Consider the following 55,526-nt stretch of genomic DNA (forward strand, 5'->3'; position numbering starts at 1 on the left):
TCACTGTGGTGCACCAGCTCTTCACGAACGACGGGATGATCACTTCGCTTGCGCTCCCACAGCGCCAGGCGCAACGGGATCCGCACCAGTTCCACGCCCTTAGATGTTTGCGCGTGCCAGGCGACGATCCGCTGGGAAAACACATCGACGATGAACGCGACCTACACCCACCCGGCGTTGGTCATCACGTAGGTGAAGTCTGAACCGTCCCGGGGATGATGGAGGGTGGGAAGCCACAGAAAGGAACCTCCCACCATGCCAGCACCACGCAAGTACCCCGACGAACTCCGACAGCGAGCCATCCTCATGGTCCTCGACGCGAAGACCGACCCCGACACCGCTCGCGGCGCGATCCGCAGAGTCGCCGACCAACTCGGCATCTCCCGGGAAACTCTGCGCGGCTGGGTCCGCCGCACCGAGATCGACAACGGCCAGCGTCCCGGGACCACCACCGACGACACCGACCGGATCCACGCCCTGGAAAAGGAAAACCGGGAGCTGCGCCGCGCTAACGAGATCCTCAAATCCGCCTCGGCTTTTTTCGCCGCGGAGCTCGACCGCCCCTTGCGCTGATCTGCAAATACATCAACTCGCACAAGGAAGACTATCGGGTCGAGCCGATCTGCCGGGCACCACGCAGCGCCGGTGTGAAGATCGCCCCGTCCACCTTCTACGCACACACCACCAGACCACCATCAGCCTGCACCCTGCGTGACGAGAAACTCACCGAGGAGATCATCACCGTGCACCAAGCGAACTACGACGCCTACGGCGCCAGGAAGATGCACGTCGTGATCAACCGCGACGACCCGCACCAACGGGGCCATGTGGCCCGTTGCACCATCGAACGACTCATGCGCGCGGCCGGCCTGCACGGCATCGTGAGGGCCAAAGCACCGAACACGACCCGCTCCGCTCCGAGGGAAAAGTGCCCCGCGGACCTGGTCAACCGGCACTTCGCCAGCTACTGGCCCAACCGCCTGTGGGTCGCAGACATCACCTACGTCCGCACATTCTCCGGATGGGTGTACGTCGCCTTCGTCACCGACGTGTTCTCCCAGATGATCGTCGGCTGGCAGTGCTCGCGTTCCCTGTACACCGGACTGGCCAAAGACGCCCTGACCATGGGCATCTACCAACGACGGCGGGAAGGCTGGAACAACCTGTCCGGCCTGGTGCACCACTCCGACCGGGGTGTGCAGTACCGGGCGTTCCGCTACGGCGAAGCCCTGGATGACGAGCAGGCCGTCGCATCGGTCGGGTCGAAGGGAGACCCCTACGACAACGCCCTGGCAGAGGCGGTGAACTCGTTGTACAAGGCCGAGCTGATCCGCAATCGGGGTCCATGGACCGGCATCGACGACGTCGAGGCCGCCACGTCCGAATGGGTGCACTGGTTCAACACCACCCGGCCGCACTCGTCGATCGAGTACAAATCACCGGCCGAGTTCGAGGAAGCTTATCCCCACGGTCGTGCCCCTGATACCCCGGTCGTGGACGGGGCGGACTCCCCGGTACCGCACACCGGCCCCCGGGCCAGGACTCGGACAGTGCCCCGCGCCGCCTGACCCCCACCGTCCATACGATCCACCACTATCCGTAAACCGTCCTTTCGCACCCTCTACAAACCCCGGGGCTTGACACTCGTCGCCGAGTGCCCGGCACACCGCGGTCATCGACGGGTAGTCGCTGCGCTGCTGCTGCACCAGCCGATGGCCCGGGCCTTGAAGTCCGGGCCAAAAGTGCTTGTTCATGCGGTTGATCCTTCCTCATTGGAAGGCGGCAAGATACCCGTGACGGTTCTCTGCCAGCCCGGTGCCAGCCCACACCGCATCCCCTGGAGGTAACCCCTGGTCACCGACCCGTACTCACCAGGAAACGCTGCGGTATCTCGGGGCAGGATTCCATGGTGGTCCAAGAGTGGGTTCGTAGATTGATCGTCATCGGGCACAGCGAACGTGCCCGGTGAGATCGACTCAGATCCCCCTACCGCTTGACGGTCGCCGGACAGCGACCACCACCGAAAGGACTTCACCATGGATATCAACAGCTTCCTCGAGCCGTTCCACCAGTTCGGTTCCCACGCCCAGGAGCTCCCGGAGCAGGCCCGCCAGTTCGTCGAGCAGCACGCCCCGGCCCCGAAGGCCCCGGTCAGCGGCAGCAGCATCCTCGGCTCCTAGGCAGAGAGTCAGGCACGGGTACCGGGACAGGCGCCCCCGGGAACACCTGCAGAACGCACAACGACCCCCGCACCAGTCATGGTGCGGGGGTCGTTGTGCGGGCGTGTCCGGAACGGACTCAGGTCTCCGTCGAGGTCACGGCATCCGGGTTGTTCTCCTTGTACTCGGCGTCCCCCGCGCTGATCAGGACGCCGCCCAGCACGGTGATGATCGCCACCGCAGTACCGACCTTCTTCCAGTTTCGGGGCATCGGTTCAGGCCGGGGTCGGGGAGCCAGCGCCTGCGCGATCGCGGCGTCCTCGCTGGTGAGCAGGGCGGACAGCTCCCTGGTCTCCGACCGGTCCTTCTCCCATGCCGCGAGGGCTTTCCTGTCCCGGCTGCGGCAGTACAGCGGCCAGCCGAACCCGAGGGTGATGGCCAGACCGAGCAGCACCCCGCCCAGAGCGTAGACCACCGAATAGCGGACATCGAAGGCACCGAAGACCGTCATGTACGCGCCGAAAGCGGCACAGAGCCACAGCACGACCGTGCCGCCCTTCCCCTGCTTCTTCTCCTGGGCAGGTGCCGCCAGCATCGCGGGGGACGCCGCTCTCGGCGCCATGTTCGGCATCGACGCCGGAGCAGCGGACGGTGGCGTCGGCTGCGTCACCCGGAACGGGTTCTCGGGTCGTTGCTGGTCGTTCATGGTCTCTCCGTCTCTCCGGGACACCTGCTACGCGTGGTGTCGCGCCGGTCCTCATGTCCGTTGCTGACACTATCGCTGCGACGGACGCGGACGTCTCGAACGGGGGTGGCGGGGGGTTCGATTACGGGCGAGGTGTCGCCTGATTGACACGCTTGAATGCCGACGACCACTAGAACGGCAGCAGCACCATCAGCCACGCCGCCAGCGGCCCGACCGCCACGACCACACCGGAGTAGACCAGCATCTGCCGGAAGAACTTGTCGCGGTGCTCGGCGTCCACGTTGGCCAGCACCATCGCACCGTTCGTGGAGAACGGCGAGACGTCCACCACTGTCGCTGCGACGGCGATCGCTGCGGCGGCACCGGCGACCGGGAGGTCTCCGTTGACCAGGAACGGGGCGGCCATGGTGATCGCGATACCGATCGTGGCGATGGAGGATGCCAGCGCCGAGACCACACCGGACAGGTAGCAGAGCAGTAGCAGGCCGATCATCGGCGCGCCCATCGAGGACATCTTGTCCGAGATCCAGTCGACCGTCCCGGCGGCCTGCAGTACCTCGATGTAGGTCACCATGCCGCCGACCAGCACAATCGTCGCCCAGGACACATTGTCCAGCGCCTTGCGCGACTCGACCGGCTTCATGATCGCCAGCACGCCGCCGATCGTCAGCGACACCACGCCGATGTCGAGCGCGAAGATCCCGGCCCCGATGACGAGGGCGGCCAGCCCGACGATCGTCGCCCACTGGTACGGCGTCACCGCACGGGTCGTGGCGGTGGCGACTGTGGTGGATCCGGATCCCGTCTCGGTCGTTTCGGCGTCCGCTGTGTCCTCCATCTCAGCCCGGATCTCGGCCATCTCGGCGCGGGCCTGCGCGCCGATGAGGCGGCGTCCTCCCAGGAAGACGAAGACGATGGCACCCATGAGGACGTTGAACACCAGGGCCATGAGGAACAGTGTCCATGTGTGGCTGCCGAGGTCGTTGTTCTTGAGGAAGTCATTGACGTAGATGCCGTAGACACTCAGCGGGCTGAGCAGGCCGGCCATACCGCCGTGGACGACCATCATGCCCATCATCAGCTGGTTGATGCGGTAGCGGCGGGCGAACGGGACAGCCAGCGGGGAGATGACGCCGATCGCGAAGATCGCGCCGATGGACATGAAGAAGCCGGTCAGCGCGAAGAAGATCCACGGCATCACCGCCCGGTTGCCGCGCACCGCGCGCATCGCCCAGCGCAGGATGATGTCGATGGTGCCGTTCAGTTGGGCGAAGCCGAAGAGGTAGGTCAGACCCATCAGCGCGATCATGAGGTCGACGGGGAAACCACCGAAAACCTGGTCGAAGACATCGCCGGAGTCTTCGGCGGCATCGGCGAATTCGGGGACGGCCAGGGCGACGAGGAAGGCGCCGATGAGGCCGAGGATGCCGAGGTTGATGTTGCGCAGGGTTCCGAGCAGGAAGATCAGGACGAGGACGCTGATCGTCAGGGCATGCATGGTGCAGTTACTCCCGGGTGAGCGTGGGGAGGCCGAGCTGCGGGGTCGCCGCGTTGAGGAGCCGGGTGTCGCCGGCGGCGCCGGGTCCTGGTGGGGACCGCGGGTCTTCATGGCAGGGTGGTGCGCTTCATGAGGACGCCGTCGGGTCGACTGTGAGAAATCGTAGTGGTGCCCTGCAGGACGCTCTGACGCGGGTCCTGTATCGGTACAGAAACCATGGGCGCTCGGGAGTTGGCCGGGCCTTCAGCTGTTCCGCCGCAACCCATGTCCGCGTCTTGGGATCGCAGGATGGTTTTCCGAGAGTTTTCCATCCTGCGATCCCAAGATGCCGACATTGCATTGGACGGAGGAAGTGGTGGTACCCGGCAGAGCCGCTGCCCCGCTACCGTGGACCCATGTCAGTCAGACTTGAAAACGTCGGCATCGCCGTAAGCGACCTGGACGCCACCGTCTCCTTCTTCACCGACCTCGGCCTCACCCTCCTGGGCACCGACGAGGTCAGCGGGGAGTGGGCGGACACAGCCGTCGGGCTCGACGGCAACCACGCCCGGATCGCGCTGCTCGGCACCCCGGACGGGCACGGACGCATCGAGCTGTTCGAGTACATCCACCCCGCGGCGATCCCGACCGGGCCGACCCTCCCCCACGAGATCGGGATGCACCGCATCGCCCTACAGGTCGATGACCTGGACGCCGCTCTCGAGGTCGCGGCCGGACACGGGTGTCTGCCGCTGCGCGGGGTGGCCGACTACCAGGGCGTCTACCGGCTGACCTACCTGCGCGGGCCCGACGGGATCCTCGTCATGCTCGCCGAGGATCTGCAGCGTCAGACCCCGGCGGACCCGGAGGAGTGACTACAGGTTCGCGATGGCGTAGTCGGCTTCCTCCTGGGTGAACTGCCCACCGTACTCACTGGTCAGCTGGTCGCGGATGCCCTCGGGGGACATGTCCATCGTGTCCTGGTAGCTCCGTGCGCTTTCCAGTGCATTGTTGTTCCAGTCGGCGGTCATGGTGTCCACCGCGTACTGGGCTTCTTCGGGGAGGAACTGCCCGCCGTATTCACTGGTCAGCTGGTCGTAGATGCCGACCTTAGACATGTGCATCGTGTCCGAGTAGCTCTCCGCGCTCTTCAGGGCGTTCTCGTTCCAGTCTGCGTCGACGTTGTCCACGGCGTACTGGGCAGCCTCCGGGGAGAACTTGTCGGCGTATTCGCTGGTCAGCTGGTCGTACAGTCCGGCCTTCGACATGTGCATCGTGTCCGAGTAGCGCTTGGCGCTGCGCAGGGCCGACTGGAAGTCGGCGGGGACAGAATCGTCCGAACCGGCTGAGTCGTCGGAACCGGCGTCCCCGGCGTCCTCAGCATCAGCAGCGTCCGCGGCCGGGGCATCGACCTGTTCCCCTGCGTCCGGCGCGGAGACGGTGTTGTTGTTGGAGGACGCCGCCTCCGAGCTGTCCTTGTCGTCATCACTGCCGCCGGTGGCTGCGGCGATGATGCCGATGACCACGAGGACAGTCAGGATGATGAACCAGACGCGCTTGTAGAAGGGCTTCTTCTTCGGCTCCTGCGGGGCCGGTGCACCGTAGGGTGCCGGCTGGCCGAACTGACCCGGCTGGGCGAACTGCTGGGTGGGCTGCCCCGGTGCACCGTACGGTGCGCCGTAGGGGTTCGACTGGTCATGAGGTCCGGTGGGAGGTGTCGTGGTCATGATGTTCTCTCTTGTGTGCGCGACGGCGTGCCGCGGTCAGTGACCCGACCCGCCGACGATGTGGGCGTCGGCGGGCCGGGGTGCACGGTCGTTCGCCGGGCACAGAGAACATCATGGCGGACGTCCGGACGTGGAAAGCTCGCGTTCGAAAGCCACGTTCGAGCAGTGGTGGTCTACTTCTTCACGGAGTAGAGCCGCTTGTTGACGAACTCGTCCATGCCCAGCGGGCCCAGCTCACGGCCGTAGCCGGAGCGCTTCACGCCACCGAAGGGCATGGACTCGGTCTCCGGGGCGGACTGGTTCACGCCGGTCATGCCGGCCTCCAGGCCCTCGGCGAACTTCTCGGCGCGTCCTTCCTCGACAGCCCACACGGTGGAGCCGAGACCGTACTGGGTGTCGTTGGCCAGCTTCAGGGCCTCCTCGTCGGAGGAGACCTTGTACACGGTCACGACCGGGCCGAAGAACTCCTCGTAGGCGATGGGGGAGCCGACCGGGATGTCGGTGACCACGGCCGGGGCGACGTAGAAGCCGCCGGCGAAGTCACCGTCGACCCGGGTGCCACCGACCCGCAGGTTCGCGCCGGCGTCCACGGCACGGCCGATCTGGTCGAGCAGGTTTTCCGCGGCGCGTTCCGAGGACAGCGGACCGAAGGCCTTCTCCGCGGTGTAGTCCTCGATCTGTGCCGGATCCTTCGGTGTCAGGGCGCTGACCAGCTCAACGGCCTCGGCGACGAACTCGTCGTAGATGTCCTCGGAGACGATGATCCGCTTGTTGGAGTTGCAGGCCTGGCCGGTGTTCTCCAGGCGGATCGCCACCGCGTTCGCCGCCGCCTCCTTCACGTCGGAGGTGGAGAGGATGACGTAGGGGTCCGAGCCGCCGAGCTCCAGGACGGCCTTCTTCAGTGCGGCACCGGCCTGGGCGGCGATCGCGGCACCGGCACGCTCGGAACCGGTCAGGGAGACACCCTGCACCCGCGGGTCCTCGATGATGGTGGAGACCTGCTCGTGGGTGGCGAAGATATTGGTGTAGACGGCCTCCGGGTAGCCGCCCTCGCGCAGCGCCTGACGCACGATCTCCTCGACGACCAGACCGCAGCCGGGCACGGACTCGGCATGCTTGAGCAGGATCACATTGCCGGTGACCAGGTTCGGGGCCGCGAAACGGGCGATCTGGTAGTAGGGGTAGTTCCACGGCATGATGCCCAGCAGGACGCCGACCGGGCGGCGCTCGATGACGGTGCGTGAGTCATCGGTGTCTTCGAGCACCTGATCGGCGGCGAGCGTGGGGCCGTTGTCTGCGAAGTAGGCGAAGATGTCGCCGCAGAAGTCGGCTTCGCCGACGGACTCACCCAGTGGCTTGCCCATTTCGCGGGTGGCCAGCTCACCGAGCTCCTTGGCTCGCTCCTTGAAGATCTCGGCGACGCGGGTGACGACCTTGGCGCGCTCCTCGATCGGGGTGGCGCGCCACACGGCGGCGGCGGACGCGGCGTCCTCCAGGACGGTGGCCAGTGCCTCATCGGTGAGGTGTTCGTAGTCCGCGGTGACCTCGCCGGTGGCGGGGACGGTGGTGCGGTAGCTGGGGGAATTTGTGTTGGTCATGAAGCCATCCTGCCTTCTTTTACGGATTTGTGTCGCCCTCGGTGGGCGACTTGTTTCTGGAAACCTCGGTACGCTGGGGAAAACTAAGAAAAAGGAGTGAGAAGCATGTCAGGAAATTACGGTCAGCTCGTTCTCGATGCCCACAACGCCCTGTTCGGCCGTGGTGACACCAGCGTTCTGGACACCGCCTTCGCCGACGATTTCATTGAGCACTCGCCGCTGGTCGCGGGCGACCGTGTCGGCCTGAAGACGATGGTCGAGGAGGCGGGCGACGCCCTCGGCTACACCAACGCGCGGGTTCTCGCCGACGGCGATCTGGTGGCCCTCCACGGGAGGTTCACCGGTCTCGATGAGACCGACCTTGTCGGGTTCGACATCTACCGTGTCGCCGACGGCAAGCTCGCCGAGCACTGGGATTCTCTGGTCCCGGTCGCAGAGCCGAACGCCAGTGGTCGTACCCAGCTCGACGGCCCCACCGAGGTGGACGCGTCGGTCGACTCCGAGGAGAGCCGGGGCATTATCGCGAAGTACTTCACTGAGACCCTCATCGGCGAGGACTACGAGGGCTTCCGGAGGTACACCCGTGACGGGGTGTTCCTCCAGCACAGCCCGGACATCGCCGACGGGGTGGACGCCGTCATCGACTTCCTCACCGACCTGAAGGCCAAGGATGAGGGGTTGGTCTACGACCGCATCCACCGCACGGTTGCCGACGGTCAGTTCGTTCTCACGCACTCGGAGGGGGCCATCGCCGGCCAGCGCCACTCGTACGCGGAGCTGTGGCATCTCACTGACGGCGTCCTCACGGAGATGTGGGACGCCATCACCGAAGTGCCGGCGGACGCGGATGCTCTTCACAGTCACGGGATCTTCTGACCTGTTTCTTCAGGGGGTTGCGGTTTCCTGTTCACGGACTCACCGTTGCCCGGCGGGCTGCGAGGCCGGCCGTCGGTGACTACGACGGCCGTCATGCGTCCTGCTCTTCCCGCGCCGTCCCCTGGACTTCCAGGATGGCCAGCGCCGCGGCCTCGCCCTGGCGGACCGCGCCGTCGACGTGCTGGTAGCCCTCGGCGGCGATGTCGGAGCAGGCGTAGTGGATCGGCCCGGTCGGCTGGTTCTGCAGGTGACCCCAGCGGTGCAGTCCGCCCAGGTCGTAGCTGGTGGCGTAGGCGCCGCGGGTCCATTCCTCGGCGGCCATGTCGGAGAGGTAGAACGCGACCGGCTCCATGGTCTTCGGGCCGAGGTAGTCGGCCATCGCGGAGAGGATCCGCTCCTTGCGCTCGGCCTCGGGCAGGGCCCACATCTCCTCGGCGTAGAGGTCGGAGACGAAGCCGACGAGGGTTCCGTAGGTGTCCTCCCCGGTGGTGCCGTCGGCGCCGTAGTTGGTGTTGTCGTAGACCTCCTGGACGAGGCGTCCGCCACCGAAGGCGGTGCCGGAGAGGCCGTCCTCGCGCCAGAACGGGGTCTCGTAGACCGCGTGGACCTTGATGACCAGGCCCATCGAGATGTGCTGGTGGGCGATGTGCTGCTCACGCGGCATCGGCGGGACGAAGCTGATCCGGTTGTACAGGTTCGGCGGCACGGCGAGCACCGCGTTCGTCGCGTGGACGGTGATGCTGTCCGAGTGGACGGTGACGGAACCGGCGGCACCGTTGTCGGCCACACCGTTGCGCACGTCGGCGACGGTGTTGATCTCGTCGACGGTGGTGGCGTCCGCCTCGTGCCAGTCGATCTGACGGACGGGCGAGTCCAGGATGATCTTGCCGCCGAGCTCATGGATCTTCTCGGCCAGGGTGACGGAGACGTGCTGCATGCCGCCGACGACACGCCGGTCGAGGATGAAGTCCTCGTCGACGAGGTTGGAGAAGGACCCGGCGGACGCCGCCATGAGCACGGCCTGCAGCGTCGAGAACGCGTAGGACGGCTTGGTCAGCATGCCGGACGCCACGTAGATCGAGACGTTGTCGATGGCCTCCTGGTCGTCGGAGTGCTGGTGGAGCCAGGTGCGGAAGGCGATCGTGTCGAGCTCCTCGGCCTTCGCGGCAGCCCACGGGGTCTCGGCCCCGACCTCGGCGGCGAGCTCGTCCATGATGCCGATGAGCTTCTCCATCTCGGCCAGGGTGTGGTCGGTGACGGGCAGGCGGTCGCCGGTGTAGGTGTGCCGGGTGCCGTCGGGGGAGACGTAGATGGAGTTGCCCTCGCGGTAGCGCGGGAAGGTCTCCAGGTCGAGCTCCTCGGTGAGCGCCATGAGGCGGGTCTGGTCGGGGGAGATCCACTGGCCACCGATCTCGATGAAGTGCTTCCCTCCCTCGGCATCGAGGATGTGGCCGTTCCAGGTGCGTCCGCCGACGCGGTCGCGCGCCTCGATGACGGTGACCTTCTTACCGGCCTTGGCCAGGGTGTATGCGGCGGTGAGGCCGGCGGGGCCGGCGCCGATGACGACGACGTCTGACTCGGTGGACGGTGTGGTGGCGGTGCTCATGGATTGGTACCCTCTCTAAAAAGAACTGCGTTCGTTTAGGGCGACTGTACCGCGTGCGGTGCGGTTTGCCTACGGTCTGTCTGTAAATTCTGTGTGACAGGTCACCAACGCCCGCTGACGGCGACGACAGGAGTCGATGGACAATGACAGGACCACAGCCGGGACGTCGCGCCGGGCGTCCGGCGAAACCACTGCTCAACCGGGAACTCATCGCGGACGCCGCGCTCGACCTCGTCACCGCCGACGGCACCGACGGGTTGACCATGAAGTCCTTGGCCGGACGCCTCGGAGTCTCCGTCTCCTCGCTCTACAACCACATCGCCGGCAAGGCCGATCTCCTCACGTCAGTGCAGGACGCGGTGATGTCGCGCGTCGACGCCTCTGCCTTCGACTCCGTCGCCGATGGTCCGGGCCTGGCTGAGGCCCTGCGGACCTGGTCGCGCTCCTACCGTCAGGTCTTCGCCGACTACCCCTCCCTCGTCCCGCTCATCGCCACCATGCCGGTGTCCGGTGCCCCGGCCACCCGCCGTATGTACGACGCGGTCTCCGCCGGACTCCTCGCCGCCGGCGTGCCGACTGCACAGGTCGTGCCGGTGATCGTCGCCTTCGAGTCCTTCCTCTACGGCTCGGCGATGGACGTCCACGCCCCGGCCGGGATCTTCTACTCTCGGCCGGGGGAGCAGGACGCCCCGTCGTTCCGCGCGGTGGTGGAGTCCTTCACCGCGCAGGTGGACGCGGGGGAGGACGCTGCGTCCACCTCGGCATCGTCCACTTCGGCTTCCCCCAACCCCTATGCCGACCAGCCCTTCGAGTGGGGGCTCGACGCCCTCGTCGCCCGCACCCTCACACTGCTCGACTGACCTCGCGGCCGCCTGTTCCAGCCCGCCTGACTCTCCCGCACCCGGTGTGGCATCTCAACGTACCGGGTGGCATCTCCTCCTGTCGCCTGGGCGGCGTGGGGCGACACAGAGAGATGCCGCAGCGCACGAAGGGCTGCCACTCCGCATGTCTCGCCCCACCGGCCACCGCCGCGCTCACCGCCTGGTCACCGCCACGAGCAGCAGCTCCGCCCGCACTACCGGGTCGGACAGGTCCACCTCGCAGGCCTCCGCGATCCGGGCGATCCGCGTGCGCACCGTGTGCCGGTGCACCCCCAGCGCATCGGCCGCCGCCGCGGTCTTCCCGCCCGACCGCAGCCACGTCTCCAGGGTCTGCAGCAGCTCACGACCCTCCTCGGGGGTGCGTCCCGCCGCGACGACGCGGTCCACCGTCTCCGCCGCCCGCATGTCCAGTGCTTCACGCACCGCCGGCCGCTCCAGCCAGTCCGTCCCCGCCTGATAGGGCCCCGCCACCGACCCCGGCGTCAGCGACCGGGCGGCGGTCTCCAGCCGGTGCACCCGCTCCATCGACACCTCTGACCAGGCCACCGGCTCACCGACAGCGATACGGATCCGGCGACCGGCTGTGCCGAAGGTCCCGACGATCCCCTCCACCGTCCGCGTCCCGCGGAACAGGAACAGTGAGGTGGAGGTGTCCAGCCCGGTGGACACGAGGTGGCGTCCTTCCCGGGCCGTGGTCCGGTCCGCCTCGTCCAGCGCCCGTCGCAGGTCCGCGACCCGATCCGCGGCGACGACGACCGGACGCACCCGACCCTCCCCGTCGGCCGCCTGGTCCAGGACCTGACCGCCCGGGACGTGACCCAGTCCGAGGTGCAGCCGCAACGCCAGGGAGTTCAGCTCATTGCGCTCCCGCCGCAGGTAGACGGGTCGCTGCAGCAGGATGTCGGCCAGACCCGCGGCGTGCTTGAGTACCGAGCGGTCATGCGGGCTGAACGGGTGGTCGGCGAGCACCGTGATGAAATGCAGCCGCTCGCCCTGCCGGGTCATCCGCTGCGTGATCCGCCAGCGCTCACCACCGGCGTCACTGTGGTCTGCGCTGCTCCGGTTGCTCCGTGAGGCCTCCTTCGCCGCCTCCATCGCAGACAGCAGGACGCCACCCTCGGTCGTCCGGTCACAGTGACCCTGCGTCCGCCCGTCGTTGTCGGTCACCGCGACCGCCGCCGCCAGGTGGGACGCCGCGTCCGTGAGCAGGGCCGGGAGTCCGCCACGTACCGCCGCGCCCGAGAGCTGCTCCTGGACAGAGATGAGCCGTTCCTGGTCGAGGCGGGCGCGCCGGGTGTGTTCGGCCTGGACGGTGTTGAGGATCGAGATGAAGGCGGTACGCCGGGGTACCTCGAATACGGCGATGCCGCGGGCGCGGGCGGCGTCCACCAGGGCCTCCGGGACTGTCGGATAGAACAGTCCGGTGCCGAATCCCACCGCCGTGACCTGTGCTTCCGCCAGTCGGGCGATGTAGTCGGGGAAGGGGTCGGCCTCCCGCGACAGGGCGACGCCGACGGTGAGCACGACCGCATGCGGGGCAAGGAACTCGCGCGGATCGGTGAGCTCGGTCGGCTGGATGACGCTGAACCCGGCGTCCGGTGCGGCGGCCACGACCGGTCGCAGGTCCAGCTCGCGCTGGGCGTGGAGCCAGGTCAGGGGGAGGGCCGCTGGTGTGTCACTCATGGCCGAAGTGTACAAATTCTCGGCCATTCTTCGCCAGACGGGACATGAGCCAGGTCACCACACGTGCCGCACAATGACAGCCATGACTGCTTCCACCGGATCGACCGTCCTCACCGAGCTCACCTACCGACTCCCCCAGGAGCGGAAGATCGTCACCGACCAGCTGCCCGGCCCGGCGTCCGCCGCCCTGGCCGCCCGCACCGCCGCGTCCGTCGCCCGGGGCATCGCCCCGGCCCTGCCCGGCTACGTCGTCGACGCCGACGGTGGCGTCCTCGTGGACGCCGACGGCAACTCCTTCATCGACTTCGCGTCCGGCATCGCCGTGACCAGCGTCGGCGCGTCCAACCCGGCCGTCGTCGCCGCCGTGCAGGACGCCGTCGCACACTTCACCCACACCAACTTCACCACCTCCCCCTACGAGTCCTACACGGCCGTCGCCGAGAAGCTCAACGAGATCACCCCGGGTGACTTCGACAAGCGCACCGTGCTGCTGAACTCCGGTTCCGAGGCCGTCGAGAACGCCGTGAAGATCGCGCGCAGTTTCACCGGCCGCAACGCCGTCGTCGTCATGGACCGCGCCTACCACGGCCGCACCAACCTCACCATGGCCATGACCGCGAAGAACGTCCCCTACAAGGACGGCTTCGGCCCCTTCGCCCCCGAGGTCTACCGCGCCCCGATGAGCTTCCCGCTGCACGACGGACTCACCGGCCCCGAGGCCGCCGAGAAGACCATCTGGCAGATGGAGAAGGAGATCGGCGCGTCCAACCTGGCCTGCGTCGTCATCGAGCCGATCCAGGGTGAGGGCGGCTTCGTCGTCCCCGCCGAGGGCTTCCTCCCGGCCATCGCCGAGTGGTGCCGCGCCAACGGCGTCGTCTTCATCGCCGACGAGATCCAGGCCGGCATGTGCCGCTCCGGTGACTGGTTCGCCGTGAACCACGAGGGCGTCGTCCCGGACCTCATGACCACCGCCAAGGGCATCGCCGGCGGTATGCCGCTGTCCGCGGTCACCGGTCGCGCCGAGATCATGGACGCCTCCGGCCCCGGCTCCCTCGGCGGCACCTACGCCGGCTCCCCGATCGCCTGCGCCGCCGCCCTGGCCTCGATGGGCCAGATGGAGGAGCTGGACCTCGCCGGACGCGCCCGCGAGATCGAGGCTGTCGTCCGCGAGATCCTCGAGCCCCTGGTCGCCGAGACCGACGGCAAGGTCGCCGAGGTCCGTGGCCGTGGCGCCATGATGGCCTTCGAGATCGTGGACGCGGAAGGACGCCCCGACGCGGCGACCGTGAAGGCCATCGCCGGTGCCTGCCAGGCCAAGGGCCTGCTGACCCTGACCTGTGGTCTCGACGGCAACGTCATCCGCCTGCTGCCGCCGCTGGTGATCTCCGAGGCACTGCTGCGTGAGGGCCTCAATGTCCTCGCTGACGCGGTGCGTGCGGCCCTGGAGGCCTGATGGAAGGCGAACAAGAGGTCACCCACGGCCGCACCAGGAAAGAGGCGAAGAAGCTCGCCAACCGGCATGTCACCCTCATCGCCCTGGGCGGCATCATCGGGTCGAGCCTGTTCATCGGTTCCGGCAACATCATCCGGTCCACCGGCCCGGCCGCGATCGTCTCCTACCTGCTCGGTGGACTGCTGGTCTACCTGGCGATGAAGATGCTCGGAGAGATGGCCGCACACCGGCCTGCCGTCGGCTCCTTCATGGACTACGCGAAGCACGGGCTCGGCGACGGGGCGTCCTACCTCGTCGGTTGGTTGTACTGGTACTTCTGGGTCGGCGTGCTGGCCTATGAGGCGGTGATCGGCGGCGAGACGATGCACGGCTGGTTCTCCGCCGTGCCGACCTGGGCGTGGTCGCTGCTGCTGCTGGCTGTCTTCGTCGGTTCGAACGCGGTCTCCACCCGCAGTTTCGGTGAGATCGAGTTCTGGCTCGCCGGGATCAAGGTCATCGCCGTGATCGTCTTCCTCGTCGCTGGCGTCCTCTTCGCTCTCGGCCTCTGGCCGGACTCCGACTTCTCCGTCCAGAATCTCTGGGACCACGGCGGGTTCGCGCCGAACGGTGTGGGTCAGGCGCTGACCGGCGTGGCGATCGTCATCTTCGCCTACTTCGGTACGGAGATCGCCGTGATGGCCGCCGCCGAGTCCGAGGACCCCGGCACGTCGGTGCGACGTGCGACGAACACCGTCGTGTGGCGCATCCTGCTGTTCTTCGTCGGCTCGGTCGCCCTCATCGTCATGATCGTGCCGTGGGACGAACTGCCGGAGCCGACTGACGTCTCTTCGGCGCCGTTCACGTACGTCTTCGAGCTCTTCGGTCTGCCCGGTGCGGCGAACGTCATGCAGCTCATCATCTTCACCGCGGTGCTGTCCGTGCTGAACTCCGGGCTGTACTCGGCGTCCCGCATGCTCGCCGCGATGGGTGACCAGGGATTCGCGCCGAAGGCCGTCACCGTGCGTAATAAGCGCGGCGTGCCGCTGGTCGCGTTGGTGGCGTCCACCGTCGGCGGTGTCGCCGCGACCATCGTGAACTTCGCCTTCCCGGACACCGGCATCTTCGACTTCATCATGAATTCGTCGGGCCTGGTCGCGCTGTTCGTGTACGTCATCATCGCGCTGACGCACTGGAACATGCGCCGGAAGATGACGCCGGCGGAGGTCAGCTCGCTGGAGATGAAGGCGCCGCTGTACCCGTGGGTGAACTTCCTGCTCATCGCCGGCGTGATCGCCGTGTTCATCGTCATGGTGGTGCAGGAGTCCAGCCGGACGCAGGTGTGGACCAGCCTCATCGCCACCGGTGTGGTCGTCGTGTTCTGGCCGCTGGTGAAGCGGAACCTGGCGAAGCGCCGGGCCGAGCAGGACGGCGCCCTGTAGGACGCCCTGTGGGAGGCCCGGTGGGACGCCCCGTGGGGGGTCACCGGCGCACGGTCACACGATGAGGTTCACCAGAAGAACCACGATCAGCGCGGTGACGGACAGCACCGTCTCCATCAGTGACCAGGTCTTCAGGGTCTGCGGCACGGTCATGCCGAAGTACTCCTTGACCAGCCAGAAGCCGGCGTCGTTGACGTGGGAGAAGAAGACCGACCCCGCGCCGATGGCCAGCACCAGCAGGGCGACCTCCACCGAGGGCATCCCCTCGGCCAGCGGTGCCATGATGCCCGCCGCGGTCACGGTCGCCACGGTCGCCGAACCGGTGGCCAGGCGGATGAACACCGCCACCAGCCAGCCGGCGACGAGGGTGGAGACCGGGGCGTCCTGCACCCAGTCGCCGATGATGTCCGCCACGCCGGTGTCGACGAGGGTCTGCTTGAAACCGCCGCCGGCACCCACGATGAGGATCACTGAGGCGATCGGTCCGAAGGACGCCCCGACCGTGTCGGAGACCTCCTTGGCGGTGCGTCCCTGGAAGAAGCCGAGCAGGGTCATGCCGACCAGCACCGTGGCCAGCAGGGCAACGATCGGCTCACCGAGGAACTCGAAGGTCTTGTAGACCGCGGAGCCCTCGTCGACGCCGGTGGATTCGACGATGGTGCGCGAGAGCATCATCACCACGGGCAGCAGGACCACGGTCAGGCCCCGGACGACGGACGGCTTCGGGCCGGCGTCCTCCTCCTTGTCCGCCTCAGCGGCAGCGGCCGGAGCGGGGATCGGGACCCACGTCGCCATGATCTTCGCGGACAGCGGGCCGGCGATCGCGACGACCGGGACAGCGACCAGCAGGCCGAGGGCCAGGGTCAGGCCAAGGTTCGCCTGCAGGGCGTCCACCGCGATCAGCGGGCCGGGGTGCGGCGGGACCAGGGCATGCAGCGCGGACAGGCCAGCCAGGGCCGGGACCCCCAGCAGGATCAGCGGCAGGTTGGACCGGCGCGCGGCGAGGATGACCACCGGGATCAGCAGCACGATACCGACCTCGAAGAACAGCGGGATACCGAGCAGCATCGCCAGCCCGGCGATGACCCACGGCCGCCATTTCGCGGCGGTCTTGTCGAGGAAGGCGTCCACGATGGAGTCCGCCGCCCCGGAGGTGACGAGGAACTGGCCGATCACCGCACCGAGCGCGATGAGGACGCCGACATCGCCGACGGTGCCGCCGAAGCCGGAGGTGAAGGAGGAGAAGGTGTCGACCAACGGGATACCGGCGATGAGCGCCAGGCCGGCGGAGCCGAGCATGAGGGAGAGGAACGGGTGGACCTTCGCCCACACGATGAGGACGATGATCAGCGCGATGCCGACGACCGCGGAGACCACGAGGCGTGAGTCCGAGGCGGTGGTGACGACCTCGTCCTCGGCGAGGACGCTCAGCGCCCCGATGGTGCTCATGAGTTCACCCCGGTGTCGGAGGTGCTGAGGTGGCTGAGTCCGGCGGCCTCGAGGACCTCGGCGACGAGGATGTCCGGGTCGGCGGTGGCGTCGAGGGTGAGGCCGTTCTCGTCGTCGGTGAGCGGCTCGAGAGTGTCGAGCTGACTGTCCAGTAGGGACGCCGGCATGAAGTGCCCCCTGCGGCTGTTCAGCCGCTCCAGCAGGACCGACGCGGGAGCGTCGAGCTCGGCGAAGAGGACGCGGCCGTCGTGGACGCCGTCGGCCCCGCGGAGGACATCCCGGTAGGAGCGCTTGAGGGCGGAGCAGGTGACGATGGAGGAGTCACCGGCCTCGGCGTGGGCCTGCATCCAGTCGGCGAGGCTGCGCAGCCAGGGCCAGCGGTCGTCGTCGTTGAGAGGATTCCCGGAGGCCATCTTCTCCTTGTTGGCGGCCGGGTGGAAGTCGTCGGCCTCGGCGTAAGGGAAACCGGTGATCGCGGCGAGGCGCTCGGCGACGGTGGTTTTTCCACTGGCGCTCACCCCCATGATCACGAGGTGAACGGGCTGTGAAGCTTTCTCGGACATGATCCCGGACTTTACCGATTCGGAGCCGTCCGGAACAGGGTCGGAAGTGAACTGAACTACTGTTCGGCGGCTTCGCGGGCCTGGGCAATGAGCCGGTCCGCCATGCTCGGGGACCCGTCGGCGATCTGCTGGTCGGACCTCATGCGGGCGATGGCGTCCAGCACCCGGTCGGCGACATCCTCAGGGTGGCCGGAGGCGTCCACGGTGGTGCCGAACTCGTCCGGGGCCACGGGATCGGTGCTGGTCGCGTCCGGCGCGGCCAGCCCGATGAACATGACCCGCGAACCGTCCTGTCCGGTGAGGACGGCGACATCCTCGGCCTCGCGGAGAGCATCCCGGTCTGCCCGGCTCAGCGGCGGGCAGGTGAGGATAGTGGAGGTGCCGGAGACGGCCCGGTCGGCGATCCAGTCGCGCATCCGGTGCAGCTGTCCGGTGACGTCGGCGGTGCAGAGCACCTGGCCACTGGCGATCTTGCGACGGGAGGTGGCCGGGTGGAAGGCAGCGGCGTCGGCGACGGGCATTCCGGTGAGCTGGGACAGGTGCTCGGCGATACCGGACCGACCCGTGCCGTTCATGCCGCTGAGAACGACGTGGACGGGCGAGAACTTCGAAGACATGGGGAATCACCCTACGCGCTGCGTCGGGGGTAGTCACAGTTGCCGACGCTGTCGACGGTGACCGCCACTCACCTGCGGCGCGTCGTAGAGTGGCCCCCTGTGAACGACGTCACCACCCCCACCACGGTCTCCGCCACCACCGCGCCTGCGACCGGACGCTCACTGGTCGCCGCGGCGTACATCTTCGCCGTCGTGATGATGGGCACCACGATGCCCACGCCGCTCTATCCGACGATGTCCGCGGCCTTCGGCTTCGGCTCTGCGGCGACGACCGTGCTCTTCGCCGTCTACGCCGTCGGTGTGGTCGCCGGGCTCGTCATCTTCGGACGCCTCTCCGACACCCTCGGACGCCGACCTGTCCTCGCCCTGGCACTCGTGCTGTCCGTGGTCTCCGCGGTGCTCTTCCTGGCCGCCGGACTGCCCACGGACGGCTCCGGGGTGGACGCCACGGGCGGCTCTGTCGCCGGGCTGGTCCTCATGTACGTCGGACGCGTGCTCTCGGGCCTCGCCGCCGGGATCTTCACCGGCACCGGCACGGTGACCGTCATGGAGAACGCCCCGGCCGGACGCGCCACGCTGGCTGCGGCGGTGGCGACGGCGGCGAACATCGGTGGCCTGGGACTGGGTGTGCTGGTGGCCGGATGTGTCGCTGAGCTGGTCGATGATCCGTTGACCTGGCCTTTCGTGGCCCATGCGGTGATGCTGGCGGTCGCTGCGCTGCTGCTGCCCGGTGTGCGGGACCGGGTGGTGCGTCCTGCCCGGGCAGAGCGTGGCCGGTTCGGCGGGTGGCTGCCGACACCGCAGGTCCCGGGTGTGCCGGCGTCGGTCCGTGGGCTGTTCGTGGCGTCCGTCCCGGGCGTGGTCGCCGGGTACACGGTGTGCGGTGTGTTCTCCTCACTGGCGCCGAACTTCATGAGCCATGAACTGGGGATCTCGTCGACCGCGACGATCGCCTCGGTGACTGCGGCGCTGTTCATCGCCTCCGCGGTCGCGCAGATCGTGCTGCGGTCCCTGCGCGACCGGGTGCTCATGGTCCTCGGCCTGGTGCTGCTGGTGGTCTGTGCTCTGGTAGTGATCCTCGCGCTGGCGGTGGATGCGCTGGCGCTGCTGCTCGTGGCCTCGGTGTGCGGTGGTGTGGGGCAGGGGCTGAGCTTCATGACCGGCATGCGTGCGATGACCTCGCGGGTGGCGCCGGAGGAGCGGACGGCGGTGACGACCTCCTACTTCATCGTCGGCTACCTGGCCCTTGCGGTGCCGGCGATGCTGGCGGGGTTCCTCACCGTGCCGATGGGCCTGGTCGGGTCGACGACGGTGTTCTCGGTGATCACGGTGCTGCTGTCGCTGGTCGGGCTGGGGTACGCGAAGAGGTACTGAGGCTGCGCAGAACGTGTCCGTGGCGGCTGTATCGTGGTCGGTTATGACAGAGGTGAGGCCGACAGCGAATGCGCTCAAGGTTCTTCGTAAGGGGGATCGACTGCCTGAGTCCGCGAGGGTGGCCTACGATGCGGCAATCGCAGCAAAGGACGGTGCGGATGAGAACAGCGATCTGGAACCGATCCTTCGTGCGTGGTCTGATGCGGTAAGTACTGCAGTGGCGGAGAATTCACTGTTGAAGGATGCGGTGACAGGCTTCACCGGTGGTGGTCAGCCTTCCCGTCACAAGAGCAGCAGCCAGGTTACCGGTCGCACCGTCTTCGAAGTGAGAGACCGTGAAGGGGCGGCGTGGCGGGGTGCGCTGGTCATACCGGAAGGAGATGACTGCGCCTGGTTGGTACACGCTGACAGGCATGACAGGTTTCATCAGTCGGCAGCGCGTGTGCTCGCGGATATGAAGTCGGCGGGAACCCTCGGGCCCGGCCGGTGGGATCTCAGAGTGCGGAAGCGTTACCTGGAGGATCTCCGCGAGGAGGTACAGCAGAAGGACGTGCTCAGCAGTGTCGTGGACAGTCTGCGGAAGGCTGTGACGCCTGGGATGGGCCAGGTGCGCATGGTCTTGCCGGTGGCTGTCGGAGGGCCGGGTGGCCGGGTGGAGATGCGGGTCGATGATGTCGATGCCACGACATGGGAGGAAGAATCAGCCCACGAAGAACCGGAGTCTGTGATGGTGACGCTCGTCCTTCCAGGTGAACCGCAGAACCAGAGGACCTGGTTACTGCAGCGGGTGGTGCCGTTCCTCCAGCCGGATGAGGAAATGTGCGAGTCTCTTTATGAGGACGGGCAGCTGAAAGTCCAGGTAATCATGTCCCGGGCCAGGTTGATCCACCTCATGGCACTGTGTGAGGAGGATCTGGAAGTATCCGCGGTCCAGCAGCCTTCCGAACCTTCGGTGCTTCACTACACGGCAAAGCGTTCTCTCACGGCAGCGTATGTGCAGGGGGCGGCGGTGCAGGCGGTCTGCGGGGACTGGTGGGTTCCGGTCGGGGACACCAGTACCCATGGGCACCTGCCGATCTGCCCGGAACGCAGCAGAGAGGCTCCGTTCGCAGAGGCCTTCAGCGCGTACCTACGGGCACGATCGTAGGACGTGCCCTCAGAGGTCGCGAAGTTCCGCGATCTCCTCCGGACTGAGTGGCGCAGATGCGACAAGAGGAACCTTGGGACCGTGCAGGGCATTCGCCACAATCTCGGCGCCTGCGTCGCGCTTTGCCATGAACTCCCGGAGATCGGACATCTTGATGCGTCGATGGGTGCCCACTCGGCGGTACGGGAGATCGCCGTGGTCCATGAACTTCAGGAGATGAGGGCGGCTCATTTTCAGGATGTCGGCGGCCTGGTTCGGGGTGATCTCAGCGTCTTCGGTGATGAGGTCGACAGTGAGCCCTCGGTTCTGTGCGTTGAGTATCTGTCGGAGTGCCGCAGCCAGAGGGGTGGCTTCATTCTCCGCGATGAACTGTTCGGCGTTGGCCCGGTCAGTATCGCTGATAGCGGAGGCGGGCAGCGAGGTGATGGTTGCTTCGGACATGACGTGCTCCTTCGCTGATTTAACTGTCACAACTGTAACTGGCGGAGTCTGAGCGGTGCAACACGGCCGCAGGTTGCCGCCCGTGACCGTGCTGCATGTGTCCGAGCTCAGTAGAGGTACTCAGCCGACCTGATTCTGCGTGTTGCTGACGGAAGTTGAGGTGATCCGGTCAGAACAGTGAGCCTTCCGGAGGGACACGCTGGAGTGCGTCGGTGGTCAACGCGCCTACGGACAGGATGTTGAGGTGTGACCAGCCGAGAAGCTGACGTGCCGGATCCTTACTCAACCTCAGTTCCTCCGCCCACGTGTACCTCGTCCACCACTGTGTCCGGTTGTCCGCTCCGGTCTTCTGTTCCCAGGTCTTCACCGACTGCCGCAGTACGGCTGTGTTGATCCAGATAGTGACGATGACGGCGGCAAAGCCGGCGACCTAGATGAGCCGTTCTGTGTAGCAGAACGTATGTTCGACCCAAGGGGTCATTTTCGCACGTAGCCGTCCACCCCGCCTGCTACTGTTCTCCCACCTGTCCGACAGACATCAAGGAGAACACCATGGGCACGAACGAAAAGATCGAGATCCGAATGCAGGACGCCTTCCCCGGCCTCGGCGCCGTCACCTGGTCGGAGATGGTGTGGAGCCACCTGATCCCGCAAGCTGAGCTGGATACGGCACCACCGGGAATCCGGAACGCCACAGGAGGGCGTCCCGGGCACGAGATCCGGATGCTCGGCAACATCTGCTTCGGCGTTCCGTTGGTCTGCGGCGACCTGGTCGAGACAGAGCCTTCCCGAGCACGGCAGCCCATCCCGCGGGTCACGAGGGTCGTGGCGTTGCAGCCCGGCATCCTGGTCACGGCCACCGGCTACGCAGAGATCAGCCGGGAAGGTAAGGATGTACCGGTCGGTCCTGGGGCGAATGACACGGGCTGCGGGTGCGGGTACTGCAACGAGACCGGCCTCGACGAGCACTGGTGGAGCACATGCCAGGGCAGCCTCTACGACAGCGGTGCGGCGATGGCGGAGACCGACGGTGACCGCATCTCGGTCTTCTTCCCGCAGACCACGGACTTCGCCCTCAACCGCGCCGACGTGATCGAACGTTGCTGCTCAGCGGGCATGGTGCGCGATACGCTGCGCCTGTTCGACCTGGAGGACCGTGAGGTCTTCACCGGGCTACGGCTGGTCGGACAGGGCGAGACGGAAGGGCAGGACGCCGCCGCCTGAGTAGCAGTCTGAGCACCCGCCTGACCGGCCATCGGCAACCGCCGCCGAGGGGGTGAAAGTTTCGCGTACAAAGGGGTCATGAGTGACTCGAGCACCACACCCACCGACCTCACCACCCTCACCCTCGACGAACGGGCCGTTCTCGGCTCCGGCGCCGACTTCTGGACCACCAAGGAGGCGCCCGGCGTCCCGTCGGTCACCATGACCGACGGGCCCCACGGACTGCGGAAGCAGGAGGGTGCCGGCGACCACCTCGGCATCTCCGGCTCCGTGCCCGCCACCTGCTTCCCGCCGGCGGCGTGTCTCGGCCAGAGCTGGGACCCGGACCTCGTCACCCGCGTCGGTGCCGCCATCGCCGACGAGGCGCAGGCGGCGGACGTGCAGGTCGTCCTCGGCCCCGGCATCAACCTCAAGCGGTCCCCACTCGGAGGCCGGAACTTCGAGTACTACTCCGAGGACCCGCACCTCTCCGGCGTCCTCGGGTCCGCCTGGGTCAACGGACTGCAGAGCCGGGGCGTCGGTGCGTCGCTCAAGCACTTCGCGCTGAACAACCAGGAGGCCGACCGGATGCGGTCGAGCTCCGACGTCGACGAGCGTCCGCTCCACGAGCTCTACCTGTGCGGCTTCCGCCGCGTCGTGGAGGACGCCGCCCCCGTCACCGTCATGTGCTCCTACAACGCGGTCAACGGGGTGCCGGTCCGGCACAGCCGGGAACTGCTCACCGACCTCCTGCGCACGGAGTGGGGCTTCACCGGCGCCGTCGTCTCCGACTGGGGAGCCGTCGGCGGTCGCGTCGACGCGGTGAAGGCAGGTCTTGACCTGCAGATGCCCTATGACGGCGGAGCCGGCGACGCCGAGGTCGTCGCCGCCGTGTACAACGGCGACCTCGGTGAGGACGCCGTCACCACCGCCGCACAGCGCGTCGCCGACCTGGCGAACCGGCTGCACAGTTCCCGTGAGACCGCCGCGTCCTTCGATGATGCCGCCGTCGACGCCCACCATGACCTGGCCCGTGAGGCCGCGGCGTCCTCGGTCGTGCTGCTGAGCAACGAGGAGGTCGACGGCCGCCACCTGCTGCCGATCGCCGAATCCGGGGTCACCGGCTCCGTCGCCGTCATCGGTGCCTTCGCCGACGTGCCCCGCTACCAGGGCGGCGGCAGTTCCCACGTCAACCCCACCCGTCTGACCTCCCCGCTGGAGGCCATCCGCGAGACCTGGGCGGCACCTGTCACCTACGCCGCCGGATTCACCACCGACGGCTCCGGGGTGAATCCGGCCCTTCTCGCCGAGGCCGTGGAGGACGCCGCCAACGCCGATGTCGCCCTCGTCTTCCTGGGTCTGGCCGCCGAGCAGGAGTCCGAGGGTTTCGACCGCACTGACCTGGCGCTGCCCGCCGAGCAGATCAATCTGCTGCGCGCGGTCCGGGCCGTTCGGGAACGGGTCGTGGTGGTGCTCTCCCATGGTGGCGTCCTCGATCTGCGTCAGGTCCGCAAGTACGCTGGCGCCGTCGTCGACGCGAACCTCACCGGTCAGGCTGGCGGCGCGGCGGTCGCCGAGGTGCTCTCCGGGCGCGTCAACCCCTCGGGCAAGCTCGCTGAGACCATTCCGCTGCGTCTGCAGGACACCCCCGCCTACCTGGACTTCCCCGGTGAGCACGGGCATGTCCGCTACGCCGAGGGCCTGCATGTCGGCTACCGCTGGTATGACGCCCGTGAGCTCTCCGTCGCCTTCCCCTTCGGCCACGGGTTGAGCTACACCACCTTCGCCTACGACGGGATCTTCGCCCAGCCCGACGATGACGGCGAGGGCATCACCGTCATCGTCGGGGTGACGAACACCGGGTCCCGGCGTGGTCGCGAAGTCGTCCAGGCCTATGTGGCCGTGCCGGAGTCCGCGGTGCAGCGCGTCCCGCAGGCTCTCGGTGGATTCGGGTCGGTGACCCTGGAGCCCGGCGAGCGTGCCGAGCTGGAGATCCACATCGACCGCCGTGACCTGGAGTACCGCGACACCCGCACCGGAGCGTCGGTGCTGGAACCGGGCCGGTATGTTGTCGCCGTCGGCGCGAGCAGCCGTGACCTGCGCGGATCCACCGAGGTCGAGCTGGAGGGCGAGGTGGTGCACGTCCCGCTGACGCTGACCTCCACGCTCGCCGAGGCGATGGCGAGCCCGGTGGTCGCGCAGGCGATCGGGGACGCCATGGGTGCCGTCACCGGTGGCGGTGAGAGTGGCGGTGCGGATGCAGGTGACGCGCTCGGCGTCGACCTCGCCGCGATGATGGGCAGTGTCCCGCTCGAGCGGCTGGTCAGCTTCTCCTCAGGCGCGTTCACCACCGACCAGCTGCAGCAATTGCTGGACGCCGCGAACGAGGCGCACTGACCGCGATGCGCGGTCGGTGACGCACCCGTGACCTGAATCGGTGATCTGTCCACCATATGGCTTCGACAGGGATACAGTTCGTGACATGAATCCTCATTCCACGGTGTATTCCCTGCGGCGGAGGGCATGCGCCGCGCTTCTGGTCCCGGCTCTCGGCCTCGGAACGGCGGTGGTGGCGGCCCCTGTCGCCGGTGCCGACGAGGCGGTGACCACAGCGGGCGCTGCGGCGGCCACGGAAATCGCGACCGTCCCGGGGGACGCCGACTTCTTCGCCCTGCCGGACGCCACGGACACTGCAGCGGCCGACCTCGCGTCCCTGGCTCCGGGGACGCCACTCAAGCAGCGCAGCGTCCCCGCCAGGATCAACAACCTGGGCGACATGCCGGTGACCATGACCCAGATCCAGTACCGCACCACCACCGTCACCGGTGAGCCCACAGTGGCGGTGACCAGTGTCCTTCAGCCGCCCGTCGGGGTGCAGCGCACCGGGGACACGGTCATGTACGCCAGCTTCTACGACTCGATGAACCCCGAGGACGGGCCCTCCCGCGTCCTGGTCCGTGGAGCCCAGTCCGGGATGCTGGACTACGCCGAAGCGGCGTTCGTCACCCCGCTGCTGGCCGCGGGGCACACCGTCGTCATGCCGGACATTCAGGGCGAACGTGGCGTCTTCGCGGTCGGCAGGGAGTACGGGCAGATCATCCTCGACGGCCTGCGTGCCTCCCGCGACACCCCGGCCGCCGGGGTCGCCGCGGACTCGAAGACCGCGTTGACCGGCTACTCCGGAGGCTCCATCGGGACGGGCTGGGCGGGGATCATCGCCGACGACTACGCCCCGGACATTGCGCGGAACATCGTCGGTGTCGCCGAGGGTGGGGTGATGGTGCGCCCGGAACACAACCTCGCCTACGCCGGCGAGGGAGCGAAGTGGTCCGGTGTCGTCGGCATGGCGCTGACCGGTATGGCGGCCGCCTACGGAGACGACCTCAGCCCGTACCTCACGGACCTGGGGAAGAAGGTCGTCGCCCAGATGGTCGGCGTCAAGATCGATGACGCGGAGAACACCTACGACCACCTGCGGTGGGAGGAGCTCTTCCGGCCGGAGTACCCCACTCCGGACGATGTGCCGCCGATCCGTGCGGTCCTCGACGACACGAACATGGGGCTCGCACCGGTGCCGTCGTACCCGTACTACATCGGGCAGTCCGGGGGCGGGGCCGACCAGCAGAAGACGCCGGTGCACCCCACGCTCGGTGACGGCGACGGCGTCATGCTGCTCGGTGACACCCGGGGTCTGGCGCAGTACTACTGCGACGCCGGGACCACGGTGCAGTACGAGGAGTACCCGCCGATCGGCCACACCTACGCCGGGCCCTACTGGGCCACGCAGATGGTCCCCTGGGTCAATGCCCGGTTCGCAGGGCAGGCGGCTCCCTCAACCTGCAGTTCCGTTCCTGCGGGGAACTCGCTGACGGACTGACTGACCGGCGTGTTCACGGGGGATCCGTGTCCGACCCTTGACTGAAGTGAGATTCAGGTCACATAATACTGGATAGTATTGCTGATCAAACAGCGGTACATGCCAGTCACACGGACACGCACGCGCCCCCCGGGCGCAAGGAAGGACACCCATGAAGGACTTCGCAGGACAGCGCCGATCCCCCCTGACGCAGGCGGTCAGCCTCGCCCGGGTCGCCGTCGCCTCCGGTGGGGGTGCATGACCATGGCCATCATCTCCGCACGCCCGGCGTCCTCCGACCATCCCGATGCCCCGGGCATCCCGCCGACGCCCGCCGACCACGTCCACCGCCGCGCCACCCGCAAGGCGATGCTCCGGCTGATCCCGGTGCTCGCCATCATCTACTTCATGTCCTACGTGGACCGCACGAACATCGCGATGGCGAAGACCCAGCTCCAGGCGGATGTGGGTATCAGTGTCGCCGCCTTCGGCCTCGGCGCCGGCCTGTTCTTCATCGCCTACGCCTGCCTGCAGGTGCCCGCGAACCTCATCATGTACCGGCTCGGCGCCCGGCGCTGGATCACCGTCATCGCCCTGCTCTGGGGCTCGGTCACCGTCGGCATGATGTTCGTCAGCAACGAAGTCATGTTCTACGGGCTGCGTATCGCCCTCGGCGCCTTCGAGGCCGGGCTCTACCCGGCGATCCTGTTCATGGTCACCCGCTGGTTCGCCCAGAAGGACCGCGCGACGGCCATCGGCTACGTGCAGGCGGCGTCCTGCCTCGGTGTCATCCTCGGTGCTCCGCTCGGCGGATTCCTCATGGGCTTCCACGGCGTGGCCGGTCTCCACGGCTGGCAGTGGATGTTCCTCATCGAGGGTGTCGCCACCGTCCTCATCGGTCTCACCCTCATCCGGCTCCTGCCGGACCGCCCGCGCGAGGCCCGCTGGCTCGGGCCGCAGGAGGCTGCGGCCCTCGAGGACGCCAGCGGTGCCGGGGACGCCGGGAATGAGACCTCGTCGTTGAAGGGCAACCTCTGGGCAGCCTTCGGCCGTCCGTTCATCCTCATCATCGGTGCGATCTACTTCCTCAACCAGATCGTCATCAACGGGCTGTCCTTCAATGTCCCGGCGATCATCGAGGGGATGGACGTCAGCTCCACCTTCGTCATCGGCATCCTCAGCGGTGTCACCGCGGTCGGTAGCCTCGTCGGCGTCCTGGTCACTCCGCGAATCGCCCGCCGGATGGGCAATGAGACGGTGCTGCTCGGCGCCCTGACCCTGGGCTGCACCGTCTTCGCCGTCCTCGCCTTCGCCGCCCCGTCCTTCGCACTGCAACTGGTCTGCATGGCGGTCATCGGCGGCCTGGCGACCGGCTGCATGCCGATCTTCTGGTCGATCGCCATGCCCCGGATGACCGGCGTCATCGCCGCGGCCGGCCTGGCCTTCATCAACACCATCGGACAGCTCGGCGGCTTCTTCGGTCCCTATGCCTTCGGTGTGGTCGAGTCGAAGACCGGCGACCCGATGTCCGGGCTGTGGGTCATCGCCGCGGTCGCTGTCATCGGTGGTCTCCTCGCGGTTCCGCTGAGCCGCGCGCTGCGCAGGGAGGACCGGAGCGCGGAGGTGGCGTCGCAGGACGCCTGACGCACACAGGGGGACGCAGGGGGGATGCAGACCGGGCGCGGTCGGCGTCCTCCCTTTGTTGTGCATTAAGAGAGATGCAGGTCACAGTAGATGGGTAACTGTTATTCTCGGAACGTCTTGACAGGAAGAGATGCACATCACATAATACTGAGCAGTATGGCAGGTCATAATACGAAAGGACACTCATGAAGGACATGGCAGGACAGATCGCGGTCATCACCGGAGCCGGTGGCGGACTCGGCCGGGCACACGCCCTGGCACTGGCGAAGCGTGGCGTGAAGATCGTCGTCAACGACCTCGGTAACGCCCAGGGCGTCGTCGACGAGATCACCGCCGCCGGTGGCGAGGCCGTCGCGGACAGTACCGACATCTCCGACCGCGCCGCCGCCGCGGCGATGGTCGAAGCCGCCGTGGAGCGCTGGGGGTGCATCGACATCCTCGTCAACAACGCCGGTATCCTCCGCGACAAGTCCTTCGCCAAGATGGACCTCGACGACTTCGACAAGGTCATCGCCGTCCACCTCACCGGCTCGGTCAACTGCACCAAGGCCGCGTGGCCGTACATGGTGGAGCAGGGCTACGGCCGCATCCTCATGACCACCTCCGCGTCCGGCATCTACGGCAACTTCGGCCAGTCCAACTACGGCGCCGCCAAGTCCGGCCTCGTCGGACTGATGAACGTCCTGGCCATCGAGGGCGCGAAGAAGGGCATCAAGGTCAACTCCCTGGCACCCACCGCCTTCACCCAGATGACCGACGGCCTCATCACCGAGGAGGCCGCCGCCGTCCTCGGCCCGGAGACCGTCGCCCCCGCCGCCGAGTTCCTCGTCTCCCCGGACGCCCCGACCGGCGTCATCCTCGGCGCCGGCGGCGGAGTCTTCGCCGTCTCCGAGATGCGCGAGGCCGCCCCGGTCTCCCTCGGTCAGGACGCCACCGCCGAGGGCATCGAGGGCCGCTGGGCGGAGATCTCCGACCTCAGCGACTCCCACCATCTCGCCGCCGCCTTCGAGCAGACCCGTCTCTACGTCGAGACGGCCGCCGCAGGGGAGGATGCATGACCGACACGCCCGCCCTCTTCGACGTCTCCAGGCACACCGTCCTCGTCACCGGCGGAGCCCGGGGCATCGGACGCTGGCTCGCTGAAGGCCTGCTCGCCGCCGGTGCGACCGTCCTCGTCTCGACCCGGCGTCCCGACGCCGCCGCCGAAATGGAGACGGAGCTCGCCGAGGCCGTCGCCACCGGACGATTCCACGCCATCGCCACGGACATCTCCACCGAGGAGGGCTGCCAGGCTCTCGTCGAGGGTGTCCGCGGGTACACCGACCGGCTTGACGGCCTGGTGAACAACGCGGGCGCGACCTGGGGCGCACCCTTCGACGAGTTCCCCCCGGATGCCTGGGACAAGGTGCTCGGCGCGAACCTGAAGGCACCGTTCCGCCTCTCCCAGCTGCTGCGTCCGCTGCTCGACGCCCGTGCGGACGCCGGCCTCGACCCGGCCCGCATCATCAACATCGGCTCCATCGACGGCCTGGCCGTGCCGAACTACGAGAACTACTCCTACGCGGCGTCCAAGGCGGCGGTCCACCACCTCACGAAGGTCATGGCGAACACGCTGGCGCCGAAGATCCTGGTCAACGCCGTCGCCCCAGGCCCATTCCCCACCCGCATGATGAAGTGGGTGCTCGACGAGCGTGGCGAGGAAGTCAACAAGGCCAACCCCCTGGGCCGGATCGGACGCCCCGAGGACGTCACCGCCCTGGTGACCTTCCTCCTCGCGCCGGGCAGCTCCTACATCACCGGCACCACCATCCCCCTCGACGGCGGACTGACCTCCACCATGTCCGTCGCCATGTACGACGACAACGAATAGGACAGAACACACCCATGCGCGAAGCAGTCATCGTCTCGACCGCCCGTACCCCCATCGGCCGCGCCTACCGGGGTGCCTTCAACAACACCCAGGGCCAGGAACTCGCCGGTCACGCCATCGCCGCCGCCGTCGAGCGGGCCGGACTCGACGGCTCCGAAGTCGAGGAGGTCATCTTCGGCTGTGCGATGCAGGAGGGTTCCACCGGCCTCAACGTCGCCCGCCAGGGAGCCCTGCGCGCCGGTCTGCCGGTGAGCGTCCCCGGCATGAGTGTCGACCGGCAGTGTGCCTCCGGCCTCATGGCGATCGCCACCGCCGCCAAGGAGATCATCGTCGACGGCCTGCAGATCGCCGTCGGCGGCGGCGTGGAGTCCATCTCCCTGGTGCAGAACGAGCACCACAACACGTACCGGGCCACCGACCCGTGGCTGCGGGAGAAGGAGAACGGCCACGACATCTACATGCCGATGCTCAACACCGCCGAGATCGTCGCCGAGCGCTACAACATCACCCGCGAGCAGCAGGACGCCTACGCCCTGGAGTCCCAGCGCCGCACCGCCGCCGCCCAGGAGGCCGGCTACTTCGACGAGGAGATCGCCCCCTTCACCGCCACCAAGCTCGTCGCCGGTGAGGACGGCCAGCCGGTCGAGCAGGAGGTCACCCTGAGGCTCGACGAGGGCAACCGCCCGGGCACCACCGCGGAGGGACTGGCCAAGCTCAAGGCCGTGCTGCCGGACTCCGACGGCCACGCCGCGACGATCTCGGCCGGTAACGCCTCCCAGCTCTCCGACGGTGCCGCGGCCGTGGTCCTCATGGAGCGTGCTGAGGCGGAGAAGCGGGGCCTGGCGCCGCTGGGCACCTACCGCGGCATCGCGGTCGCCGGCTGCGAGCCCGACGAGATGGGCATCGGCCCGGTCTTCGCCATCCCGAAGCTGCTGGAACAGCACGGTCTCACCGTCGACGACATCGACCTGTGGGAGCTCAACGAGGCCTTCGCCTCCCAGGCGCTGTACTGCCGCGACACCCTCGGCATCGACCCCGAGAAGTTCAACGTCAACGGTGGTGCGATCTCCATCGGCCACCCCTACGGCATGAGTGGCGCCCGCATGGTCGGCCACGCCCTGCTCGAGGGACGCCGCCGTGGGGCCCGCTACGTCGTCATCACCATGTGCATCGGTGGCGGTATGGGCGCCGCCGGCCTGTTCGAGCTGTAGAGACTGGAGAGTTCACACCATGGCTGACAGTGACGAGAGCGCACCCGGTTTCCGTGACGCGGCACGGGCGCAGATCCTCGACGCCGCAGCCGTGGTCTTCCAGGCCCAGGGCTTCGAGCGGACGACGATCGACGACATCGCCGAACGCATCGGGGCGACGAAGGGCCGGATCTACTACTACTTCCGCTCCAAGTTCGACATCTACCTCGCCGTCTACGAAGCGGGGATGAGCGGGGCCTTCCTGACCGTCGAGCCGCTCTCGCAGGAGCCCGGCACCGGCCGGGAACGGCTCACCGCCATGGCGGTGCGCCACCTGGTGAATCTCATGACCGACCCCGGCTACCACGACGTCATCTCCCAGGGTGTCGTCGCCGGGCGGTCCACCGCGCTCAAGGAGCACCAGCGTCAGGCACTCATCGGGCTCAACGAGGTCCGCACCCGCTACGAGGACCTGTTCCGTGGCGTCGTCACCGACGGGATGGCGGACGGTTCCCTGCGCGCCGGGGACGCCCGGCTGGCCACCCGGTTCCTGCTGAGCAGCCTCAACAGCACCGCGATGTGGTTCCGTGTCCGCGAGAACCAGGACGCCGCGGAGATCCGTGACCTGGCGGAACAGATCGTGGACCAGGCCATCGGAGGACTGGCGTCCTGACGGTCGGGACCGGTGCCCCGTGAGGATCCGGGCTAGAGAGTGAGCACCCGCGCCACGGTGCGCCGGGTCTCCCCGACATAGCCGCCGCCGAATACCGCGGCGTGCAGGTAGAGGACCTGGAGCCGGTGCAACGGCAACAGCTCACGCCATCCGTCGGGCAGCTCGGCGGCCTCGGCGTAGGCGTCGAGGACAGTCTCCAGGTGCGGGGCGCTGAACATCGTGAGGAAGCCGAGGTCCGTGAGCGCGTGGCCGCCGTGGGCGCTCGGGTCGATCAGGGTCGCCCCGTCGGGGGACCACAGCACATTTCCCGACCACAGATCACCGTGGAGCCGGGCCGGCGGGCGGTCGTCGTCGAAGTCACCGGAGCACAGCCGGTCGAGCAGCGCGTCGGTACCGGGGATCCCTCCGGCATGCGCATCGAGCGGGGCGATGACGACCTCGGCGTAGAAACTCCCCCAGCTGGCGTGTTCGGACAGGGGTAGTTCCAGGAGGTGGTCGTTCGGTCCCTGGTAGCCGGCACCCTCCCAGGTGCCGGGCCCGGAGCCGAAGGCGGGTGCCCCGGCGGCGTGGGTGACTGCCAGTCGACGCCCGAACTGCTCGGCGGCGTCCCTGGTGGCGGGAGCCGGGGAGACGCGTCGCAGCAGCAGGTCATCGCCGTCGCGGTCGACGACCTCAGCGACCGGCACTCCGCCGGTGTCCGTGGCCTCGCCCAGCCATGCCAGGCCGGCGGCCTCCCAGTCGCCCGTGCGGCCGGGGTTGCGTTTACGGAAAGTGGACATGGTCTTCAGAGTAGGGAATACCGGACCGCTCTGACGGGTTGGACGAGAGATGACATCTCTCTTCGACCCGCTCGACGCGGAAGCACTGCATCTGGACAACCGCGTGACGATGGCGGCGCTGACCCGCCAACGCGCAGCGGAGGACGGCGTCCCCACTGACCTGCACGCCACGTACTACAGCCAGCGGGCCTCCGCCGGCCTCGTCGTGACCGAGGGGACCTTCCCCGCCTTCGGCAACCGTGCCTTCCCCGGCCAGGCCGGTATCGCGAACCAGGAGCAGGCCGCCGGCTGGGCCCACGTCGCCGACGAGGTCCACGCCGCCGGTGGCACCCTCGTCATGCAGATCATGCACGGCGGACGCACCAGTCACCCTGACCTGCTGCGCGGCGGCGAACCCGAGGCACCCAGCGCCATCGGTACCGGTGGCCCGGTCCGTGGCTTCTCCGGCAAGCTCGACGGTGTGGTGCCGCGTGAGCTGGGGACCGAGGAGATCCCGCGGATCATCAGCGAGTTCGTCGCCGGTGCGCGCCGGGCGGTCGATGCCGGGGTCGACGGTGTGGAGATCCACGGTGCGAACGGGTATCTGCTGCACGAGTTCACCGCGGCGTCATCCAACCACCGCACCGACGCCTACGGCGGATCCCCGGAGAACCGGGCGCGCCTGACCGTCGAGGTGGTGCGGGCCGTCGCCGAGGAGATCGGGGCGGAGCGCACTGCGCTACGCATCTCCCCGGAGCACGGTGTCCAGGGTGTGCCGGAGGACGACCGGGCGGACGTCCTGGCCACCTATGACGCCCTGATCGACGGCCTGCCCGAGATCGCCTACCTCTCGGTGCTGCACGCCGACATCGACGGTGACCTGGTGGCGCACCTGCGCGAGCGCTTCGGCGGGACCTTCCTGCTCAACAGCGGTTTCGGACGCGTCACCGAGCTGCCCGAAGCCCGCCACATCGTCGAGGACGATCTGGCGGACGCCGTCGTCGTCGGACGTGAGCTCATCGCCAACCCGGACCTCGTCCGCCGGTGGGAAGAGGGTCTGGAGCTCAACACACCCGACCAGCCCACCTTCTACCTCGGTGGGGAGCGCGGGTACACGGACTATGCGTTCGTCGGCTGAGTGTTCCAGGCATCCTGCGCATCCGGCCCTGGCCGGCAGCTGCGCGGTCAGAAATCCGCGACAATCTCGGCGACGACCCGTTTCGCGTACATGCCCACCCCGGTGATCGTCGCCGCGCCGGGACCGACCAGGTCCCCGTAACCCACCAGGTGCAGTCCCGGATGCCGGGGACTTCCGTGGTCGAGCAGACCTCGGAACGGGCCGAGGGCAGGACGGAAGCCGGTGCACCAGATGAGGTTGTCAGCATCGATGTCGGCGAGGGAGTTCACCATCGGTGTGGCGGTGAGTAGTCCTGTATCACGGGCACGACGGACCTCGGGGACCATGACGATGTCGCCGAGGGTGGTGTCCGCCCCCGGGTCCTCATCACCACGCGCGACGGCCAGGGCACGGGCCCGGTTGCGCCGGAACAGCACCCGCCCGTCGACGTCGTCCGGCATCCACCGGGGAGGATGCCTCGTGTACCAGGTCACGGGGTTGGCTCTGCCGGCTCCTCCGGTCCCGGCGTCGGCCGCGGCGAGGGCCAGTTCGGCGGCAATCTGTGCCCCGGAGTTCGCGCCGCCGACGACGGCCACCGTCGATCCCCGGAACGCCGCAGGACCGGGGTAGGTCACCGTGTGCCACTGTCGGCCACCGAAGGTGCCGGGTAGGGCGGGGACGAAGGGGGCGGACCAGGTCCCCGTGGCGGCGATGACGTGTGGTGCAGTCCAGGTCCGGGGGCCGGAGTCCGTCATGCCGTGGACGGTGTAACGTCCTGCCGACCAGGTCACCCCGGTGACGCGCACCGGACGCTCCACCGGGAATCCGTAGCGTTCCTCGTAGGAGGCAAGGTAGTCGACGACGTGTGTGGCCGGCGGGAAGCCGTTGTAGCGGGACATCGGGCGGCCGGGCAGATTCGAGAATTCAGCGGTGGAGAATAATCGTAGTGACGGCCAGGCGTGCCGCCATGCTCCGCCGGGGCCCGGCTGATCATCGAGAATGACGAAGGGTACGCCTGCGCGACGCAGATGGAAGGCGGTGGCGAGCCCTGCCTGACCACCGCCGACGATGACGGCGGTGGTCTGCCGTGTGTCGGGAACGGCCACGGTGTCAGCCGATCTGCAGGACGCGGCGGAGAGCGGCGAACGGTTCCGGCCGGACCTGGTGGAGGACGCGCCGACCGTCCCGGACGCGGTCCAGCAGGCCGGCATCGACCAGTTTCTTCAGGTGGTGGGAGACGGTCGGCTGGCTAATTCCCACCCGGGTCGTGAGGTCACCGACGGTGACCGGGACGCAGCCGCCTGCGGCGATCTCGGAGAGGATGCGCAGGCGGGCGGGGTCGGAGAGAGCGGTGAACAGCCCGGCGTACCGGGTCGCTTCATCCGGGGACAGTGGGCCGGCCCCGAGGCTGCAGCAGTCGGAGCGGAGGTCGGTGTCCGGGAGGTTCAGGGAAACAGCCATGTGTCCAGAGTACCCGAAACATATTGACGACTATCAATACATTTGATATTCTCCGCTCTGCCGGGCATCCACGGACAACGACTTCCCGGACAGCTTCCTTACCGACCCGATGAAAGTAGGCCACCACGTGTCCCTCATCGACCGACTCCTCCCGGTGTGGATCATCCTTGCCATGGCGGCAGGTCTGCTGCTCAGCCACACCGGACTGGCGGACGTCCTCGGTGCCACCGAGATCGCCGGGGTCTCCCTGCCGGTCGCCGTCGGACTACTCGTCATGATGTACCCGCCGTTGGCGAAGGTCCGTTACGACACCGCCGGAAGGATCACCGCCGACCGTCGGCTGATGGCTGTCTCCCTCACTCTCAACTGGATCCTCGGACCGGCACTGATGTTCGCTCTGGCCTGGTTGTTCCTTCCCGACCAGCCGGAACTGCGCACCGGGCTGATCATCGTCGGCCTGGCCCGCTGCATTGCCATGGTGCTCATCTGGTCCGAACTGGCCTGCGGCGACCGCGAAACCACCGCCGTGCTCGTCGCGGTGAACTCGGTGTTCCAGGTGCTCATGTTCGGCGTCCTCGGTTGGTTCTATCTGCAGATCCTGCCGTCGTGGTTGGGTCTGTCGACGACCTCGGCGGAGTTCTCCTTCCTTGCTATCGCCGGCTCGGTGCTCGTCTTCCTCGGTATCCCGTTGGTGGCCGGTGCCGCCTCCCGGCTGCTCGGCGAACGGCTCCGCGGTCATCGCTGGTACGAGGAGGTTTTCCTGCCGCGGGTCTCCCCGCTGGCCCTGATCGGTCTGCTGTACACCATTGTCATCCTGTTCACCCTGCAGGGACACCAGGTCACCGACGACCCGTGGTCGGTCGCCCGCGTCGCCCTGCCACTGGTGGTGTACTTCGCTGTCATGCCCGCGCTGGCCCTGACGCTGTCCCGTGCCGTGGGCCTGGGGTACGCCCGGTCGACCTCGGTCGCCTTCACTGCGGCGGGCAACAACTTCGAGCTCGCCATTGCCGTGGCCGTCGGTACCTTCGGTGCGGACTCCGGCCAGGCACTCGCCGGCACCGTTGGTCCGCTCATCGAGGTTCCCGTGCTGGTGGGCCTGGTCTACGTCATCCGACGCCTAGGCCCGCTGCTCTTCCCCGGCGATTCGACCCTGCCGCCCGGCACAGCGTCCTCCTCTGATCCCGTCCCTTCTCCCACCATCACGGAGCACACGATCCCATGAGTACATCAGACCGCGTCCCGTCCGTCCTCTTCGTCTGCGTCAGCAACGCCGGTAAGTCCCGGATGGCTGAAGCCCTCGCCGAGAACCTTCGTAGCACCTCTGGAACACAGCTCACCGTCCATTCCGCCGGCACCCGTCCCAGTACCGCCGCGAACGCGGAGTCCGTCGCCGCCCTCGACGAGATCGGGGTCCGGAGCCCGGACGCCGCGCCGAAGCCCGTCGACCAGGACCTGCTGCGGACCTCCGACCGGGTCATCCTGCTCGGCGCAGATGTCCAGCTCACCCTGCCCGAGGGCGCCCGCGGCACCTTGGAGCGCTGGGTGACCGACGAGCCTTCCACCCGGGGGATCGGCGGCATGGAGCGGATGCGGCTGGTCCGTGACGACATCGCCGCCCGGGTCCGTGAGCTCGTCAGGGAGATGACCGACGGGGACTGACGGGAACTCCTGATCAGGAACGACTACAGACCACCAGCTCGCCGCGTCACAGTCGTCGGTGTCGCCGCCTCTGTCGTTCATCGAGCCGCACGAACGGATAACCCCCTATCCATTCGCTGACGATGCGACGAGCAATGGATAACCCATTATCCATTACTCCAGGTACCGGTCACGAACGGCTCGAGCGGAAACCGCGCAGCCGCAGCGAGTTGGAGACCACGAACACCGAGGAAAACGCCATCGCCACACCGGCGAGCATCGGGTTGAGCAGACCGAAGGCCGCCACCGGGATGAGGGCCACGTTGTAGGCGAAGGCCCAGAACAGGTTCCCGTGGATGGTCCGCAGTGTCTTCCGGGACAGTCGCACGGCGTCCACCGCGGAGCGCAGGTCGTTGTTCATCAGCGTGATGTCGCTGGCCTCGATCGCCACGTCCGTGCCCGCACCCATCGCCAGGCCCAGGTCTGCCGTGGCCAGGGCGGCGGCGTCATTGACACCGTCGCCGACCATGGCGACGTTCCGGCCGGCGTCCTGCAGCGAGGAGATCGTCGAGACCTTCTGCTCGGGACGCACCCCGGCGATGACATGGTCCGGGTCGATGCCGACCTCGGCGGCGACAACCGTGGCGGCGCCGACGTTGTCACCGGTGAGCAGGTACGGGGTCAGTCCGAGCTCCCTGAAATCGGCGACGGCGGCGGCCGAGTCCTCCTTCACGGTATCCCGCACGGTGACGACACCGGCCGGCTCCCCGTCGACGGTGACGAGCACCGGGGTGGCACCGCCGTCCTGCGCGCCGGTGAAGGACTCACGCAGGTCACGCGGCAGACCGTCGGCCGATGCCGGACGTCCGACCTCTACGGTGCGTCCTTCCACGGTTCCCGTGACGCCGTGACCTGCGGTGGACGCGAAGTCGGTGACCTCGGGAACGGTGCCCTGCTCGGCAGCGGCGGTGACGATGGCCTTCGCGATCGGGTGCTCGGAGCCGGACTCCACCGCCGCGGCGAGGCGCAGGGTGTCGGCATCCGTTATGCCGGAACCCGTGACCCCGGTGACCGCCATGACGCCCGTGGTGACGGTGCCGGTCTTGTCCATGACGACCGTATCGACGCGGCGGGTGGATTCCAGCACCTCCGGGCCCTTGATGAGCAGGCCGAGCCGGGCACCACGACCGGTGCCGACGAGCAGCGCGGTCGGGGTTGCCAGGCCCAGGGCACAGGGGCAGGCGATGATGAGCACGGCGACGGCGGCCGTGAAGGCGTTGGTCACCTCGGCGCCAGTGGCGAGGTGCGCGATCAGCGTGATGACCGCGATGACCATCACGACCGGCACGAAGACCTGCGAAATCCTGTCGACCAGGCGCTGGACCGGCGCCTTGGTGGCCTGCGCGTCGGAGACGAGCTTCGCCATCTGTGCCAGGGTGGAGTCCTCGCCGGTGCGGGTGACCTTCACGAGCAGACGCCCGGAGGTGTTCACCGTCGCACCGGTGACCCTGGACCCGACCGTGACCTCGACCGGCGCGGATTCGCCGGTGAGCATGGATTCGTCGACTGCGGAGGTACCGTCGGAGACTTCACCGTCGGCGGCGATCTTCTCGCCGGGTCGCACCACGACGATGTCGCCGACCGTCACCTGGTTCACGGGGACGCGGACTTCCGCGCCGTCGCGGAGCACCGCGGCGTCCTTCGCACCCATGTTGAGCAGGGCACGCAGCGCCTCGGAGGAGCGCCCCTTGGCCCTGGTCTCGAACCAGCGTCCGAGCAGCAGGAAGACGATGACCACGCCGACGGACTCGAGGTAGATCTCGTCCATGCCGTGGGTGTCGCCGGGGCGGAACAGGTGCATCTCCATCGTCATGCCGGTCATGCCGGCGTTGCCGAGGAAGAGTGCCCACAGGCTCCACAGGTAGGCGGCGGTCGTGCCGAGGGACACGAGCGTGTCCATCGTGAAGGAGAAGTGCTTCAGGTTGACCAGCGTGGCGCGGTGGAACGGGGCGCCGCCCCAGAAGTAGACCGGGGAGATCAGCGTCAGCGCGGCCCACTGCCAGTTGTCGAACTGGAGGGCGGGGACCATGCTGACCAGCACGACAGGGAAGGCGAGGATCGCCGAGAGAATCGTGCGGTGGAGCAGGTCGGCGGCCTCGGCGTCGCGTGCGGCGTCCACCCTGGCTTGGCCGACCACGTCATCCTTCGGGGAGGACGCCGCGTCCCCGTCGTCCGTGCCTGTGTCGCTCTCATCGGCTGAGGTGTCGGCCATGGTGAAGGCGTCGTAGCCGGTGTTCCGGACCGTCTGGATGACCGCGTCGGGGTCGGTCTTCGCCGGGTCGTAGTCCACCTTGGCGGACTCGGTGGCGAAGTTGACGGTGGCGTCCACCCCGTCCATCCGGTTGAGCTTGCGCTCAATACGGGCGGAGCAGGAGGTGCAGGTCATCCCGGTGACGCCGAGGTCGAGCTGCACGAGGTCAACCGGGTCGACCGGGGCGGCCGCTGCCTTCTGTGTCATTGCTGGTCTGTCCTTTGTGGCTGGTGCTCGGTGTGCTGTCAGGCGATGTCGTAGCCGGCTTCGTCGACGGCGGCGGCGACCTGCTCGTCGGTGAAGCCCTCGCCGGTGACGACGACGACACCGGTGGCCGGGGTGGCCTCGACCTCGGTGACGCCCTCGATGGCGCCGACCTCCTGCTCGACGGCGGCCTTGCAGTGTCCGCAGCTCATGCCGGTGACGGTGTAGTTCTTCGTGGCCATGGTGCCGTTCCTTCCGTTGGTGGCGGGGTCCGGATGGCCCTGCCGTGCGTACGGGTCCGACGATATACCCCTAGGGGGTATATTTCAAGGGTGTCAGTCGGTCGGGGGTGTTGACTGCCCGTTGCGACGGCGAAACCATGGACAGTGCGCGGGGCGCCGAAGCGCTGCCCGAGATCTCCGACTTTCACGACGAGAGGACCATCATGAACGGCGAACCTGTATCCACCGTTCGCACGACACCCTCCACCTCCGGATCTGCGCAGAGCACCCGCCGTCGACACGGGTTGCGCAACCGCGTGGCCGCCATCTCCGCGGCCGCGTTGCTCGCGGCCGGTGGTGCGAGTGCCTTCGCCCCCTCCGCCGCCGCGCAGGGACTTCCGGAGCCGATCCAGACCACGTACGATGCCCTTCCGCCGGATGTGCAGTCGATCGTCGGCAGTGTTGCGCTGAGTGGCCCGCTGAGCCTGGCGGCGCTCTACTACTTCGTCTGGTGTCCGGTCGTCAACGGGCCGTGGAACCCTGCCCCGGACAACTGCTCGTTCTGACCGGCCGGGTGGTCGCCGCCACGGCTGCTGTCCTCATCGCCACCGGTGGTGCGAGCGTCGTCACGCCGGTCGCGTCGGCACAGGATCTGGCATCGTCCGCCGGTGTACCTGCTGTGACGCTGCCTCCGGAGGTGCAGTCGTCGCTCGGCAGTGCCTTCGCTGTCGGGGCGGCGGTCTTCCTCCCGATCTACTACTTCATCTGGTGTCCACTGGCGATCGCCGGCGGATCGGTGGACCAGAACTCCGGCGCCTGCACATTCTGACTGTGTGCGTCTGCGGCCCACGGGGGTATCGTCGAGGGGTGTTGACATACCCCACTGGGGTATACGGTCGGAGTCATGAAATTCTCACGTACTCCTGCCCTGGCATCCCTGGTCCTGGCATCCGCCCTCACCCTCGCTGCCTGTGGAGATGACTCCGACGGTGGCCATGACAGCACTGACGGCCACGCGGGGCACGACATGGCGGACATGACCGGCATGACGACCGAAGGTGCCGACGATGCTGATATGCAGCACGACCACGCCATGGACGGTGGCGAGGCGCCCGCCGGTATCGCCGAGACCACCGATCCGATGTACCCGGTCGGTACCGAGGTCACCGTGCTGGCCGACCACATGGAGGGGATGGACGGCGCGACAGGCACCGTCACCGGCGCCTACTCGACCACGGCCTATGCGGTGAGTTACACGCCGACCGACGGAGGTGCGCCGGTGAGCGACCACCGGTGGGTCGTCCAGGAGGAACTGGAGGGCGTCAAGGGTGCGGACGGTGCGGGTGACGCTCCGCTCGCCGACGGAACCGAGGTCACGCTGACCGCCGACCACATGGCGGGCATGGAGGGAGCGACCGCCACCATCGACTCCTCGACGCAGGAGACGGTGTACATGGTGGACATCACCACCGCCGACGGGATGACCATGACGAACCACAAGTGGGTCACCGAGAGTGAGCTTGCCCCGGCCGACGCGGAGTAGGGGCCGTCCCCTCTCGTGCCTGTGTCGAGAAAGCGCCCTCACCGGCAGCCGAATCCATGTTCAGTCTGCCGGTCAGGGTGCTCATTCGACGCGGGCGGGTGAGCCGGCCCGGGGACCTGCCTAGATCGGGAGCTTGCGCACCACGAACTGCGGCAGGTTCTTGAGGATCAGCATCACCCAGCGGAACAGCGGGTGGATCCAGATGACGGTCTTCTTGCTGTCCACGCCGGCGGCGATGGCCTTCGCGGCGTCCTCCTTGTCGACGGTGAGCGGCGCATCGTCCAGTCCGGCCGTCATACTGGTACGCACCTGACCGGGGCGGACGGTGAGCACGCGTACACCGGTGCCGCGCAGGGCTTCACCGAGCATACGGTAGAAGCCGTCCACGCCGGCCTTGGTGGAGCCGTAGACGAAGTTCGAGCGGCGGACCATCTCGCCGGCGACGGAGGAGAAGACCACGATCTGGCCGTGGCCCTGCTTCTTCATCCGGTCGGCGAGCAGCACGCCCACCGAGACCGCACCGGTGTAGTTGACCTGCGCGGCGAGCACGGCCTGCTTCTGGTTCTGCCACTGCACCTCGTTGTCACCGAGGACGCCGAAGGCGACGATGGCCAGGTCGATGTCACCCTCGATGGAGTCGATGATCTCCTCGTGGGTGTCGAAGGCGGTGGCGTCGAAATCGACGGTCTCCACCGCGGACGCGCCGGCGGCCTCACAGCGGGCGATCGGGGAGGACATGTCCTCACCGGCGCGGGCGGCGAGTACGACGCGGGCGGGGCCGCGCGACAGGAACTGCTCGACGACGGCGAGGCCCATGTCGGATGCACCGCCGAGCAGGAGGATGGACTGGGGCTTACCCACAGCGTTGATCATTGCAGTGACTCCTAGTTGAGCTCGAGGCGGCGGGACATGTCGGACGCGAAGACGCCCGTCGGGTCGATGGACCGGCGGGTCTCCAGCCAGCCCTCGAGGCCCGGGTACATCCGGTGGAAGTTCTCCGCGGTGGTGCGGGACTCCTTGGCCAGGTAGAGGCGTCCGCCGAACTCCATGACCTGCTTGTCGAGGCGGTCGAGGAAGTCGCCCAGACCCGGTCGGATCGGGAAGTCCACACAGACGTTCCAGCCCGGCATCGGGTAGCTCAGCGGGGCACGGTTGCCCGGGCCGAAGAGCTTGAAGACGTTCAGCGCCGAGTAGTGGCCGGAGGCCTGGATGTCCTTGATGATCTGCTTGAACGGCTCGACGGCCTCCATCGGCACGACGAACTGGTACTGCAGGAAGCCCTTGGAACCGTAGCCGCGGTTCCACTCACCGATGAGGTCGAGCGGCTGGTAGAACTGCGTGAGGTTCTCGATCTGGTTCCGGACCGGCTTGCCCATCGTGTAGTAGGCCAGGCCCACCGCGGACAGCGTCAGCTTGTTCAGCGTGAAGGACGGGAAGATGTCCGGCACGGTCATGAGCTGGGGGGCGTTGAACTTCAGCGGATCCTTGGCCAGCTTCGGGGCGAACTCCTTGAGCTGGTCGAGGGTGGCCAGCGAACCGCGGGAGATCGTGGAGCGGCCCAGCTTCGGCTCCGGCGAGATGCAGTCGAACCACGCCGAGGAGTAGGTGTAGTTGACCTCGGAGCCGTCGGAGTGCGCGGCGATGGTCTCGTCGAGGGTGTTCGTCCGGTCGACGTCGCACAGGAAGTACGCCGTCTCGGTCTTCGTCATCTCGATGGTGGCGCGCAGGATCACACCGGTCAGGCCCATGCCGCCGACGGTCGCCCAGAACAGGGTGCCGTCCGGATCGTCGGAAGAGCCTTCCGGCTCCAGGTGCAGGACGCGACCGTCGGCGACCAGCAGCTCGATCGAGCGGACGTGGTTGCCGAAGGACCCGGCGGAGTGGTGGTTCTTACCGTGGATGTCCGGGCCGATCGCACCACCGATGGTGACCTGGCGGGTGCCGGGCAGGACGGGGACCCACAGGCCGTAGGGCAGTGCGGCCTTCATGAGCTGGTCGAGTGTCACGCCGGCGTCCACGTCGACGATGGCGGTGTCCGGGTCGATCGAGTGGATCGTGTTCAGCGCCTGCATGTCGATGACGAGGCCGCCACCGTTCATGGCGGGGTCGCCGTAGGAGCGGCCCATGCCGCGGGCGATGACGCCGCGCTTGAGGTGGTCAGGCTTGTCGGCGTTACTGTCGGCGACCTGTGCGACGGCGGCGGCGATGACGTCGACGTCCGGGGTGGACAGGACCTCTGCGGTGGTGGGGGCGGTGCGTCCCCAACCGGTGAGAGACCGGGTGTGCGTCTGCAATTCCATGCGGACCACACTACAGCCGGGACCGGACGCCTCACGGACTCTTCGCCGCGTGCGGGGGAGGATAGTGACGCATCTTTCACTGCTGTTGATGCGCAGACGCCACCACAGGTATGCCATAGTAAGGACATGCTTGGTTATGGTGGCCTCAGTCATGCTGAGGGTAGGGTTGCCCGGATCGCCCACGAATGGGAGACGCTGCGTGCAGCCCATGCGCGCGGCGAAATCCCGCTCCCGGTGCTCCTCGGACGCTTCACCGCCATGGCCGACGAACTGGCCTCCGTCGAGGCCTCACCGCAGCATCCCTCGCTCACCGCAGCCCGCGAATCCGCCGCTGACCTGCGGCACCGCATCAGTCTGCATACGGTCACCCTCGCACCGCGTCCGCTGGTGCTGCCCGGTGTCGCTCCGCTGCCACCCGCCGGCCACCCGGTCAACGCCCTGCCGGAACTGTGGCACCGGCACCGGCACGATCCGGTGCGGCGTCCCTCCCACCAGGACGCCGTGGGGCACCCCGGGCCCGACGGCGCACCGCTCGACGGGGAAGGCGGACGGCTGACCGACGGGTTCCGTACCCACTGGGTGGATGTCCCCCTGGCCGCCGCCGCAGACCCGGCGACCCCGCTGTCCGAGATCGACGCACTGACCGACCACAGTGTGGCCGTCCTGCGCCGGTACGGGGCGGGGGCCGCGGAGATCGCCGGGCTGCGCGCCCGGGTCCTGCTCGCGACAGGACGCCTGGAACAGGCCCGTGAACTGATGGAACTGGTGGGGGAGGCGCCGTGCGGGGTGGAGGAGCTGGCGGTGGTCGGGGGGGACTGTCGCCCTGTTGCGCGGAGACCTCGACACCCTGCTGCGGGTGCTGTGCCACGGGGAAGACACCGGCCTGGCGGCGGGGACCGGGAGTTCCGTGCAGTGGACGCTGCACACCGCCGCCTCACTGGTCCCGCTGGCCCACATGGTCGACACCACCACGGTCGACCGGATCGCCGGCATCGTCGCCACCGCCACCGGTGCGCCCGAACTGGAGCCCGCGATGCTGCATGTCGCCGGCTACCTCGCCCTCGCCGGTGTCCCGGAGACTGCCCTGTCACTGCTGGTCCGCACCGTCGACATCACCGATCCGCCGGCGGCGGCCGCCCCGGTGCTGCGCGCGGTGGCCGAGACCGGCTGGTCTGCGGACCCCGCCGCCGATCTGGGAGCACGCCGTCTCGTGGCCGGTGGTCCGACAGTCCGCGAACTGGCCGACGGGCTGTCGGAGCAGCTGCGTGAGCAGGCCGTGTGCTGCGACGCCCGCAACGGCCGGATGATGTGGACGACGCTGGTGCCGGAGGCCCTGGAGTACCCGGTCCCGCTCATCGACGCCGCCGACCTCGTCGGCATCCCGGCCCTGGGTGGTCTGGCACTGCCGGCGGCCCTGCCCACGGCACTGCCCGGCGCCTTCCCCGGCGGCACCACTGATCCGGCTGACCTGGCGGAACTGCCCGGTGTCGGGCCGGTGGACCTGGCGTCCTTCGATGCGACGGACGCGCTGTGCGCCACCTTGATGTACACCCTGCTCGGGTCAGACACCCACCCCCTGGTCAGGCGCCTGATCGACCTCGACATCCTGCTCTCCGGTGCACTGGCGACCCGTCCGTCAGCGGAGTACGCGGTGCAGGGGCTGTGGACCGCGCTGCGACTGCTGCCCCGGGCCGTGCCGCTGACCGGTGGCGCGCTGGTCGAGGCGGAGACCGGCCGCGGCATCGTGGACGCCACCGTCATCACGGCGGTGACGGCGTCCGCCCGGTCCCTGCCTGCCCCGCCGTCGGCGTCCCCGCTGGGCCTGGTGGACCATGTCGCCGACCTCGCCGATCTCGCAGACGCCCTGGTCACCGCCGGTGCCTGCCATGAGGCCTGCACGGTCGCCGCCGCGGGACTGGCCGCGGTCGGCGGCAACTGGGTGGACACCGGTGTGGCGTCCGGGTGCGCCCCCGGGGAAGCCGGCGCGGACGATGACGGCCCGGTGCGTCTGCTGCGGGCCAGGTCGGCGGCTCTGTCCTCGCTGGGTAATACCGCCGGAGCTGACCGGTGTGCCGAGGCCGCCGCGACGGCCGCGGAGTACCGCGGACGCTGGCGCCTGGCCGAAGCCTGCCGCGTGGACGCGGCGGCGAGGCGGGCCTGACCGGACGCACGCCGTCAGCTCAGCGTCCACCGTCCACGGTGGTGTTCCCGGAGTCCGTGGACAGCCGGTAGCGGGCTGCGGCCGGAAGTCCGTCCACGACGAGGTCGTAGGATTCACGGACGAGCTCATCGACGAGCGTCTCCGTGGTATCCGGGCCCGGTCTGACGGATATCCAGTGGTGTCTGTCGAGGTAGCGGCCCGGGGTGATGCTTCCGTTCGCCTGGATGAGAACGTCGGAGTCCGGCGGGTCGGCTTTGACGGTGATGCCGGGATCGGAGTCATCCTCGGTGACGATGAGGAACACGTGCCTGGTGACCTTGAACACCAGCAGACTGTCGGTGAACGGATATCCCTCGTCCACCTCTGCGAGTGAGCGGGCGAGAGCGCAGGCCCTTTCCTGCAGGGCATCGCCGGAGATCAGACGGGCACCGGAACGGAACGTGTCGGGGTCGACGGGACGATCAGCCCGGGGCAGATTACCGACGACAAGTAGGTAGGAGTCCGTGACCAGGTCCTCCACCATGTGACGGTCGAGGTCGCCGCCGGGGTGCAGGGTGATCCAGTGACGCCTGTTCATGTGGTAACCGGGTGCGATGTCCGGGTGCGACTGGCGGAGCAGACGGGCCTCCAGCGGGTCGGCCTCGAGGATGACGATCGGTTCGCCGGTCAGTTCGGTCTGCAGCATGAAGACCTTGCCGTGGACCTTTCAGACCTCCCAGTCCTCCCCGAACGGATGGGTGAGGACCGCCTCGGGGAGCTGCCGGGTGCGGTCCGCAGCCGGTCGCTGCAGCGTGGTGCCGTCCATGACGGGCTCCTTCCCTCCTGATCCTGGTACTACCGTGCGCACTGTGCCCGTACGACGGTCGGGCCCCAGCTGGAGCGCTGGAGCGTCAGAGCCCCATGATCTCGCGGATCTCCTCGGGCAGCTCGGCCACGCAGGTGATCTGCGGCTTGCCGGCCTCCTTGTGCTCCCGCAGGGCCGCGTTGACGATCGAGCGGCTGGTGGAGTCCAGGATCGGCAGCTCCTGGGCGATGAGGCGGCCCATGAACTCGTTGACCGGCGCCTCGATGTGCCGCGCCGCCTCGTAGTGGGCTTCCGGGTCGGTGCCGCCGACCACCGCAGTCTGTGCCATGGAACCGCGTTCGCCGGCGGGCTTACCGTCGTTGGCCTTGGCGATGTTGCGCCGCATCCGGTCCTTCAGCCGGTCCTTCCCGTCGCCGTTGTCACCGTTGCCGCCTGAGTTTCTCCTGCCGAACATGCAGCTCAGCCTACCCTGGACACCACGACCGGGGAACCTGCGGAGCGTTATCGGGTGCGTCCTCTACGCTGGGGCCCATGAGTGCCGCACCAGACCTGAACCGAACGCCCGATCTCGTCGTTCTGGGAGCGACGACGGTCGGCTACTACCTTGCCCGTGACCTGCTGAAGACGCCCTGGAAGCGTCGCCTGGCAGGACTGTCCGTCCTCGCCGCCGGCGGGGCCGCCGCCTGGTCGAAGCTCCGGTCCCAGACCCCGGCCACAGAGCAGGCCGCACGGCAGGCCACCCTGTCGACCACACCGGACTCCACCGGTCACGGCGGGACACCGACCCCCGGAGCGTCCCCGCGGTCGTACGTCGTCCCCGCCGCGGTCGGCGGAGTGGCGCTGGTCGCCGGATCCTGGTTCAACGCGAAGATCGACCGCCTCGCGACCGGCGCGATCACCCGGACCGTCGGGAAGCTGCCGCTGGTCGGCGGCCTGTTCCGTCGTCTCCCCAACACTACCTGGGGCATCGCCCAGGTCGGCCTGGTCGCAGCCGTGGCCCGGCTGTCGGAGGAGAATCCCGCCGTCGCCGCGGACGCCGGCGCCACCACCGGTGCCAAGACCCCGGTGACCTCGAGCGCGAAGGACGCGAAGTGACCGCTGCAGAGACCGCCCCCGAGGCAGCACCCGTCACCACGGAGACCGGCACCCGACCGCAGGATCCGCCGGTGCTCGTCGCCGCCACGGTCGGTGAGGTCACCGCCGTCTGGCAGGTCGAGGTCGACGCCCGCGTCGTGCTCGGTGAGTTCTCCGGAGCCTGGCTGGTGGACGCCGACGGCATCCGGGGATTCGCCGCCGACGCCGACTGGATCGACCAGCGCGCGTCCCGTGACGGGATGCTGGAGCTGCTGCTCGCCCGCCCGACCGTCGTCGTCGGCGAGGGCGGGGAACCGCTCAGCGGGGACGCCGCCCGCGACTCTTTCGGTCTCCCCGCGGACACCGCCGGAGCGCTGCAGACCGTCGACGTGGCCGCCACCGTCGCCGCCGCGTCCTCCTGTGTCGACGGGAACAAGGCCGCCTTCGCCGAGGCCAACCCCGGAAAACGGCAGCCAGGCTGGGCCGGTGCCTGGGCGGACGCCGACCTCACCCCGCAGCCAGGCCGCGCCCCCGAAGGGATCACCGGGGACGCCGCCGAGGCCGTCGTCCGCGCGATGGCGGCGGCCCGTGGCCTCCGCGATCTGGTGCAGAGCTGGAATGCCCTGGACAAGCTCCGGGTGCAGCGTCTCGGCGGCGAGCTGCGTGCGCTGCCGCTGGTCATGAACTGATACAGCGTCAGAAACCGGTCCGTCGTCCCCGGCGAGCTGTCGCGGACGGCGCTACGCTGGGTCCCATGAATGCTCAGCACCTGCCGCAGCGTCGGGGAACCCGACGGGGAGTCGTCCGCGACACCACCCCGTCAGGCGACCCCGGCGGCCTGGCCGCGGTGCTCGAGTTGCCGGGTATCGCCCACGCCGCCCGCCCCGCCCCACCGGCGGACGCCGCAGACCATGAACTGACCCTCCTGCTCCTGGCCGAGCACCACGTTCCCGGTCTCGGCTGGTTCACCCGCGCCCTCGGCCTCAACGGGGCACTGTCCGTGGCCGAGACCGTCCGTGCGGTCCTGTTGTCACTGGACTGGCCCGGGGCGTCCACCATGCTCAACGGTGCCGACGGTATCGAAGGCGCCGACCGGTTGCCGGCGATCACCACCTGGTCACTGCAGGCCCGCCGTAATGACCGGCTGCGCGTCTACTCCCGCACCGCCGGACCGATCGGCACACCGCTGTGTGAGGCCCTGGGCCGCGACGGCACCGGCATCCTCGTTGTCGACGGGTACACGGTCACCGTCACCACTGCCGGCGCGATGCCCCGCGACGACCACACCCCGGACGCGGTCTGCCTCGCCGGCGGCTTCGCACCCGACGGGGACGCCCCGGCTGATCCTGAGTCCTTCCCCGTCCCCGGCATGGTGGACCACCCCGTCGGACTACCGCGCGACGTCGACCTCGCCGCGGTGAATGTCGCCCTGACCGGTGAGGAGACCGTCGCCGAGATCCTCGGTGAACTCAACCCGGAGCTGCGCGCCCTGCTGCTCGGCGGAGACCTCTACGAGTTCACCCCGCTGCTCCAGGCCCTCGATCTGGGGCGTCCTGCCCAGGTCGGGGAGGCGACGCGCCGGGTGCTGGAGAACTTCCCCGCCGAGACCACCCCGGTCGGACGCGCCGCCGCCTGGTCGCGGGTGGTGGCGTTGTCCACACTGTCGGACCGGGAAACCGCCGACGAGGTCACCGAGATGCTCATGGCCGCCCTCGGATTCACCCGGGCGGACGCCGGCCTCGGAGCCTCCGGTGACCACGGGTCCTGTGACCCGTTGAGTGCGGAGGAGATCCGTGACCTGTCACGCGAGTCCGGTCTCCTGCTGGCCACCTGTGGAGCCGACGTGTGGGAGGGGACGGCGTCCGCCGTGATCCCGCTGGTGCCCAAATGCAGTCTCGTCGACCGGTTGGAGATGTACCGCTTCCTGCTCCAGGCGTGACGCGCCGGGTGACGGTTCGGTGAATCAGGGGCGCGCTGAGTAGCGTAGAGTGTTGATTCCCTTTTCCCGCAGCAAGTGAGGACTCCCGTGACCGATGCCGTCACCGAACGGCCGCCCGAGCAGCCACCCCGGCCTGTCGGGCGCAAACGCCGCATCCTGAAGCAGTTCATCACCTTCGGGATCGTCGGCGCGTCCGGGTTCGTGGTGAACCAGGGCGTCATGGTGCTGTCGAACAAGTTCACCCAGGCGGTGTGGGATTTCGACCAGTACCACCCGTTCGTCAACATCTTCGGCTCGGCGTTCCATGTCCGCTGGTACCACGTGTTCAGTGTGCTGGCCTTCATCGTGGCGAATATCTGGAACTTCTTCCTCAACCGGCGCTACACCTTCAAGGCGGCGAAGGGGGCGCCCTGGCTGCGTCCCATGTTCAGCTTCATGCTGGTGGGCATCTTCGGCCTGCTCATCACCCTGCTGGTACAGACGGCGCTGGTCAACGATGACTCACCCATCGCCCTGTCCCACTCGATCTGGGATGATTCGACGGGGCTGAGGACGCGCGCCTACTGGGGTAACTTCATCGGCGTGATCGTCGCGATCCCGGCGAACTTCCTGTTCAACAAGTTGTGGACCTTCCGGCACAGGCCCGGGAAGGGAGAGGTGAAGGTGAAGAATGTCGGCTGAGGTGACTTCTGTCGCATCCGGTGAACAACCGGGGACGATGACGGTCAACGTCCCGCTGAAGACGCAGCTCTTCCGCTTCATCTGTACCGGTGTCGTCGGTTTGGTTCCCGACTTCGGGTCGACCTACCTGCTGTCACTGGTGGGACTGTCGCATGCCGGATCGAAGACCGTCGGCTTCATCCTGGGGACGCTGACCGCCTACTTCATCAACCGCCGGTGGACCTTCCAGGCTGCCCCGTCCCGGAAGCGTTTCGTGGCGACGATGTGCTCCTACCTGCTGACCTATCTGGTGCAGCTGGGGCTGTTCCTGGTCTGCATCCACTGGCTGGAGGACCACGGGTTCTCCGACTTCTGGACGCAGGCGACCAGTTTCGTCATCGCGCAGGGGACGGCGACGGTGCTGAACTTCATCATCCAGCGCTGGGTGATCTTCCGGGTGATCTAGGGGCGGGCCCGGCCTGCCGCCCTGACTGCCCCGACTGCCGGGGCCTCCGCGTCCCTGTCCCGAAGCTCCCACCATCTGAGGTACGCCCCGGGGTTCCGGACGTTCCTCAAATGGTGGGAATTCCTGGCGGGGAGGGGGAGGACGCCGCTACGGCCGGTAGAACTTCTCCTGCTGACCCTTGCGCAGCAGACGCAGCCACTCCCTGAACCCCTTGATGTCGCGCTGCTGGACCAGGAAGTACCAGCCGAAGCGGGCGTACTCCTGGGGCAGCAGTCGACGCATTCCCGGCTGGTTCATGAGGAAACCCCGGTTGCGGTAGGTGAAGTAGCGCTTGAACTCACTGTCCGGGTACTGGGTGTGCATCTTCCCGCCGAGGATCGGGCGGAACTCGTCGGAGCCGTCCGGGTGCAGGTAGGAGGTGGTCAGGCAGGTGCCGAAGGGCAGGCCGGACCGGACGATGCGGCGGTGGTACTCCACCTCGTCACCGCGGATGAACAGGCGGTAGTCCGGCACACCGATGACCTCCATCGCCTTTGCACTGATCAGCGCGCCGTTGAACAGGCTGGCGATGCCGGGGAGGAAGTCGCCCTGCAGTTCCGAGAGATAGCGGCGCCACACCACACCCTGGCGCAGCGGGAAGGCGAGTCGGGCCGGCTCGTCGATGTTGCAGACCACCGGGGAGACCTCGGCAAGGCCGTTCTTCTCCGCGACGCCGTAGAGGGTCTCCAGCACGTTCTCGTCGGCGGGGCGTCCATCGTCGTCGGCGCACCACACGGCGTCCATCCCCAGGGACAGCGCGGTGAGGAAGCCGAGGGCGAAGCCGCCGGCGCCGCCGAGGTTGGTCTTCGAGGGGACGTAGACCGCGCGGTCGCCGGCGGTCACCTCGACGAGGGTGCGCACGGCGTCATCTGCGCCGTTGTCCACCACAATCACCTTGTCCACCGGGTGCGTCTGGGAGCAGACGATGCCGAGGGACCCCTTCAGCAGCTCGACCCGGTTGTGGGTGACGATGACCGCGGCGGTGGTGCCGGTGCGGTCCAGGAGGGCTGCGTTGGCCGAAGAGGACGAAGGAGACTCGGTGCTGGCGTCTGACATGGACATCATTGTGCCACGGAGGATACTCGTGGACTGCACCGCAGGCTCCGTTGTCGGCCCTGTCCTGCCTGATAGAATCCCTTTCCGCTGCTCTTGCCGAGCGAACCCCCGACCGAGGAGAACCTCAGATGACCACAGACCTCGCCGCCCTTGATGTCCTGAAGAATCTCGAGTGGACACTCACCGAGGTACAGGGCCGGGCCGGGGACCTGGGTAGGGCGGGGACCGCCCGGACCGTCCTCCATCTCACCGGGGATCTGGGGCAGGTCATGGAGGGGATCTCCGGGCTGGACCGCACCGGGACAGATCTAGGGGCGCTCCGTGTGCTGGCACAGGCGCGGGCCGTGGCCGCCGCGACGACCGGGGATTCCGCGGAGCAGTACACCGCCGCCCATCTGGCAGCGACCCTTGCTCTGGCCACCGGTGATCCGGCGTCCCTGGTTGTCGCCCGGACGTCGATGCAGCAGGCCCGGGACCTCCTGGCGGACGAGGATGCCAGCACTGATGCCGGCACCGGCACCGACCCCCGGGCAGGTCAGGAGCATGCCGTCCTGGATTCTCCGACGGCCACCGGTGAGGAGAAGCAGGAGGCGGCCCAGCGCCTGGTGGAACTCGCGGATGAGGCTGATGATCTGCGGGCGATGGCGGAGAGCCTGCTGACCCTCGGTGACCTGCTCCGGAGTGACCAGCAGATGTCGGAGATGTACGACACCTATCAGAGCGCCCTGGAGGCTGCGGTCTCCGCCGACGCGACCGATCTACGGATCCGGGCCACCGTCAGTCTCGCGTCCGCGCAGTATCTTGCGGGTGACAAGAAGACCTCGACCCAGCTGCTGCTGGACCTGGACACGGAGATCGCGGAGTCCGGGCTTACCACCCCGGCGGAGAAGGACGCCATGGCGGCTGCGCTGACCGCGTTGGCTGTCCTGTTCGGTGAGGCGGGGGACGCTGACGGACAGGGCCAGTTCGCGGCCCGTGCCGACGCACTACGCGCCAAGACCCACCGGAGTCAGTGACCCGCGGTCTCGAAGACGTTCCACCGGGACAGGATCGACCGGACCGGATCCAGGATCCGGTACGGGGCGATGCCGTGGCGGGACAGCTGTTCGCCGCGGGGTGATTCGCCGAGCGCGGAGACCGCGAAGTACTGCCACCGCTCCGGGTTGAGCGCGGGGGGCTCCGCTTCACCCGGTGCCCAGACGTAGTCCCGGTTGATGAGGTTGACCAGCCTGTCCGCCTCCATGTACCGCAGTAGGGACTCGATCTCCAGGTGCAGGAGCCACTGGTCGGCCGGGTCGAAGGACCAGCCGGAATCGCGACGGAACGCAGCACCGCTGTTGCCCATGATCTGGGACCACGGACCGTCCGCCGTCTCCGAGAGACGTTGGAGGGTGTCGAACTTCGAGACGGTCACCGCGAGCTTCGGGCGGGTCTCGCCCAGCAGCCCGAAGATATTGCGCAGGACATCCTCCGGATCACCGCCGGACATCGCCTGCGGCGGGATGAGTCCGCGCAGACGCGTCCGGATCTGCGGGACGCGCAGCGGATCGAAGAGGAAGACCACCAGGTCCGCGTAGCGGAAGAACTCGAGTTCCGTCGGGTCTGTTGGAAGGTTCTCCAGGTCTTCTCCGGCGACATCGCGGAAGACGAGGTGGTGTTTCCTGGTGACCCCGTCCGGTCCGGTCCACCGGCCGAGGGAGAAGATCAGCGGGTCGCGTTGGTAGGCGTCCGCGGTGGAGGCTGGCGGGGTGGCCGGCATGTGCTTCATCTCCCGGTACAGCGGCGTCTCGTAGAAGGACCGGTAGCGCTCCTGGGTGGAGATGTCGGCGGCGTCGACGACGCGGTTGAACCGGGCGGCCAACTGTTCCAGCTGCTTGACCATGACCGCGGTGTAGAGGCTCTTGCCGCTGGCCCGGGCACCGGCCATCGCCACGCAGTGAACGTGGGAGTCCGACCAGCCCGCGGGCAGCGGGCGTCCGTCGGCGGAGGTCGTCGCCCCGGCCGGGAGTTCCCGGAAAGTGTACGGGTCCCGTACCGCCAGGGCAGTGGGCACCGTCGCGGGGGTGGTGTCTGTCGGATCGGTCATCGTGCATCCTCCGTGGTCCGTACGGTCCGTGTGGCGGGGCTCCCCACCGGGGCGCTGAGCACCGCGGCGACTGCGCCGGCTCCGGCGGCGAAACCGGTGGACTCGCCCTCCACCACCGCGGCGGCGGTACCGGCGGTCACCGGTATAACGGCGGTGGTCGCGGCCCGGTCGGGGGACGCCGCGTAGAGCTGTTCCTCGTCGGTTCCACCTGGTCCGGGGACGAGGATGACCGAGCGCGACCCGCCCGGTACCATCCCGCTCACCGGGGTGGCGGTGAGGTACACGGTGATCTCGTCGGCGGCCTCGCTGACTGGCAGGGAGGACGCCCCGACGCGGGTGCGGTCCTCTTCGACGGCCGTGGTGACCAGGGGGAGCAGAGATCCCACCGGGCGGGGTCCCGGCGTCCCGGTGGCCGAGGAGAAGTCGACGGCGCCGATGCCGAGGACGGAGGCGATGCCCTCGGCGACGGTGACCGCCGCGGTGAGCGTCGCGGTGTCGGCCGACCGGTGGAAGGCCGCGCCGGTGTCGGCGACGAGGCGCATCCGGCGGATGTCCGGAGACGAGGTCATCCGGGCCCGGAGGGCGGAGGCCACCGCCATGACCGGGCGGGACACGTTGTCGGAGATGGAGGAACCGAAGGCGGTCAGTACGTAGGTGTCGTCGGATACGGCGACGGTGCCGAGGACCTTCTCGGCGATACCGCCGATCCGGACCACCGGGAACTCCACGAGGGTCTCGTTGGCGTGGGTCACGGTGACGCGCACCGCCTGGTCGATGCCGAAGTCCCCGCCGTCGGTGCTGCTCACCGTGAGCGTCGCGGCGGACGGGATGTCACGGACGATGACGAGGGTGTCGTAGGGGTCGGTGGTGTGGACGCCGTGTCCACCGACGGCGAGGCGCAGGTTCTTCGCGGTCCTGCCGACCGGGAAGATCTCGATCTTCAGCAGACCCCGGTCACTGAGGGCGTAGGAGTCGCCGTCGTTGAGGGTGATGGTGTGCATGTGTTCCTTCTGTCGTGCCGGGTGGGGGTGACCGACCGTGGCCGGTGGTTCTACCGTCGTACTGTCGTGCCCCGGACTGGTCTGACCTGTGTCCGTCGGAGGAAGACCTTCCGGGCCATCTCCTGCACCTTCCGGTCCCGGAACAGGTGGAAATCCGGTTCCCTGTTGTCTGCGTAGCCGTGGCCGAGGGTGTAGTCCGTGGTGACCTTGACGAGTTCTGCCACGGTGTGCGGGCCGAGCACGGTCAGCGGCCATTCCTCGAAGGGGTCGGGGTCTCCTGACTGAGCCGCACCGGGGACGGCACCGTAGGAGGCCAGGGCCAGCAGCCGGACCCGGACAGTCCAACCGAGTTCGTCGGCCGGGTCGAGGAGGAGGTAGTTCCGGTGGTCGGTGAGTACCCGACGTTCCCAGTTCCGCCGGTAATCCTCGACCCTGTAGACGTCAGAGGGCAGTCTGTTGACGACGAGCTCCCAGCTGGGAAGGGTCGCTTCACGGATGAAGTCCATATCCGCGTCCGTGAGCCGGACGAGGGCGCGGTGGAGGTGCGGGTCCGGCAGCGGGTCCGGAGCGAGGGCCGGGCCGGTCGCCTGGCTGTGCCGCCCGACGGAGACGGCCTCGAAGGGGTTCGTCATGGATCCCGCTGCTGTCGGAGCTGCGGCCGGGGACGGATCAGACACCGAGAACGCCGCCGGGACCGAGGTCCGCGTCGCGGTCGGCGTCGTGATCCGCGTCGAACTCCGGGGGGCCGGCGGTGTCCCAGCCGTGAACTCGGCCTCGGACGGCAGCCGGTCGGTGGCCAGGACTGTTGTCCCGCGGAGTACCGACAGTTTCTCCCGGTCCTTCAGTGGGACGACCACCAGGGATGCACCGCGGTCCAGGATCTCCCGAACACCTGCGGCCCGTTCATAGGTCGACCAGGTGAAGGAGCGTCTACCGGGCAGTTCCGCCGGCAGGGCCCCGGCCAGGGCCGCGACCCACAGCGGTCCCTCGACCTCGTCCGCGAGCAGGACTACCGGATGGCCGTCGGTCAGCCTGGTGACGAGTTCCGCGAGGATCTCCCGGCGGGTGCCCGGTC

Annotated in this window: 53 protein-coding genes and 3 pseudogenes (1 of these 56 running past the window's edge); 30 read left to right on the top strand and 26 right to left on the bottom strand. The window is 68.1% G+C overall.

All coding sequences use genetic code 11. From position 1 onward, the window contains the following. Positions 1-203, bottom strand: a pseudogene (locus CVA01_RS10595) (IS3-like element ISPfr13 family transposase); the annotation flags it as partial. 52 nt (positions 204-255) lie between these two features. Here CVA01_RS10595 and CVA01_RS10605 point away from each other — a divergent pair. Both CVA01_RS10605 and CVA01_RS14935 read left to right on the top strand, forming a co-directional pair. After that, positions 256-1,463 (top strand): annotated as a pseudogene (locus tag CVA01_RS10605) (IS3 family transposase); the annotation flags it as partial. A 573-nt stretch (positions 1,464-2,036) separates the two neighbouring features. Next, positions 2,037-2,180, top strand: coding sequence for a hypothetical protein (locus CVA01_RS14935; RefSeq protein WP_014011428.1), 144 nt, complete (start codon positions 2,037-2,039; stop codon positions 2,178-2,180). Positions 2,181-2,298: 118 nt separating this feature from the next. On the opposite strand, the gene CVA01_RS10610 is transcribed toward CVA01_RS14935, so the two are convergent. Together CVA01_RS10610 and CVA01_RS10615 are read right to left on the bottom strand one after the other, a co-directional pair. Further along, entirely contained in the window at positions 2,299-2,865 is a 567-nt protein-coding gene (locus tag CVA01_RS10610; RefSeq protein ID WP_141330616.1) for a hypothetical protein, read from the bottom strand. 169 nt (positions 2,866-3,034) lie between these two features. Then, positions 3,035-4,363 (bottom strand): SLC13 family permease, encoded by a 1,329-nt coding sequence (locus tag CVA01_RS10615; protein WP_141330618.1) that lies wholly within the window; start codon positions 4,361-4,363, stop codon positions 3,035-3,037. Positions 4,364-4,758: 395 nt separating this feature from the next. Between CVA01_RS10615 and CVA01_RS10620 the strand changes: the two genes are divergently transcribed. Then, entirely contained in the window at positions 4,759-5,217 is a 459-nt protein-coding gene (locus CVA01_RS10620; RefSeq protein ID WP_141330621.1) for a VOC family protein, read from the top strand. Here CVA01_RS10620 and CVA01_RS10625 read toward each other — a convergent pair whose 3' ends face one another. After that, complete coding sequence (locus CVA01_RS10625) at positions 5,218-6,069, bottom strand: Ltp family lipoprotein (protein WP_141330623.1); 852 nt, start codon at positions 6,067-6,069, stop codon at positions 5,218-5,220. 173 nt (positions 6,070-6,242) lie between these two features. Next, positions 6,243-7,667, bottom strand: a complete 1,425-nt coding sequence (locus tag CVA01_RS10630; protein ID WP_073884353.1) for an aldehyde dehydrogenase family protein — start codon at positions 7,665-7,667, stop codon at positions 6,243-6,245. A 105-nt stretch (positions 7,668-7,772) separates the two neighbouring features. Here CVA01_RS10630 and CVA01_RS10635 point away from each other — a divergent pair, with 105 nt between their 5' ends. Next, positions 7,773-8,543 (top strand): nuclear transport factor 2 family protein, encoded by a 771-nt coding sequence (locus CVA01_RS10635; RefSeq protein ID WP_073884352.1) that lies wholly within the window; start codon positions 7,773-7,775, stop codon positions 8,541-8,543. A 91-nt stretch (positions 8,544-8,634) separates the two neighbouring features. Here the strand turns inward: CVA01_RS10635 and CVA01_RS10640 are convergent, their stop codons facing one another. Continuing rightward, a complete protein-coding gene (locus CVA01_RS10640; RefSeq protein ID WP_141330625.1) occupies positions 8,635-10,149 on the bottom strand; it encodes a flavin monoamine oxidase family protein in 1,515 nt (504 codons plus the stop codon). Between the two features lie 143 nt (positions 10,150-10,292). Here CVA01_RS10640 and CVA01_RS10645 point away from each other — a divergent pair, with 143 nt between their 5' ends. Then, a complete protein-coding gene (locus CVA01_RS10645) occupies positions 10,293-11,009 on the top strand; it encodes a TetR/AcrR family transcriptional regulator (RefSeq protein ID WP_141330627.1) in 717 nt (238 codons plus the stop codon). Positions 11,010-11,183: 174 nt separating this feature from the next. Here CVA01_RS10645 and CVA01_RS10650 read toward each other — a convergent pair whose 3' ends face one another. Next, a complete protein-coding gene (locus tag CVA01_RS10650) occupies positions 11,184-12,713 on the bottom strand; it encodes a PucR family transcriptional regulator (protein WP_244938265.1) in 1,530 nt (509 codons plus the stop codon). Positions 12,714-12,795: 82 nt separating this feature from the next. Here CVA01_RS10650 and gabT point away from each other — a divergent pair, with 82 nt between their 5' ends. Both gabT and CVA01_RS10660 read left to right on the top strand, forming a co-directional pair. Beyond that, positions 12,796-14,166, top strand: coding sequence for a 4-aminobutyrate--2-oxoglutarate transaminase (gene gabT, locus CVA01_RS10655; RefSeq protein WP_141330629.1), 1,371 nt, complete (start codon positions 12,796-12,798; stop codon positions 14,164-14,166). Then, positions 14,166-15,584, top strand: a complete 1,419-nt coding sequence (locus tag CVA01_RS10660; protein ID WP_141330631.1) for an amino acid permease — start codon at positions 14,166-14,168, stop codon at positions 15,582-15,584. Before gabT ends, CVA01_RS10660 begins: the two co-directional genes overlap by 1 nt. 54 nt (positions 15,585-15,638) lie before the next feature. Here the strand turns inward: CVA01_RS10660 and CVA01_RS10665 are convergent, their stop codons facing one another. The 3 genes from CVA01_RS10665 to CVA01_RS10675 are packed head-to-tail and all read right to left on the bottom strand — an operon-like array spanning position 15,639 to position 18,213. Beyond that, positions 15,639-17,033, bottom strand: a complete 1,395-nt coding sequence (locus tag CVA01_RS10665) for a GntP family permease (protein ID WP_141330633.1) — start codon at positions 17,031-17,033, stop codon at positions 15,639-15,641. Further along, positions 17,030-17,596 carry a gluconokinase gene (locus CVA01_RS10670; protein ID WP_141330635.1) on the bottom strand — a complete coding sequence of 189 codons (567 nt, stop codon included), beginning with the start codon at positions 17,594-17,596 and terminating at the stop codon, positions 17,030-17,032. The genes CVA01_RS10665 and CVA01_RS10670 overlap by 4 nt, the downstream gene beginning before the upstream one ends. Positions 17,597-17,652: 56 nt before the next feature. After that, positions 17,653-18,213: a carbohydrate kinase gene (locus CVA01_RS10675; RefSeq protein WP_141330637.1), complete on the bottom strand. Its 561-nt coding sequence runs from the start codon at positions 18,211-18,213 to the stop codon at positions 17,653-17,655. A 99-nt stretch (positions 18,214-18,312) separates the two neighbouring features. Here CVA01_RS10675 and CVA01_RS10680 point away from each other — a divergent pair, with 99 nt between their 5' ends. Further along, positions 18,313-19,587 (top strand): MFS transporter, encoded by a 1,275-nt coding sequence (locus CVA01_RS10680; protein ID WP_170209759.1) that lies wholly within the window; start codon positions 18,313-18,315, stop codon positions 19,585-19,587. A gap of 43 nt (positions 19,588-19,630) precedes the next feature. After that, complete coding sequence (locus CVA01_RS10685) at positions 19,631-20,734, top strand: DUF3039 domain-containing protein (protein WP_141330641.1); 1,104 nt, start codon at positions 19,631-19,633, stop codon at positions 20,732-20,734. 9 nt (positions 20,735-20,743) lie between these two features. On the opposite strand, the gene CVA01_RS10690 is transcribed toward CVA01_RS10685, so the two are convergent. After that, entirely contained in the window at positions 20,744-21,175 is a 432-nt protein-coding gene (locus tag CVA01_RS10690; RefSeq protein ID WP_141330642.1) for a helix-turn-helix domain-containing protein, read from the bottom strand. A 552-nt stretch (positions 21,176-21,727) separates the two neighbouring features. On the opposite strand from CVA01_RS10690, the gene CVA01_RS10700 reads away from it, so the two are divergent. The 8 genes from CVA01_RS10700 to CVA01_RS10735 all read left to right on the top strand — a co-directional run bounded on the left by CVA01_RS10700 (position 21,728) and on the right by CVA01_RS10735 (position 31,611). After that, positions 21,728-22,399 carry a hypothetical protein gene (locus tag CVA01_RS10700; protein WP_141330646.1) on the top strand — a complete coding sequence of 224 codons (672 nt, stop codon included), beginning with the start codon at positions 21,728-21,730 and terminating at the stop codon, positions 22,397-22,399. 78 nt (positions 22,400-22,477) lie between these two features. Next, complete coding sequence (locus CVA01_RS10705; RefSeq protein WP_141330648.1) at positions 22,478-24,775, top strand: glycoside hydrolase family 3 C-terminal domain-containing protein; 2,298 nt, start codon at positions 22,478-22,480, stop codon at positions 24,773-24,775. An 85-nt stretch (positions 24,776-24,860) separates the two neighbouring features. After that, entirely contained in the window at positions 24,861-26,255 is a 1,395-nt protein-coding gene (locus tag CVA01_RS10710) for a lipase family protein (RefSeq protein ID WP_141330650.1), read from the top strand. 243 nt (positions 26,256-26,498) lie between these two features. Then, positions 26,499-27,878 carry an MFS transporter gene (locus tag CVA01_RS10715; RefSeq protein ID WP_218024576.1) on the top strand — a complete coding sequence of 460 codons (1,380 nt, stop codon included), beginning with the start codon at positions 26,499-26,501 and terminating at the stop codon, positions 27,876-27,878. Positions 27,879-28,063: 185 nt separating this feature from the next. Then, complete coding sequence (locus CVA01_RS10720) at positions 28,064-28,936, top strand: SDR family NAD(P)-dependent oxidoreductase (RefSeq protein ID WP_141330652.1); 873 nt, start codon at positions 28,064-28,066, stop codon at positions 28,934-28,936. Then, positions 28,933-29,748, top strand: a complete 816-nt coding sequence (locus CVA01_RS10725) for an SDR family oxidoreductase (RefSeq protein WP_141330654.1) — start codon at positions 28,933-28,935, stop codon at positions 29,746-29,748. The genes CVA01_RS10720 and CVA01_RS10725 overlap by 4 nt, the downstream gene beginning before the upstream one ends. Positions 29,749-29,762: 14 nt before the next feature. Next, positions 29,763-30,959 (top strand): acetyl-CoA C-acyltransferase, encoded by a 1,197-nt coding sequence (locus CVA01_RS10730; protein WP_014011401.1) that lies wholly within the window; start codon positions 29,763-29,765, stop codon positions 30,957-30,959. A 19-nt stretch (positions 30,960-30,978) separates the two neighbouring features. Continuing rightward, positions 30,979-31,611, top strand: a complete 633-nt coding sequence (locus CVA01_RS10735; RefSeq protein ID WP_141330656.1) for a TetR/AcrR family transcriptional regulator — start codon at positions 30,979-30,981, stop codon at positions 31,609-31,611. Between the two features lie 32 nt (positions 31,612-31,643). On the opposite strand, the gene CVA01_RS10740 is transcribed toward CVA01_RS10735, so the two are convergent. Beyond that, the gene (locus tag CVA01_RS10740; protein WP_141330658.1) at positions 31,644-32,390 is read right to left on the bottom strand and encodes a fructosamine kinase family protein; all 747 of its coding nucleotides are present in this window, start codon (positions 32,388-32,390) and stop codon (positions 31,644-31,646) included. 49 nt (positions 32,391-32,439) lie between these two features. Between CVA01_RS10740 and CVA01_RS10745 the strand changes: the two genes are divergently transcribed. Next, on the top strand, positions 32,440-33,507 hold the full coding sequence (locus CVA01_RS10745; RefSeq protein WP_141330660.1) for an alkene reductase: 1,068 nt from the start codon (positions 32,440-32,442) through the stop codon (positions 33,505-33,507). Between the two features lie 47 nt (positions 33,508-33,554). Here CVA01_RS10745 and CVA01_RS10750 read toward each other — a convergent pair whose 3' ends face one another. Beyond that, on the bottom strand, positions 33,555-34,592 hold the full coding sequence (locus CVA01_RS10750; RefSeq protein WP_141330662.1) for an NAD(P)-binding domain-containing protein: 1,038 nt from the start codon (positions 34,590-34,592) through the stop codon (positions 33,555-33,557). A gap of 4 nt (positions 34,593-34,596) precedes the next feature. After that, positions 34,597-34,947: an ArsR/SmtB family transcription factor gene (locus CVA01_RS10755; RefSeq protein WP_041630252.1), complete on the bottom strand. Its 351-nt coding sequence runs from the start codon at positions 34,945-34,947 to the stop codon at positions 34,597-34,599. Positions 34,948-35,056: 109 nt separating this feature from the next. Here CVA01_RS10755 and arsB point away from each other — a divergent pair, with 109 nt between their 5' ends. Beyond that, on the top strand, positions 35,057-36,169 hold the full coding sequence (gene arsB, locus CVA01_RS10760) for an ACR3 family arsenite efflux transporter (RefSeq protein ID WP_141330664.1): 1,113 nt from the start codon (positions 35,057-35,059) through the stop codon (positions 36,167-36,169). Continuing rightward, the gene (locus tag CVA01_RS10765) at positions 36,166-36,606 is read left to right on the top strand and encodes an arsenate-mycothiol transferase ArsC (protein WP_141330666.1); all 441 of its coding nucleotides are present in this window, start codon (positions 36,166-36,168) and stop codon (positions 36,604-36,606) included. Before arsB ends, CVA01_RS10765 begins: the two co-directional genes overlap by 4 nt. Positions 36,607-36,775: 169 nt before the next feature. Here CVA01_RS10765 and CVA01_RS10770 read toward each other — a convergent pair whose 3' ends face one another. Both CVA01_RS10770 and CVA01_RS10775 read right to left on the bottom strand, forming a co-directional pair. Next, positions 36,776-39,103, bottom strand: coding sequence for a heavy metal translocating P-type ATPase (locus CVA01_RS10770; protein ID WP_141330668.1), 2,328 nt, complete (start codon positions 39,101-39,103; stop codon positions 36,776-36,778). A gap of 38 nt (positions 39,104-39,141) precedes the next feature. Continuing rightward, positions 39,142-39,342 carry a heavy-metal-associated domain-containing protein gene (locus CVA01_RS10775; RefSeq protein WP_020440127.1) on the bottom strand — a complete coding sequence of 67 codons (201 nt, stop codon included), beginning with the start codon at positions 39,340-39,342 and terminating at the stop codon, positions 39,142-39,144. Positions 39,343-39,545: 203 nt separating this feature from the next. Here CVA01_RS10775 and CVA01_RS10780 point away from each other — a divergent pair, with 203 nt between their 5' ends. The 3 genes from CVA01_RS10780 (at position 39,546) to CVA01_RS10790 (ending at position 40,864) form a co-directional block, all read left to right on the top strand. Further along, positions 39,546-39,887, top strand: coding sequence for a hypothetical protein (locus CVA01_RS10780; protein ID WP_141330670.1), 342 nt, complete (start codon positions 39,546-39,548; stop codon positions 39,885-39,887). Then, on the top strand, positions 39,854-40,150 hold the full coding sequence (locus CVA01_RS10785; protein ID WP_244938266.1) for a hypothetical protein: 297 nt from the start codon (positions 39,854-39,856) through the stop codon (positions 40,148-40,150). The genes CVA01_RS10780 and CVA01_RS10785 overlap by 34 nt, the downstream gene beginning before the upstream one ends. A gap of 75 nt (positions 40,151-40,225) precedes the next feature. Further along, positions 40,226-40,864 (top strand): YdhK family protein, encoded by a 639-nt coding sequence (locus CVA01_RS10790; RefSeq protein ID WP_020440130.1) that lies wholly within the window; start codon positions 40,226-40,228, stop codon positions 40,862-40,864. 120 nt (positions 40,865-40,984) lie between these two features. On the opposite strand, the gene dprE2 is transcribed toward CVA01_RS10790, so the two are convergent. The 3 genes from dprE2 to CVA01_RS10805 form a co-directional block, all read right to left on the bottom strand. Continuing rightward, positions 40,985-41,737 carry a decaprenylphospho-beta-D-erythro-pentofuranosid-2-ulose 2-reductase gene (dprE2, locus tag CVA01_RS10795; RefSeq protein WP_141330674.1) on the bottom strand — a complete coding sequence of 251 codons (753 nt, stop codon included), beginning with the start codon at positions 41,735-41,737 and terminating at the stop codon, positions 40,985-40,987. Between the two features lie 11 nt (positions 41,738-41,748). Then, entirely contained in the window at positions 41,749-43,164 is a 1,416-nt protein-coding gene (gene dprE1 / locus CVA01_RS10800; protein WP_041630249.1) for a decaprenylphosphoryl-beta-D-ribose oxidase, read from the bottom strand. Positions 43,165-43,452: 288 nt separating this feature from the next. Continuing rightward, the gene (locus CVA01_RS10805; protein WP_141330676.1) at positions 43,453-43,740 is read right to left on the bottom strand and encodes a hypothetical protein; all 288 of its coding nucleotides are present in this window, start codon (positions 43,738-43,740) and stop codon (positions 43,453-43,455) included. Positions 43,741-43,990: 250 nt separating this feature from the next. Here CVA01_RS10805 and CVA01_RS10810 point away from each other — a divergent pair, with 250 nt between their 5' ends. Next, positions 43,991-45,325 carry a hypothetical protein gene (locus tag CVA01_RS10810; RefSeq protein WP_141330678.1) on the top strand — a complete coding sequence of 445 codons (1,335 nt, stop codon included), beginning with the start codon at positions 43,991-43,993 and terminating at the stop codon, positions 45,323-45,325. 19 nt (positions 45,326-45,344) lie between these two features. Here CVA01_RS10810 and CVA01_RS15330 read toward each other — a convergent pair whose 3' ends face one another. From CVA01_RS15330 to CVA01_RS10820, 3 genes and pseudogenes are all read right to left on the bottom strand, one after another. Continuing rightward, positions 45,345-45,848 carry an MmcQ/YjbR family DNA-binding protein gene (locus CVA01_RS15330; RefSeq protein ID WP_141330748.1) on the bottom strand — a complete coding sequence of 168 codons (504 nt, stop codon included), beginning with the start codon at positions 45,846-45,848 and terminating at the stop codon, positions 45,345-45,347. Continuing rightward, positions 45,825-46,019, bottom strand: a pseudogene (locus CVA01_RS15485) (MmcQ/YjbR family DNA-binding protein); the annotation flags it as partial. The gene CVA01_RS15330 and the pseudogene CVA01_RS15485, both read right to left, overlap by 24 nt. A gap of 196 nt (positions 46,020-46,215) precedes the next feature. Continuing rightward, on the bottom strand, positions 46,216-46,584 hold the full coding sequence (locus CVA01_RS10820; RefSeq protein WP_141330680.1) for a hypothetical protein: 369 nt from the start codon (positions 46,582-46,584) through the stop codon (positions 46,216-46,218). Positions 46,585-46,661: 77 nt separating this feature from the next. On the opposite strand from CVA01_RS10820, the gene CVA01_RS10825 reads away from it, so the two are divergent. The 5 genes from CVA01_RS10825 to CVA01_RS10845 all read left to right on the top strand — a co-directional run bounded on the left by CVA01_RS10825 (position 46,662) and on the right by CVA01_RS10845 (position 50,269). Then, positions 46,662-47,225, top strand: a complete 564-nt coding sequence (locus CVA01_RS10825) for a hypothetical protein (protein WP_141330682.1) — start codon at positions 46,662-46,664, stop codon at positions 47,223-47,225. Beyond that, complete coding sequence (locus CVA01_RS10830) at positions 47,222-47,893, top strand: hypothetical protein (protein ID WP_014011384.1); 672 nt, start codon at positions 47,222-47,224, stop codon at positions 47,891-47,893. The genes CVA01_RS10825 and CVA01_RS10830 overlap by 4 nt, the downstream gene beginning before the upstream one ends. Before the next feature lie 65 nt (positions 47,894-47,958). Beyond that, entirely contained in the window at positions 47,959-49,143 is a 1,185-nt protein-coding gene (locus CVA01_RS10835) for a hypothetical protein (RefSeq protein ID WP_141330684.1), read from the top strand. Between the two features lie 87 nt (positions 49,144-49,230). Then, entirely contained in the window at positions 49,231-49,824 is a 594-nt protein-coding gene (locus tag CVA01_RS10840; RefSeq protein ID WP_141330686.1) for a GtrA family protein, read from the top strand. 1 nt (position 49,825) lies between these two features. Then, positions 49,826-50,269 carry a GtrA family protein gene (locus CVA01_RS10845; RefSeq protein ID WP_244938268.1) on the top strand — a complete coding sequence of 148 codons (444 nt, stop codon included), beginning with the start codon at positions 49,826-49,828 and terminating at the stop codon, positions 50,267-50,269. 147 nt (positions 50,270-50,416) lie between these two features. On the opposite strand, the gene glfT1 is transcribed toward CVA01_RS10845, so the two are convergent. Beyond that, positions 50,417-51,364 (bottom strand): galactofuranosyltransferase GlfT1, encoded by a 948-nt coding sequence (gene glfT1 / locus CVA01_RS10850; RefSeq protein ID WP_141330688.1) that lies wholly within the window; start codon positions 51,362-51,364, stop codon positions 50,417-50,419. 128 nt (positions 51,365-51,492) lie between these two features. Here glfT1 and CVA01_RS10855 point away from each other — a divergent pair, with 128 nt between their 5' ends. Then, entirely contained in the window at positions 51,493-52,380 is an 888-nt protein-coding gene (locus CVA01_RS10855) for a hypothetical protein (RefSeq protein ID WP_141330690.1), read from the top strand. Here CVA01_RS10855 and CVA01_RS10860 read toward each other — a convergent pair. The 3 genes in view from CVA01_RS10860 to CVA01_RS10870 are tightly spaced (at most 50 nt apart) and all read right to left on the bottom strand, a layout consistent with a single transcriptional unit that may run on beyond the window. After that, entirely contained in the window at positions 52,374-53,450 is a 1,077-nt protein-coding gene (locus CVA01_RS10860) for a hypothetical protein (protein ID WP_141330692.1), read from the bottom strand. The genes CVA01_RS10855 and CVA01_RS10860 overlap by 7 nt on opposite strands. After that, positions 53,447-54,451: a hypothetical protein gene (locus CVA01_RS10865; protein ID WP_141330694.1), complete on the bottom strand. Its 1,005-nt coding sequence runs from the start codon at positions 54,449-54,451 to the stop codon at positions 53,447-53,449. The genes CVA01_RS10860 and CVA01_RS10865 overlap by 4 nt, the downstream gene beginning before the upstream one ends. A 50-nt stretch (positions 54,452-54,501) precedes the next feature. Then, positions 54,502-55,526, bottom strand: the 3' portion of a protein-coding gene (locus tag CVA01_RS10870; RefSeq protein WP_141330696.1) for a GAP1-N2 domain-containing protein. Its footprint extends 553 nt past the window's final position; 1,025 of the gene's 1,578 nt are visible here — the last part of the coding sequence; its start codon lies off the right edge, out of view; it ends in the stop codon at positions 54,502-54,504.

The sequence above is a fragment of the Corynebacterium variabile genome, from assembly GCF_006539825.1.
GTDB lineage: Bacteria > Actinomycetota > Actinomycetes > Mycobacteriales > Mycobacteriaceae > Corynebacterium > Corynebacterium variabile.

What these genes read in the sequence shown, in the direction of transcription:
- CVA01_RS14935 (WP_014011428.1), top strand. Translation starts at nt 2,037, where the DNA reads ATGGATATCAACAGCTTCCTCGAGCCGTTCCACCAGTTCGGTTCCCAC.
- CVA01_RS10610 (WP_141330616.1), bottom strand. Translation starts at nt 2,865, where the DNA reads ATGAACGACCAGCAACGACCCGAGAACCCGTTCCGGGTGACGCAGCCG.
- CVA01_RS10615 (WP_141330618.1), bottom strand. Translation starts at nt 4,363, where the DNA reads ATGCATGCCCTGACGATCAGCGTCCTCGTCCTGATCTTCCTGCTCGGA.
- CVA01_RS10620 (WP_141330621.1), top strand. Translation starts at nt 4,759, where the DNA reads ATGTCAGTCAGACTTGAAAACGTCGGCATCGCCGTAAGCGACCTGGAC.
- CVA01_RS10625 (WP_141330623.1), bottom strand. Translation starts at nt 6,069, where the DNA reads ATGACCACGACACCTCCCACCGGACCTCATGACCAGTCGAACCCCTAC.
- CVA01_RS10630 (WP_073884353.1), bottom strand. Translation starts at nt 7,667, where the DNA reads ATGACCAACACAAATTCCCCCAGCTACCGCACCACCGTCCCCGCCACC.
- CVA01_RS10635 (WP_073884352.1), top strand. Translation starts at nt 7,773, where the DNA reads ATGTCAGGAAATTACGGTCAGCTCGTTCTCGATGCCCACAACGCCCTG.
- CVA01_RS10640 (WP_141330625.1), bottom strand. Translation starts at nt 10,149, where the DNA reads ATGAGCACCGCCACCACACCGTCCACCGAGTCAGACGTCGTCGTCATC.
- CVA01_RS10645 (WP_141330627.1), top strand. Translation starts at nt 10,293, where the DNA reads ATGACAGGACCACAGCCGGGACGTCGCGCCGGGCGTCCGGCGAAACCA.
- CVA01_RS10650 (WP_244938265.1), bottom strand. Translation starts at nt 12,713, where the DNA reads ATGAGTGACACACCAGCGGCCCTCCCCCTGACCTGGCTCCACGCCCAG.
- gabT (WP_141330629.1), top strand. Translation starts at nt 12,796, where the DNA reads ATGACTGCTTCCACCGGATCGACCGTCCTCACCGAGCTCACCTACCGA.
- CVA01_RS10660 (WP_141330631.1), top strand. Translation starts at nt 14,166, where the DNA reads ATGGAAGGCGAACAAGAGGTCACCCACGGCCGCACCAGGAAAGAGGCG.
- CVA01_RS10665 (WP_141330633.1), bottom strand. Translation starts at nt 17,033, where the DNA reads ATGAGCACCATCGGGGCGCTGAGCGTCCTCGCCGAGGACGAGGTCGTC.
- CVA01_RS10670 (WP_141330635.1), bottom strand. Translation starts at nt 17,596, where the DNA reads ATGTCCGAGAAAGCTTCACAGCCCGTTCACCTCGTGATCATGGGGGTG.
- CVA01_RS10675 (WP_141330637.1), bottom strand. Translation starts at nt 18,213, where the DNA reads ATGTCTTCGAAGTTCTCGCCCGTCCACGTCGTTCTCAGCGGCATGAAC.
- CVA01_RS10685 (WP_141330641.1), top strand. Translation starts at nt 19,631, where the DNA reads ATGACAGAGGTGAGGCCGACAGCGAATGCGCTCAAGGTTCTTCGTAAG.
- CVA01_RS10690 (WP_141330642.1), bottom strand. Translation starts at nt 21,175, where the DNA reads ATGTCCGAAGCAACCATCACCTCGCTGCCCGCCTCCGCTATCAGCGAT.
- CVA01_RS10700 (WP_141330646.1), top strand. Translation starts at nt 21,728, where the DNA reads ATGGGCACGAACGAAAAGATCGAGATCCGAATGCAGGACGCCTTCCCC.
- CVA01_RS10705 (WP_141330648.1), top strand. Translation starts at nt 22,478, where the DNA reads ATGAGTGACTCGAGCACCACACCCACCGACCTCACCACCCTCACCCTC.
- CVA01_RS10710 (WP_141330650.1), top strand. Translation starts at nt 24,861, where the DNA reads ATGAATCCTCATTCCACGGTGTATTCCCTGCGGCGGAGGGCATGCGCC.
- CVA01_RS10715 (WP_218024576.1), top strand. Translation starts at nt 26,499, where the DNA reads ATGGCCATCATCTCCGCACGCCCGGCGTCCTCCGACCATCCCGATGCC.
- CVA01_RS10720 (WP_141330652.1), top strand. Translation starts at nt 28,064, where the DNA reads ATGAAGGACATGGCAGGACAGATCGCGGTCATCACCGGAGCCGGTGGC.
- CVA01_RS10725 (WP_141330654.1), top strand. Translation starts at nt 28,933, where the DNA reads ATGACCGACACGCCCGCCCTCTTCGACGTCTCCAGGCACACCGTCCTC.
- CVA01_RS10730 (WP_014011401.1), top strand. Translation starts at nt 29,763, where the DNA reads ATGCGCGAAGCAGTCATCGTCTCGACCGCCCGTACCCCCATCGGCCGC.
- CVA01_RS10735 (WP_141330656.1), top strand. Translation starts at nt 30,979, where the DNA reads ATGGCTGACAGTGACGAGAGCGCACCCGGTTTCCGTGACGCGGCACGG.
- CVA01_RS10740 (WP_141330658.1), bottom strand. Translation starts at nt 32,390, where the DNA reads ATGTCCACTTTCCGTAAACGCAACCCCGGCCGCACGGGCGACTGGGAG.
- CVA01_RS10745 (WP_141330660.1), top strand. Translation starts at nt 32,440, where the DNA reads ATGACATCTCTCTTCGACCCGCTCGACGCGGAAGCACTGCATCTGGAC.
- CVA01_RS10755 (WP_041630252.1), bottom strand. Translation starts at nt 34,947, where the DNA reads ATGGCTGTTTCCCTGAACCTCCCGGACACCGACCTCCGCTCCGACTGC.
- arsB (WP_141330664.1), top strand. Translation starts at nt 35,057, where the DNA reads ATGAAAGTAGGCCACCACGTGTCCCTCATCGACCGACTCCTCCCGGTG.
- CVA01_RS10765 (WP_141330666.1), top strand. Translation starts at nt 36,166, where the DNA reads ATGAGTACATCAGACCGCGTCCCGTCCGTCCTCTTCGTCTGCGTCAGC.
- CVA01_RS10770 (WP_141330668.1), bottom strand. Translation starts at nt 39,103, where the DNA reads ATGACACAGAAGGCAGCGGCCGCCCCGGTCGACCCGGTTGACCTCGTG.
- CVA01_RS10775 (WP_020440127.1), bottom strand. Translation starts at nt 39,342, where the DNA reads ATGGCCACGAAGAACTACACCGTCACCGGCATGAGCTGCGGACACTGC.
- CVA01_RS10780 (WP_141330670.1), top strand. Translation starts at nt 39,546, where the DNA reads ATGAACGGCGAACCTGTATCCACCGTTCGCACGACACCCTCCACCTCC.
- CVA01_RS10790 (WP_020440130.1), top strand. Translation starts at nt 40,226, where the DNA reads ATGAAATTCTCACGTACTCCTGCCCTGGCATCCCTGGTCCTGGCATCC.
- dprE2 (WP_141330674.1), bottom strand. Translation starts at nt 41,737, where the DNA reads ATGATCAACGCTGTGGGTAAGCCCCAGTCCATCCTCCTGCTCGGCGGT.
- dprE1 (WP_041630249.1), bottom strand. Translation starts at nt 43,164, where the DNA reads ATGGAATTGCAGACGCACACCCGGTCTCTCACCGGTTGGGGACGCACC.
- CVA01_RS15330 (WP_141330748.1), bottom strand. Translation starts at nt 45,848, where the DNA reads ATGGTGGAGGACCTGGTCACGGACTCCTACCTACTTGTCGTCGGTAAT.
- CVA01_RS10820 (WP_141330680.1), bottom strand. Translation starts at nt 46,584, where the DNA reads ATGTTCGGCAGGAGAAACTCAGGCGGCAACGGTGACAACGGCGACGGG.
- CVA01_RS10825 (WP_141330682.1), top strand. Translation starts at nt 46,662, where the DNA reads ATGAGTGCCGCACCAGACCTGAACCGAACGCCCGATCTCGTCGTTCTG.
- CVA01_RS10835 (WP_141330684.1), top strand. Translation starts at nt 47,959, where the DNA reads ATGAATGCTCAGCACCTGCCGCAGCGTCGGGGAACCCGACGGGGAGTC.
- glfT1 (WP_141330688.1), bottom strand. Translation starts at nt 51,364, where the DNA reads ATGTCAGACGCCAGCACCGAGTCTCCTTCGTCCTCTTCGGCCAACGCA.
- CVA01_RS10855 (WP_141330690.1), top strand. Translation starts at nt 51,493, where the DNA reads ATGACCACAGACCTCGCCGCCCTTGATGTCCTGAAGAATCTCGAGTGG.
- CVA01_RS10860 (WP_141330692.1), bottom strand. Translation starts at nt 53,450, where the DNA reads ATGACCGATCCGACAGACACCACCCCCGCGACGGTGCCCACTGCCCTG.
- CVA01_RS10865 (WP_141330694.1), bottom strand. Translation starts at nt 54,451, where the DNA reads ATGCACACCATCACCCTCAACGACGGCGACTCCTACGCCCTCAGTGAC.